The sequence below is a fragment of the Paenibacillus tengchongensis genome, assembly GCF_008973665.1.
Lineage (GTDB): Bacteria > Bacillota > Bacilli > Paenibacillales > Paenibacillaceae > Paenibacillus_AQ > Paenibacillus_AQ tengchongensis.
Genome location: NZ_WACP01000024.1, coordinates 1 through 49,841 on the forward strand (window position 1 = coordinate 1; position 49,841 = coordinate 49,841).

The following is a 49,841-nucleotide window of genomic DNA, read 5'->3' on the forward strand; positions in this document are numbered from 1 at the left end:
AGGCACGCCGCCAGCGTTCGTCCTGAGCCAGGATCAAACTCTCCAATAAGGTTTTTTCGAGCGGCTACTTCACCCGAATCGCTTCGAGAAAATAACCATTCGAAAATTTATCGAATAAGCTGATAGCTCATTTTGAAACTGACGAGAATAAATTCTCATTTGTGGAATCACTTTTATTGAAACCAATAAGGTGAATTCCGATACTCACTCGTTGTTCAGTTTTCAAAGATCAACATCGTTGCGTTCGATCAATTTCTCATCAGCAGCAACTCTTATAATATATCACACTGCTGAGCTCGATGCAAGCTTTTTTTGAAATGTTTTATTCAAGCATTTCGTATTCAAACTTTCAAGCGCTCCAACAACGCTTACTTATAATACCCCACATCGCACCCAAAAAGCAACCCCCAAATAAAAAAAGAAAACCCGCTTAATATTTAAGCAGGTTATCCTTCAGAAATGATCTTATATTAATAGTACTTGGCAGCTGTATATTTACTGGCCACTTTAGCATAGCTGGCCGTCTTACCGCCCTTACCCAGACCTGCGTCTACTGTAGTATCAATGGTTACCCACTTGCCGTCCAGCAGGACTTCATTCCAGGCATGATACGTATTCACGTAGCTGGTATTCCCCATAACAAGCTTCGTCGGAATTCCTTCGCTGCGCAGCATCGTTGCGAACAAAGAAGCGTAATCGTAGCAGATACCTTTCTTGGTTGCGAGCGTCGTGTTGTTGTTCGGAATATAATCGCTGGCCACATTAGCAGCCAAGGTGTAATCATATTTAATATTGGAAACAATGTAGTTATAGATAGCTTCAACTTTCGCCTTATCTGTAGTCAAGCCTTTGGTCAGCTGATCGGCCTTCGATACAGCCTTATCGGAAGAGCTCCAGCTTACATTCTGTACCGAGCTCAGGTACACGTCATTAGCGTTGTTCATGCTGAGATTTACGGTCTCGGAAGTAACCAATTTGTATTTATTACCGCCAGTGTTCTCCAGCACGGAGACCTTATATGCACCATTGCCTTGCTGCAGCGGGAAGCTTTCTGTCTTCTTGGAGGCAAAGAGGTTGTAAGTGTAGCTGCTATCGCCCTTAGTGATCATTACTTTAATACGCTTGTCCTTCGGAACTTCATAAGAAACCGAAACAATGCCTTGACCTAACTTCGATGTATTGAGCCAATCCGTCGCAGCGTGAGCTGTACCAGCTTGAAGCGACGAAGTAACGACGATAAACAGTGTAGCGAGCATTAAATAAAATTTCTTCATGGATAAAACCCCTTTCGGTAGCTGGCTGCCATCCATGACGGGAAGGCCCTGTAGCTTTGCGTCCCTACCTTTCGGTAGGTTTGCCGTTATCGTGCAAGCTTTATCTATCTTGCTAGTCTGAGAGACGGTCCAACAGTAAAAGAACAAACAAAAAAAGCCTCTTCATTCGGTAGCTGGCTGCCATCCATGACGGGGAAGGCCCTGTAGCTTTGCGTCCCTACCTTTCGATAGGTTTGCCGTTTATCGTGTTTAGCTTTGATAGATATATAGTATCATAGATAGGCATAGTTTCAAGGCCTAAATCGTCGGATTTAGGCCTTTTTTCTTGCATTTTATTAAAAATTTTAAATATGCTCACAGTTATTTGTCGATTATCAACAGTTTAGCGGGTCAGCTTAGCATGAATAATCAGGCGGTGCGTCGGATTGACCAGCGGATCACACGTAATCAGGGTAAGAATCCGGTCCTTATCATTGCCGTTCAGCACGGATACATCCGTCGGTTCCACAATAGAAATATCATATACCTCGTAATCAAACTGGCCTTCCGCAGTCTTCACGCTGACCGTATCTCCCGCCTTAACCTCGTCCAGCCTGTTAAAAAGCCGGCCCGCCGTTCGGGAACGGTGTGCAGCAATGGCTGCATTCCCGATTTCACCGATTGGCGCCGTTTCCTTCATATGGGCTGCCGCATGCTTCATGTTGGCTTTGGTCGCCCCTTCGAGAATCGGCAGCTTCACATCAATCGTCTCTATGGAAATGATACCAATGACACTTCCCCCAAGCTCTACCTCGCGGTTATCCGCGCTTCCGGAAGCCGGCGAGGATTCCTCTGCCGCCGCTTCCTCGGCCAGCAGCTCCGTTACCTCGGCATAGGGCTTGGCCAGTTCAGACTCCGTGTTAGAGCCTGGAGCAACGGCACTGTATGATGCTTCGGCTTCCGCCAGCAGCTTCTCCTGCTGCCGGTCATTATACCACTCGCTTGCTTTGGGATAGAGCATGACAAGCACACCGGCCAATATAATCAAATAAGCGAACTTGCGCATAGCCTCTGCCTCCGTTCAGAACACCCATTTGCGGCTGCCGATGAAATTAATGACAACCGTAATTCCTGTAACCAGTACCTTGGCCACCAGCACCTGCAGGCCAAGCATACCGGTAAACAGATCAATCAAGATCACCGAAATCCCCAATACAGCCAAATTCAAAATAATGAATTTAAGCAGTTGTATCCGGTCAAAGCCATCACGGGCATCCCGGGCAGGGTCTTTAAACGTCACTTTTTTATTCCAGAAAAAGCTATTGGCCGTACCGGCACTGTAGGAAAGAATCTGCGCGGGCGTATTCATCATTCCAAGTGCATGCAGCAGGGTAAACACAGCAAAATCAATCAGCGTATTGAGCAGCCCTACCGCATTGAATTTCAGAAACTGCACAAATCCGGACCGCCGCCCGTTGCCGTTATCCGGCATCATTCCGTACCCCTTGCTTGCTCTTGCCCATCACTATGATCTCCATTCCGGTATCCCTTCACTTCACGTACGATATACAAAGGTCGGTCCTTCGACTCATCATAGATCCGCCCGATATACTCGCCGATGACCCCGAGCAGCATCAGGGTGATGCCGTTAAAGAGAAGATTGATGCCCACAATCGAGGTCCAGCCGGGATAATTCCAGGAAGTGAAGAACTTTTGGAATACAACCAGGAACAGGTACAGAAAGCTGAAGAAGCTCAGAAAGAACCCTACGTAGGTAGCAATCTTCAGCGGCTTATGCGAAAAAGAGGTGATGCCGTCCAGGGCAAACCGGATCATTTTTTTCAAAGGATACTTGGTTTCGCCGGCGAAGCGCTCCTCACGCACATATTCCACGCTTGTCTGGCGGAAGCCGACCCAGCTCACCAGGCCCCGGACATAGCGGTTCTTCTCCTTAAGCCCGCGCAGCACATCGCATACCTTGCGGTCGATCAGCCGGAAATCTCCGGTATCGGTCGGTATATCGACACTGGTCATACTGCGGAGGATGCGGTAAAAGAGCTTGGCGGTCGTTTTCTTGAACAATGTCTCTCCGTGCCGCTTCAGACGTTTGGCATAGACTACTTCATACCCCTGCTTCCATTTGGCGATCATCTGGAGAATCACCTCCGGCGGATCCTGCAGGTCGGCATCGATGACAACCACCGCGTCGCCTTCGGCATAATCCATTCCGGCGCTAATCGCCACCTGATGCCCGAAATTACGGGAGAAATCCACCAGTTTGACATGCGCGTCGGCTTCGCAGATCTCCCGTATAATCTCCGCCGTCCGGTCGCGGCTTCCGTCGTTGACGAACACCAGCTCATACGTGTCGCCACATTCATCCATCACGCTCCGGAGCCGCTGATACGTATGCCGGATGACTTCCTCCTCATTGAACATAGGGACCACTACACTGTATCTGGCTTTCACCCTTGGTTCCTCCTAATTTCAGCAGTTCCCTTAGAATACCCAGGATGGGAACCAGCGTAAGATATCTGTAACATAGCTCCGGTTAACCTCCATGCCCGAGAGCACAGGGTAGAACATAATAAACAGAATGGCAGCCGCAGCCACATAAGCGTAGCGGACATATCGCGCCTCGGCGAATCTGTCCTCCAGCAGCTTCATGATATATACAATAGCAAGAATCATAAACGGCACCATGGCAAAATAATGGTAAAGGAATGTCTCACGCGGCACCAGCATCCATGGCACATACTGCGAGAAGAAGCCGATCCACAGCATGTACAGGCTCTTCTCCTTGCGCTTGACCGTAAACCATACCGCTGCCAGCATCGCAAAGATTCCCGTCCACCAGATCAGCGGATTGCCGATGGTGACAATGCTGCTGACCCGTCCGTCCGGCAGACCTTCGCCACCGCTGTAGAACCAGACCGGGCGTTTCATAAACGGCCACTCCCACCACTGGGAAGAGAACGGATGAGTCGCCACAAGCTGGCTGTGGTAGTTGTACATATTTTTCTGGGCGTCAATCAGTCCCTTAAAGGTATAGCCTTCAGCTGTAACCGACAGTACCGGAATGAAGGACAAGGCATAGATAACCGCCGGGATGATGACAAAAAAACCTACGCAGCTGGCCAAAGTAATGATGGTTTTTCTCCAGAATGTGCGGTCCGTCTTTCGCAGCTGGACTTTGAGCTCGTTGTCCTCCTGCTTGGCTTCAGCCAGCACACGCCCGGCTGCCTTATATTCTCTGTAGCGCTCAAACAATGACAGGAACAGCATAATTGCTAGCCCGGCGCCGCCATACAGCACGATCCACTTGGAGGCAACGCCGATACCGAAGAACAGCCCCGACCAGAAGAGCGGCAGCAGCGTCCGGCGCAGCGGCTCACGGTAGAAATTCATAGTGCAGTAACGCTGCATGAAATAGAACATTAACATAATGAAGAATACGCCGTATACATCAATGGTTGCAATCCGCGTCTGGGTAAAGTGCATGAAATCCAGGGCGAACAGCCCCGCTGCAAGAGCAGCATACAGCGTCTTATGGAACAGCCGCTTGCTCATAAGGTAGATCAGCGGCAGCATGGCAACGCCGAACAGCGTACCGATAATGCGCCAGCCGAACGGATTGACTCCGAACAGCTCCATACCGACCGAGATCAGCAGCTTCCCGAGCGGCGGATGGGTATTCTCATAAGGAACGATGCCATGCGTGTATTCATAAGCGGTCCGGGCATGGTATATCTCATCGAAATAAGTGCTGTTCATGAAGGCGGAATATTCCGGGATGAGCGCCTGCTCGTCGAACAGATGGGCGGGCTCACCTTCTGTAGGCGTTCCGGCTACTGGCGTTACAGCAGCTACAGGAAGCGGCGTCCGTGCTCCGCCCTGCTCATAAAACGCCATCTCGTGCAGAATGAACCCCGGCGATTCCACCGTCACTTTGACGTATCTTGCCGGTACGTTTAGCTGCTGGCTTTTCCAGATAAGAACGTTGCCGACTTCTTCGTTCACATCAAGCGGGCTGTTCCAGGCATCCGGGGTCTGGCCGAATTCCAGCTTGAACTTGCCGGTGCCGACGCCTCCGAATATATTTACCCGCTCCAGCTGTCTGTTCTGCCCCAGATCGACAACAAAGCTGTCGCCGGCTGCGGCAGGACGCCACAGCGTCTCCGGTGATTTCGCCGTCCCGAGATTCGTTAAGGCCAGCGCCGTGTATATGGCGGTAATCGCCAGCATGAGAATCCAGTCCTTACGGGTCAGCAGCCGGCTCTTGGTTGTACCGGCGCCGGCATCCGGCTGGCGCAGCTCTTCGGCCAGCCGCACATCGGCGGCATACCGCTCCTCTGGCGTAAGCGGCTGCGGAAGCTGCTTTACATCGCCGCGGATATATACCGCCAGGCCGATATACAGCATGTAGCCCAGCAGCGCCAGGTTGGCAATGGAAGTGACCAGCACAATGCCGTCGGAAGGCGGATTGCTGCCGGTGTTCAGGAAGGCCAGTGTATAGCCAACATTGATATACTGGGTGATGCTGAAGCCAAGGAACAGGGTCAGGAACCGGCGGTCCTTGCTCTCGATAAAAGCAAACAGCGCCAGAGCCAGTGCCGGGTACATGTAGCGCTCATGCATTTTGGTGCCGAGCACAAACATGATCACAATCAGGATCATTCCGATAAAATAGGATTTGGACAGGTCCTTTCCGTCCTTCTTGAACGAAAAATGCGCGGCTGTCGCAACGGCAAACAGTATTACAATAAATCCCCACGTCCGGTAAGGTATGCCGAGGAACATCATGTCCAGCGAGGACCATAGCGGATCCGTCAGGGCATAGAGATTAAAGGCATTCACTGTAGAATACGGATAGGAAGACAGCGTACTGCGGTAAAGATCGATGAGTCCGCCAAGCCCGCCGTTGTTCCAGAAAAACGGTGTAGCCAGCACAATAAAGATTCCCAGCCCATACAAAGCGCCTACGGCGAGCTGCTTCCAGGCCCGCGCATGGTAAAAGGCAAACAGCAGCACAGGCGTAAAGATAAACGCCTGCGGCTTGATAATGGCCGCCAGGGCAAAGAAGACCGCCGCCCGGACGAAGGCTTTGTCTACGACTCCGGCAATGCTCAGCAGGAGGAACACGACAAAGAACGAATCGGCCTGCCCCCAGGCTGCGGAGTCCATCAGCACAGCGGGGTTAAACAGGAACAGCAGCGAAAGGCCAAGCGCCAGGCCGGAGCCGAGCTTCTTGCGGCCGAGCCGGTAGATAAGGTATCCCAGCACCAGATCGGACACGATGGCCGGCAGCTTGAAGAGCAGCGTCTCTCCGCCGGAACCGTGGGCGAAGCCGAACATATTCTTGATCAGGGTTAGTAAGTACAGTATGTACAAGTACCCCGGCGGGTAATCGGCGAAATACCCCTCCTCGTAAAACTTGCCCGGACCGAGATCCGCCATGCGCTGTCCCCAGGCAATAAAGGTATTCATGTCGTTCTGGAAGCCCTGAGCAGTTAGACCGATCCAGATCCGCAGAATAAAAGCCGCCCCGAAAATAACGTACAGCCAGCGGGTATAAACGGCTTCTTCCTGCTTCAGCAGCCGGTTGCTGCGGAAAGCCTGGTTGTACATCAGCGCAAAGAACGCGCTGAAGAGCGCCGAGAAGGCCAGCAGCTTGGCCGGGGACACTTTATGCGGAGCGGCTGCGGAATCACCGCTGCCGCCGGCGGCTGTTGCTTCCAGGGATATGGCGCTCACGCCTTCAGGGAGCGCATCCGCCCGTTCCACGGACAAGTCGTCGAAATAGGCTTTTCCTTGGATCAGATTGGAATAGCCGCCGAGCGCTGCACCGATGCCGACCTCCTTCTGTTCCTGGCCGGTCTGGCCGTAGAACTCCAGGTACTGCCAGTCTCCGCCCGTGTCAGCCACGGCGGGATAGCCTCCGCCAATGCCTACGGGAAAGATATTTGCGCCAAGCCCGCCGCCGGCGGTGCTGGCGACTTTAATGTAGCCGGAGATTTTGTAGTAACTGCCCGGCTCGACAGCAAGGGTCTGAACCCACTTCAAATGGTTCGGTTCCAGATTCTCAATCACCGCCGCCTTGCTTCCGGAATGAACCTCCTCGGACTGGACGGACAATAGGCCAGAGCCCTCACCGGGAATCCATTCATCCTTCGTCCAGCCCAGCGGCACGCCGCTTTCCCCTTCCTCGAATCCGGGATTCTGCAGCAAATTGCCGTCGGCAAATACGCTTGCCGCAGGAAGTATGAACAATAACAGCATAATGGCGAAGACAGTGAACCTGTGTGTTTTTTTGATCATTGTTCCAACCTCACCTCGTCAATGTTAATCCAGCCGTTGCCGCCGGTTATATAAATCTCCGCCTGCTCACCCTCTTTCAGGGCGACTGCAGGCAGATCATTCGGGTGATATGTCTCCCCCGCAGCAAGTTCCATTTCCGCCAGCGTCACGCCGCCTGCACGAATTCCCAGCTTGCCTCCGGCAGCAGCAGCACTGGCAATAACGCTTATGCGGTACTCTCCTGATGCGGCCGGCGTGAACACCTGCGCAACGCGTTTGTCCCCGCCGGGATCCAGATAAGCCAGCCCCGTGCCGCTATAAGGATTGTTGGCGGCCACTCCCGTACCGGCCGTGAAGCTCCAGCCTGAAGTTCCTTCTTCGAATCCTCCGTTCACAAATCCTCCGGGCTCAGCGGAGACGCTGCCGCCGCTTGCTCCGCTATCCTCTCCGCTCAGCAGGACGCTGTAGCGGGCGAACTGTTTAATCGAATATTCCCCTTGAACGGCAGGAAGCGGATCGTTGTTGCCAAACACATACGCGCTGCCGGAAGGAACCGTCTGCAGACGGCCGAAGCGGTACCGCCCGAAGGAGGATACCTGCTGGAAAGCGCCGCCGGGGTTGGCATAAACCACGGTATCCAGGAAGTCGGCGGGATCTATTCTTTCATAAAAAAGCACGTAGATATAAGGCATGTTGATCTCGTCGGTAACGTAAACCTCTCCGGAGCTATGCCCGGAGGCATAGGAAATGGCTTCTCCGGCAGATTCATAGAAGGCCGGGCCGATCTCCTGCGGAAGCTCGCGGAAATACGCATTCGCGAACATGCCGAACATGACCGCGAAGGCCGATGACGCTAAGATGCCTGCGAACCGGATCCGGCGCCACAGCCACATGCAGCCTGCGGCAATCAGCAGCAGCAGCGGGAAGAAAATAATATTCATGCGGTTAATATTCACATCTGTAATGAAAGCCATCAGTACGGCGGCAAGCAGCCAGAGCAGCACCAGCGCCTGGCCTTCTCCCCCGCTTGCGCGCTTCCGGGAAGCTGCAAGCATGACAAACAATCCGATAGCAGCCACGGGCAATCCAAGCGGATACGCATACCCGTAGTCCGGAAGCGTATTCCACAGCAAACCGTCGCTTCCGGTGTACATCATCTCCGTAAATACGCGGAAATGATTCCAGGCCGTCTTCAGCATGTCCCCGCCAAAGATCGAGGATACCTCTTCCACACGCGGCACCGTCAGCTTGGGAACCGACAGGAACGGAGTATGAATTCCCGCCTGTCCGTAGCGGTTAATTACTATAAATAATAATATGGGCAGAGCCGCGAGCACAAATAGCACACTGTTCCACAGCAGCATCTGCAGCTTCAGCTTCCGGCGGTACAGCAGCAGCACGGCAGCCAGCACAGCAAAGACAGGCACAAAAAAGTAGGCCGTGCCATAAGCATAAAGCGAAAGTGCCAGCAATGCGGTAAAGCCAAATGACCACTTCGGGTCTTCGCAGGAGCGTATGAGAAAATAAAAAGCGATAAGCACCACTGTCGGAAACAAATTGGATTCCAGCGCCCAGCGGGACATCATGATATGCCAAGGATTGATGGCGATGATAAACATGGCGAAGGCACCTGCGGCCTTGGATGGATACAGCCGCCGCATAATCAAATAGAAGAAAAGCATGCCGATAAGCCCCATGAAGACACTGAGCGCCCGCACGGAGAGCGGATTCAATCCGAACAGCAAAAGAAACGGTATAGATAAATAGGCGTAAAGCGCGTTTTGTCCGCTGCCCCAGGCAATCAAATGGACCGGCAGATGAACGCCGTTGCGGTCCATGCCGTAATGAAGAATGGCATAGGCATCATAACCGACCGAAGCCTCGTCCTGGTTGAGTCCCGGGGGAATGGAGCCCATATAAATGAGCCGCACGGTTGCCCCCAGCACAAACAGCAGCAGCGGCCACGGGTTGGACTTGAACGAGCGAAGGAGTCTGTTCGCATATCCAGGCAATATTGATCACCTCTTCAACAATATAATCTAAATATTGGATCAAGGAAAGAAAAAACGGCCCCTTCAATTTCTATTGAAGGAACCGTTTGACATTGCGCTGTATATAGCTGAAAGAGATCCGCTTTAGCCCTGGCTGCCGATCAGCAGATAACGCAGAACGATCAGCACGGCCAGTACCCACATCATCCAGTGGATATCATATTTCTTTTTACCGGCCAGGTTGGCCACACAAGCGAGAATAACATAAGTTACGATACCGAACGAAATACCGTTGGCGATATTATAAGTGAACGCCATAATCGTGAAGGTCAGGAAGGACGGGATGGCAACGACCATATCCTGAAAATCAATGTCGCGGATCGATTGGGCCATCAGCACGCCGACGATAATCAATGCAGCGGCGGTAGCCGAGCCCGGAATCAGGGCGACAACCGGAGCCAGGAACAGTGCAAGCAGGAAGCAGATACCTGTTGTTACGGCAGTCAGGCCTGTACGCCCGCCTTCAGCAACACCGGCTGCACTTTCCACGTATGCCGTGGTAGTGGAAGTACCCATCATTGCACCACCGGCAACCGCAATAGCATCAACGAACATCGCATTGCCGACGCGCTTCTGTCCTTCTTCCTTGTTCTTCATAATTCCTGCGCGTTCTGCGGTACCCACCAGGGTGCCGAAGGTATCAAACAATTCTACGAAAGTAAAGGTGGCAATGGCCGAGACAATACCGGTATGCATGATGCCGTCCCAGTCGAACTGCCAGAAGTTAAGCTGGGTGAAATCCGGAACCCAAGGAGTCGTCGGGTTGTTCAGCGAGCTGAAATCGACAACGCCCATCAGAATGGCTACAAGCGTCGTGCCGAGAATCCCGAACAGGATGGCCCCGCGCACTCTCAGCACCATCAGAATGGCGATCAGCAGAAGGCCGATGATAACAAGCTGCACGTTCGAGTTCTCTAGGCTGCCCATATGGATAACTGTCTCAAATGAAAGCACATCGGTCAGGGTGTTGGCCGGAATATCGCTGCCGGCTTCGACGCCGATGGTCATCAGTCCGCTGTTCTTCAGTCCGACAATGGTGATGAAGAGGCCAATACCTACTGTTATCGCATGCTTCAAGCTGTCGGGAATAGCAATCAGCAGCATTTGCCGTACTTTGGTTACGGTAAGCAGAATAAAAATCAAACCGGAGATAAAGACCGCTGTAAGGCCCATCTGCCAGGTAAACTCATGATCGGTGGAGGCCGAAGCTAAAATTACGGAAGCAAAGTATGCATTAAGCCCCATGCCCGGAGCCAGAGCTACCGGAAAGTTAATGAAGACGCCCATAGCAATTGTAAAAATACCGGCGGCCAGCGCCGTAGCCAGAAATACGGAATACCAGCCCATATCGATCCGGCCGAAGGCTGTCAGTGTGCTTGGATTGACCGACAGAATGTAAGCCATGGCCATAAAAGTCGTGATCCCGGCCATAATTTCCGTGCGGACGGTGGTTCCGTTTTCTTTGAGCTTGAAGAAGCGGTTCAAATTATTCTCCCCCTAAGGTGTGTGGTATCTGTACGCAAGCAAAAGCCGGCATCCACATGGGCACCGGCTGAAAAAAGCGTTGTCTCTTCCCTGCTCTGCAGATATCCGCAGAATCAGTCAGGACGTTGCACTTCTTTATCGTAGCCAGGCCATTACGGTGACCTCGTAGATACTTCCAGGCCAATCCCCGGAATTATACGAATGTATATGCTGCTTTGAACGCTTTTTCATTTTAGGTGTAGTTGACATGACTTGTCAATGGTAAATACGAACATTATCCGTTAGGTTTGTGATAATGTTCGTAAATCGTACAATTTTAATATATATTCTGGAATGACGGCGGGCAGAAGCCGAAACTTGGAATTATAGGATTCTCTGCATGTACATGCTCTAGAAATGCCCTGTTTGAGGAAAGTTATGCGCCGTAGGGAGGCTTTGATCATGGACGGCCGTTAAGGTGTATATCCGCAACGATTCTCTTAGGATACAGCAATACAGATCGAAATTCCCCTGCCGGGCTTGGCCGGCTCCCATGTTCCTCCCGGTCCGGTATCAAAAAAGAGCCCTCCCGGCCGCAACTTTTGCGGTCCGGGAAGACTCTCGGGTTATACAGATCGGATTTGCCGATACTCGCTGTTCAGGCAAGGCAGCAATCAAACAGGTGCAGAATAAATTACAGTACTACTCCCACTCGATGGTTGCCGGCGGCTTGGAAGTGATGTCGTACACGATGCGGTTGACATTCTCCACCTCATTGACGATGCGCACCGAGATCTTCTCCAGCACATCCCACGGGATGCGCGCCCAATCGGCGGTCATGCCGTCGATGGAGGTAACGGCGCGGATACCGACGGTGTAGGAATACGTACGTTCGTCACCCATCACGCCAACGCTCTTCATATTCGGCAGCGCGGTGAAATACTGCCAGATCTCCTGGTCGAGACCGGCCTTGGCGATCTCCTCACGCAGGATATAGTCGGAATCGCGGACGATCTGCAGCTTGTCCTCGGTCACTTCGCCCAGCACACGGATCGCGAGACCCGGACCCGGGAACGGCTGGCGCATGACGATTTCCTTCGGCAGTCCCAGTTCCTCGCCTACCTTGCGGACTTCATCCTTAAACAGGGTATTCAGCGGTTCGATCAGGCTGAACTTCATGTCTTCCGGCAGACCGCCTACATTGTGATGCGACTTGATCGTCTGGGCTGTCGCCGTACCGCTCTCCACGATATCCGTGTACAGCGTGCCCTGGGCCAGGAACGCAAAGTCACCCAGCTTGGCGGATTCTTCGTCGAAGCAGTAAATAAACTCGTTGCCGATCAGCTTGCGCTTCTGTTCCGGATCGGAGACACCGGCCAGCTTGCCCAAGAAACGGTCGCGCGCGTCGATCTTCACGACATGGATGTCGAATTTGCCGACAAAAGTCTCCATGACGCTCTCGGCCTCGCCCTTGCGCAGCAGGCCGTGGTCGATGAACATACAGGTCAGCTGGTCGCCGATCGCCTTGTGAATCAGCATGGCCACGACAGAAGAATCGACACCGCCGCTCAGTGCGCACAGCACGCTCTTGTCCCCGACCTTGCTGCGGATATCCTGCACCGCATCCTCAATGAACGATTCCATCGTCCAGTTGCCTTCACAGCCGCAAACCTCGTACAAGAAATTAGAAATCATGTCGTTCCCGTTCACCGAGTGGCGCACTTCCGGATGGAACTGCACGGCATAGAACTTCCGCTCCGCATGGCTCATCGCGGCAATCGGCGCACTCTCTGTACCCGCATCCAGCACAAAGCCGGCCGGAAGCTCCACCACGTGGTCGCCGTGGCTCATCCAGACCGTCTGTCCGCTCTCCAGGCCCTTCGCCAGAGCCGCATGCTCCAGAAAATCGACGTTGGCCTTGCCGTATTCACGCTTGTCCGCACGCTCCACCTTACCGCCCTGCTGATGGGCCATCAGCTGCATGCCGTAGCAAATGCCGAAAATAGGCAGTCCCAGATCATAAACGGCCGGGTCTACATGCGGTGCATTCTCGGCATATACGCTGCTCGGTCCGCCCGAGAATACAATTCCCTTCGGCTGCAAAGCTTTGATCTTCTCCACCGGCGTGTTGTACGGCAGCAGCTCGCTGTAGACTCCGAGATCGCGGATTCTGCGGGCGATCAGCTGGTTATATTGTCCCCCGAAATCGAGAACGACGACAATTTCATTTGGCTTGTTCATTACGTGCCTCCCTTAATTATTGGATTCATTATACTCATGGATAAATCGCAGCGTCAAGGGAGGCGGAGCGTCCGGCTGGGATGGTCAACCCAGCCGGAACGTAAGCGCCAGGCAGCGGGCGACAAAGGCGGCGCCGTCTGCCCCGGCGGGCGGGCCGCACCCGCAGGGCGGCCCGGCTGCACCGTACGCCAGTGTCTCCCACTGGCGTACAAACTCCTGGACCGCGCGCCGCAGCCGCGGGTCCTCCGCAGCCAGCGCGGCGGCGTATTCGCGCGCCGTCGCCCCGGGCGGCGGCGGCCCGTAGCGCGCCGCCAGCCCGCGCCAGGCCAGCGCGGCGGCGCGCAGCTGCCGCTCGCGGCTGACGCTGCCGGGGCGCAGCGCCGCCGGCAGCAGGGCCAGGCTGCGCCGCCAGCGCCAGAGGGCGGCCGCCAGGGCCAGCGCCGCCGCCGGCAGCGGCGCAGCCGGCCCGCCCGCCGGGGGCAGGGCGGGCAGGGCAACGTCCGCGCGGGACCCCGCGGACGGTTCCGGCGCGGCGGCGGGCTCCGCCGCGGGACCGGCCGCCGCTGTGCCGGCGGCGGCGGTGAAGCCCGGCGTCGGGTCGAAGGGGACCCAGCCCGCGCCGGGGAAATAGACCTCCACCCAGGCGTGGGCATCGGCCGCGGTGACGGCGTAGCTGCCGGCTTCCGCGCCTGCGAGCGGCGTGCCCGGGCCGTAGCCCTGCACATAGCGGGCGGGAATGCCGCTGCTGCGCAGCAGGACGGTCATCGCCGTGGCGAAATGCACGCAGTAGCCCTCCCGCGTTCCGAACAGGAAATCGTCGGCGAAGTCGCTCCCGGCAGGCGGAATACGCGTGTCCAGCGTATACGTATAGCCCTGCTGCAAATAGTCGCGGACGGCGGCGGCGGCATCATACCGGCTGGCTGCTCCGCCCGTCAGCTGTCCGGCCAGCCGGGACACCCGAGCGGGCAGCGTCTCCGGAAGCTGCAGGTAAGCGGAGGTCACCGCAGCAGGATCTCCGCCTCCGGCCGCACGCAGTACCGCAGGGTTATCCACCGGCAGCCGGGAGATCACGGTGTAGCCCTCAATGCCGGCGGAAGCACCGGTCAGCGGAAGCCAGTACCCGCCATGTTCGCGGCCGGCCAGCACAAAGCCGAGCACGGAGCCGTCCGTAAGCCCGACCTGCTCCACATCCAGCACAGTTCCGGCCTGAAACAGCGGCACTCCCCCGGCCGAAGGCGAGGCGAACTCGATTCTCTGCTTGAGCATAGCGCCCGCTTTCGGCAGGCCCTCCGCGGGCAAGGCGGTCAGGCTGCGGCGGGCAAGCGGTTCGCCGTCCTTGAGCCAGCGGCGTCCGTCGTATTCGGCGAGGCTCTCCCCTTTCAGGTATACCGGCCGGCCCGCAGTTACCGTAAGTACCGGCTCGGATGAAGGCGTCAGCGGAGCGCCCAGCTCCTGCCCGGAGGAGCCGTATCCGGTGGTGCCGGCCTGGAACGGGCCGCGGTTCTGCTGGCGGAGCTGTCCGTCCGCCAACTCCTGCAGCTTCGCATACACCTGCTGCAGCGTCAGCGGAGCCGCCGGCCGGGGGCCGTAGAACAGGCCGCCGGCCCAGGCCGCAAGCGCGAGCAGCACAGCGGCGGCGAGCGCACCCCCGCCCCAGCGGGCATAAGGGAGCCTGCGTTCCCCCGACGTCTCCGCAAGACGCAGCAGGGTGCCCATCATGTGCATCCAGAGGATCAGGCAGGCCGCAACCGGCACATCGCGGTCCGTGTCCAGACCAAACACGAGATGAAGGGCCAGCAGATAGAGGAGCGTCACGGCATAAAAAAGCATCGCGCTGCCTTTGTGCAGGGCCAGCTGCTGCACGGAGGAGACCAGCAGCCCCCAGCCGGCAGTGAGGATCAGCAGCCGCGAGGCTTCGCCGAGCTCCGCGATCCGCCCGGTAAACAGCAGCGCCGCCTCCTCTTTGAGCCCGGCGGCATACAGCTCCAGCCAGGCCGGTCCGCCGCCCGCCGAGGCGGCCCAATACCAGGTCAGGGCAATGATGGCAAACTGGCCTCCCGCCTGCAGCGCCACAGGGATACGGAAGCTGCCCCAGAACAGCAGCAGCGCCGCAGACAGCATCAGGACCTCCAGCAGCGCAGCCGTGGCGCCGCCGGGCGACGAGCGGTGCAGCGGCAGCAGCCACTCCGCAAAAATGCCCGCAATGGCCAAAGAGAACAGCAGCCGGTAATAGAGGGGAATGTCTCCCCTGTATCCAGGCCTGCTGCTCCCTCTCCCATCCGGGCTCTGCATACTGCTGTCGTCCGCCCCGCCAGCGGGGTCCGCAGAAAGCCGGCCCGGGGTAACCGGAGCTCCCGCCGGGGCGCTTCCGCCCGGCGGCGTCATTTTACCGCTGTCATGAATGTCCCGGATGCCCATGGATGGCCGCCTCCCCGTGTCCGGACCGGAATGCCGGCTCATCCAGACAATAGAGCCGCGCTCCCAGCCGCAACAGACTTGCAGCTATCGTCCCCCCCGTGCGGCCCTTGCCGGGTGCTGCCTCCTTCGGCAGAGACTCGGCCAGCCGGTCCCACATGTAATACAGCTCCACCTGGATTCCCTGCATCAGGCAGCCCGCCAGCACGCGTGCCGATTCCGGTTCAAGCAATCCCGTAACCACCGTCACCGTCATTCCGGGAATCCAGTTCCGCGAGGCATCCTCCAGCAGCCGGGCCAGGCTGCGGCTGCCGTCCGGCTGGATCTCTGTCAGGAGCTCCCGCACCCGGACGGGAATGCGGCCCATTCCCTCATAGCGCGCCATTCCTTCCGGCCAGCCCCCGCTGAACAGCTGTACATAGGCCCCGGAGCGCTCGGCCGCCAGCAGCAGCCCCATCGTCGCCGAAACCCCCAGTTCAAAAGCCGGCGGTGAAGCATTCCTGCGGATGCGCGGCGGAAGCAGCGCGTGGGGCATGGCATAGCTTACCGGGTCGCTGGCCAGCACAATGCAGGTCATGCGTCCCTGCTCCCGTTCGGGCACCCGGCTCTGCAGCGTCCCCTTGCGGGCGCTGTTCTTCCAGTGAATCCGGTTCAACGGATCGCCGGGTGCGTAATCACGGACCTCTGCCGTTTCGCTCCCCTGGGCTTTGCCCTGGTGAAGCACAGCCATATGGCCAGCCGCCGTGCCATACTGCGGTAGCGCACCCGTAAGCGGCAAGGCCCGGGGCAGCACCTTAAAGCCGTCTGCGCCTTCCGGACACAGTACGCCGGTGAACATCCCCGGGAGATCGCCCCAGGTTACTGTACAGCCCTGCAGCCGGTGAACGCCGCGCGGAACCTCTTCCAGCGTATACGAACAGGCCAGGCAGCGGCGGAAGCCCGGAAAGAGCAGCTCCCGGTGGCAGCCCCCTTCCCAGTGATCGGCAATCAGCATCCAGGGCAGCGGCATGCGCGAAGAGAAGGACACCTGCAACTCCACGGTCAATGTATCCCCGGCGACCGGATTTACCGGAGAAATCCGGCGGACGATCTGGACCCGGCGCGGTCCGAAGAGCTGCAGAAGCGCACCGCCGAGCATGATCAGCAGGCTTGCGGCCAGCAGAAACAGCAGCGCCATGCCGCCGCGCCAGATATATAAAGCAGCGAATACGGTACTTACGCCGCCCATCCGCAGCCACTGGACAGCTTTGCCGTGCTTGAATTCGGGATATGGCTGAAATGATGAGGACAACGGGCATCCTTCCTTTGGTCATAGACTAGCTCCGCAGCATTCTTTGCAGCATAATGCCCGGAGCCCTGATACTGTCTATTCTTCCCACCAAAAAGGGTGCCCAAACCCGCCGCAATCTTTATCTGACAAGGGTTTTTCCGGCCTACAGCGTCCGGACGCGCCGTTCTTCCGCCGTAACCCCGGCCTGCCGGAGCGGATGCCCGCCCATCTCCAGCAGCTCCCGCAGCGGAACCCACAGAGAGGAGCCGATCAGCCGGATGTCCGCTTGGTGAATCTCCTCTGTACCTTGCGGCAGAGCCGCCGCGAATCGCTGCTTCTGCGCATCGGCCGTAAACGAACGGCTGTTCCAGACCACCCGTCCGCGGCGCGCGGCGGCATCCCAGCCCACTTCCCCGCTGAGCCGTTCGATAACCGCGCGCAACGGGACCAGGTAGCGGCCTTGCTCAATCCGATATTCCCCCGGCTCCAGCCGGGCTTCCTGCAGGCCGACCTCTAGAACCAGCGGCTGGCCGGAGGCGAACAGCCGGGCGTTCGGGACAATGTTGGCCGCAACCCAGGCTGCGGAAGGCGGTACCCGCTGCAATTTCTCCGCTGCGGACGACACGCGGAACGCCACTTGCTGCACACGGTTATCCAGAACGCCGAAGGCATATCCCGCCGCCTTGTAGCGTTTGATAATCTCCGGAAGCGCCTTGGCGCTCTCCTCATGGCCTCCTCCGTCATGCAGCAGCAGAATCACCTCGGACCCGCCGATCCCCTCCACGGAATCGCGCACAATCTCGGCGGCCGGAACGCCCCGGCGCCGGGAGTCGCCGCTGTCCACCGTCCAGTCCATCACCGTATATCCCGCTTGCTCCAGCAGGCCGAAATAGGTAGCGTCAAAATGGCCGTAGGTGCCGCCCGGAGCCCGCAGCAGCTGCGGGCGGATGCCTGTAATCTCCCGCAGCACTTCCTCCGTCCGCTTGATCTGGGTCCAGAAGCTTGTAAAACCGCTGTATAAATCGCTGTAATCATGATTGTATGTATGATTGCCGATGGCATGCCCCTGCTCCCAGATGGCATTGATCAGCTCCGGCCGGGTCTTTGCCTGCTCGCCCAGCACAAAAAAGGTGCCCTTAACCTCCTGCTCACGCAGAATATCCAGTACCTTGGGCGTAACTGCGCTCGGTCCGTCGTCAAAGGTGAGGTAGACCGTTCGGTGCGCTTTATTTCCTTTCAATGCCACCGTGCCGTCAGAAGCAGGCCGGGTACTCTTAACGGTCATTGACGCTGCGGCGGCAGCCGGCGGCGGTCCGCCGGTTTCCTGCGCCGGGAGCGTGACCCTGGCCGGCAGAGCCCGCTCAGCAGCCGGATCTGCTTGCTTCAAGGCAGCCGGAGCATTATTCTTAGAGAATACGGCGGCTGCGCTGTCCGCAACCGGAAGAGGCCGGCTGGACCCGCCTGGAAGCGGGCCCGTCGCCCACCCGGGCAATGCGGCCGCCCATAGAACGGCCATAATCGGCAATGCGCGGAGCAGTATCCGGCGAATCATTTGTTTACCGCGAAACTTCATCTTTTCTACCTCCAGGCTTTTGCGAGCTTTTGGTAAATTGTATGAAGACAAGCCCGATAATAGAATGGAGCCCGTGGCCCTGGAGGATGAACTTTACCGATGGAAATGCTGAAGTGGATTGAGGAGCTGTTTGCCGCCTACGGATACAGCGTGCTGTTCGTTGGCCTGCTGCTGGAGTTCATAGCGCTGCCTTTTCCGGGAGAAACGACCATGGCCTTCGCCGGGTTTCTCTCCTACACCGGCAGGCTGGATTTTGCCGCACTGGTCGCTGTTGCCTTTGCAGGCACAACTATAGGGATGACACTTACCTATCTGATCGGGCTCAAAGCGGGACTGCCCTTCATCCAGCGCTACGGCAGATGGTTTCTATTCTCGCCAGCCAAGCTGGAGAAGACGCAGCGCTGGTTCGAGCGTTACGGCAGCATCCTGGTCTCCATCGGTTATTTCATTCCCGGCGTCCGGCACTTCACCGGGTATTTCTCCGGCATCATTGCCCTTCCCTTCCGCAAATTCGCAGCCTACGCCTATGGCGGAGCCCTGCTGTGGGTGCTGCTGTTTCTGGGAATTGGTAAAATATTCGGGCCGCAATGGCTTGGCATCTTTCATTTATTCGAGCTGTACGCCCTCTGGATCATTTCCGCCGTTGCCGCCGCTGCGGCCCTGATTCTGTTGTACCGTTACCGGCAGCAGCTCGGCATCCTGCTCTTACGCCGTAAACCGCGTGCCAAAACGACCTCCAAGGAACGGTGAGCAGCTTCTCCTGTGAATCAGTCTTGCGCGATAACGCCCTCCCCGGATTTCAGCCCTCTGCCGCGTATATAGGCGTAGCTGCCCAGCAGCACCGCGATGGCGGCGAAGCAGGCGCCGCCGGTAAGGCCCAGCTCCCGCGGCTCAAGGACATCCAGCAGCCAGCCTGCGGCCAGCATGGACAGGCCCATCAGCGAGTTCCCCGCTGCCGACAGCATTCCGAACAGCACCGGCTGCAGCGAAGCCGGCGTCTCCCGCATCACCAGCGTATCGAGACAGGCTGCTCCGATCCCTCCGCACAGCGCCAGCAGAATATACAATATAAACGCTGAGACAATGCCGCCGCTGAAGCTGATTCCCATCAGCAGGATCCCTTCCATCAGCAATCCGGCCAGCGCTACCGCCAGTAGCCTGCGCCGCAGCAGCCGCTCGGCCAAAGCGCTGAGGCTGAGGCCGATCCCCAGTGCCGCATATAAAGCGCCGACTCCTACATCTCCCGCATGAAACACTTCCACCGCGTACACACTGATCAGCACATTGTCCCAGCCGTTGAAGAGCGGAACCAGCAGCTCATACCCGATAACAACCTGCAGCACCAGGCTGCTGCCCGCCAGCCATTTCAGGCTTTGCCGTCTTCCCGGCCGCGCATGCTCCTGCCCCTCTCCCCCGCTGACAGCTGCAGAAGCCGCCAGACTGCCAGACGGCTCCGCACCGTCCGGAAAGCGGATTCCGGCAAGGAGCAGCGCCGCAACGAGAAAAGAAGCGGCATTCAGCACAAAGCCCGTCTCCGGACCGAACCAATAGGATACCACCCCGCCGGCAAAGGCCCCGACGATCAGCACGCAGCCGTTCATCAGCTGTTCCAGACTGTTGATCCTTAGCAGCTTATCCGGCCCTGCCAGCAGCGGGATGGCTGACTTCCGCACCGGGCTGTACACCGCTTCGCCGGCCGCCAGCAGAAAGCTGACGAGATAGGCCAGCCATAACCGCCCCGCGCCGTCCACCAGAATGAGGGATAATGCCGCCGGCGCCCGCAGCACATCCAGCGCGATCATAATCCGTTTGCGCGGCAGCTTCCCGGCCAAGAATCCGCCCAGAGGCGCCATGAACAAATAGGGCAGCACCCGCAGGCCCAGCGATATTCCTACGGCCATCCCCGAGCCGGTCAGCTCTAGAATCATCGCCAGCAGCGCCACGCTGCTGAAGCGGTCACCGATGCCGTTAATTAACCCGGTCACGAAGAGACGGGAATACCCCCGGGCATGTTTTGTACCCGTTAGCATTGCACTCATAACAATCACTCCATTTTTATGATTATCTAATTAGATATTAATCGAATATATGCGATTGAGCAATGCTTTGTTTTCTTCCGTTTGCTAAGATGGAGACAACCGACTACTCATTAATCCGGAAAGAAGGAGCTTGATCTATGAAAATCGACCGACTGCTCTCCATTGTCATTCTGCTGATTAACCGTCCCCTGATTCAGGCCAAAGAGCTGGCCGACATGTTCGAGGTCTCCGTAAGAACCATATACCGCGATATCGAGAGCATCAACGAGGCCGGTATTCCCGTCGTTACCTACCAGGGTGCGGGCGGAGGGATCGGCCTGATGGAGGGCTACCGCCTGGACCGGAACCTGTTGACCCAGCGGGAGCTGGCCGATATTTTCACCGCCCTGCAAAGCATTTCTTCCTATGCCGGAGGTGAGCATGCACTCCTGATGGAGAAGATCAGCAGCGTCATTCCGCCGTCGCAGACCGCCGCTTTCCGCCGCAAAACCAATCAGCTCATGGTCGATTTCTCGCCTTGGGGTCTGCATGGGGCTGCCGAAGAACGGCTCGGCCTGCTGAAAAAAGCGCTGGAAGACAATGTTCTCGTAACCTTTAGCTATGTAAATGCCGACGGCGAAAGCAGTCTGCGGACTGTTGAACCCCATACTTTGGTGCATAAGGGACAGGCTTGGTACTTGTACGGCTTCTGCCGGGAGCGCCAGGATTTCCGCCTGTTCAAGCTGCACCGCATGAAATCGCTTGTCCCCGGTCCGGAAGTCTTCGTCCGCCGGGAGGTTCCGCTGCAGGAGCTGCCCTGGAGCGACGGCTGGAAGGATAGCCGCAACATGACTCGCGTTGTCATGAGGTTCAGTGAAGAAGGCAGACACCTAGCTGAGGACTACTTCGATGCCGAGGAACTGCAGGCCGACGGCAGCGGCGGCTATACGGTAGGCGTCCATTACCCCGAGGACAACTGGTTGTACGGCTTCCTGCTGGGATTCGGCACCATGATGGAGGTGCTGGAGCCGGAACATGTCCGGCGCAGGTTAGGCAGGCTGGCAGCCGGAATTGCTGCACAGTACCTTTAGCGCGGCAGAATATGCCGGCTTAAACTTTACTCCGCTTCCACCGGTGAACCTGACTGAAGGCTGTCAAGTTTGCCGGGTTATACTGGGTCTTGAAGACAGGGCCAGGCGCCCTGTACATGAAGCCAAGGAGCGTGTTTAGGATGGAAACAGCGGGTATGCATACGGGGAAGGCTGTATTTTGCCAGAGCTGCGGGATGCCGATGTCCGGCGAAGAGCTGCTGGGGAGTGAACGGGACGGCGGGAAAAGCGGGGATTACTGTCTGTACTGCTACGAGAACGGGGAATTCAAACAGCCGGATATAACTTTGGAGGCCATGACGGATGACTGCACCCGTTATATGGTCAAGGACGGTATGGAAGAAGCGGCCGCCCGCCGTATTCTTGAAGCCAGCCTGCCTCACTTAAAGCGCTGGAGCAGCCTAAAGCACGCTGAATAAGCCGTGTAACCCGGTAACGCCAAAAAAGGGACTATACGCTCCCCGGAACGGGTGTGCGGATAGTCCCTTTGTCTTCAGGTTAAGCCTGCGGCGACTTGGCGAGCTGCGGTGCAGCCGCGTTCTCTTCCGTCTGTTCAATGAAATCGGCCTGCGGCGACGTCTTCTTGATGAAGAAGGCCAGCACCAGGGCAACTACGGTTACCCATGTAGCCACATTAAAAGCATGCGTGATGCCGGTAATTGTCGCTTCCTGCGTCAGCTTGCCCATTGCGGCTTGGTCGGTCTGCGCAACCGCACCGCTCATTACGGCATCCTTGACGATGCTGGAGGTCTTGTTGGTCATGAGGCTGACGAACAGCGCCATACCGAGTGCACCGCCCACGGTGCGCAGCGTGTTGGACATCGCTGTGCCGTGCGAGCTGAGGCGCTGCGGCAGCTGGTTCAGGCCGGCAGTCACAATCGGCATCATCAGCATGGACATCCCGAACATGCGGGCCGTGTAGGTCAGGATCAGATGAGTGTAAGTCGTCGAATCGGTAATCCGGCTGAATTCCCAGGTTGTAACGGTCGTGATGGCAAGACCGATAACTGCCAGCCAGCGGGCCCCGATCTTATCGAAGATCATGCCGGTAATCGGCGACATAATCCCCATCAGGATAGCACCCGGAAGGAGCATCAGACCCGATTCCATCGGTGTGAAGCCGCGGATCGTCTGCAGATAGATCGGCAGCAGGATCATGCCTGCATACATCGCCATCGTTACGACAATGTTAATGACCGTCGTAAGAGTAAACATATTGTAACGGAAAATCCGGAATTCAAGCAACGGGTTCTTCGCCTTAAGCTCACGCCAGACGAACAGAATCAGCGCCAGCGCCCCCAGGACGAGACAGGAAATGACTGTCGTACTGCCCCAGCCGTCCGTTCCGGCATCGCTGAAGCCGTACAGCAGACCGCCAAAGCCCAGTGTCGAGAAAACAAGTCCGGTCTTATCCAGCTTCGGCGAAGTCAGTGTACCGACGTTCTGCATCGACTTCATTCCCAGCAGTGTGGCGAATATGGCCAGCGGCAGCACGATGTAGAACAGCACGCGCCACGAATAATTCTGCACGACCCAGCCGGACAGCGTTGGCCCGACGGCGGGAGCGAAAACCATGGCCACAGCCATCAGCCCCATCGCCTTACCGCGCTCTTCAATCGGGAAGATGCGCAGGAATACGATGTTCATCAGCGGCATCAGGATGCCGGCCCCGACGGCCTGCACCACCCGGCCGACCATAATCATTTCAAACCCTGTACCCACGGCACACACAAGTGTACCGATGGAGAACAGCACCATAGCCGTTGTAAACAATTGACGTGTCGTAAATTTCTCGACCAGGTAGGCGCTGACCGGGATCAGAACACCGTTCACCAGCATAAATCCGGTAGTCAGCCATTGCGCCGTATTGGCGAGAATGCCCAGGTCCTCCATCATCTTCGGAAGCGCCACGTTCATCAGCGTCTGATTCAGCAGCGCAACGAACGCGCCGATCAAGAGTGCGGCAATAATCGGCCCCTTGCGGATGGTCCGGTTATCCGCAGCGGAATTAGCAGATATTGTACTCATAGCTTTCTTTGTTCTCTCCCTTGTTCCATAATTTGTATCACGGCTTCATGCAGCCGTAAAAGCTCGGCGACGTCGTGCTCCGGCATCAGCTGCAGCGGCTGCAGACGCTCCCTGAGCGATTCCAGGCTGCGGTCTCTGATCTCCCGTCCCGTCTCGGTCAGCGCCAGCTTGCAGCTCCGTTTGTCGCTCTCCGAGCGCTGTCTTGTAATGAGGCCGGACTTCACCATCCGGTCGACGATGCCGCTGGCGGCACTGTTGCCCAGATGCAGCAGCTCGGCCAGCTCCGATACGCCGATATCGGGACAATGCGTCAGCTTACGCAGAACCATCAGCTGTGTGGAGCTTATGCTCAGATGCTCGGCGTCCTGCCGTACGAGTTGTTGAAAGGCATGGTTGACACGGCGGAAAGAAGACATCACATTATCGATCTGCTGCTCTCTCTCATTCATTCCTTAACCTCGCCCACTATTTAAAATATTATTATTTCGCGTACGAATTATTTTACTATTTAATTAATTTACGGTCAATTGATTTCTGAAAATTCCTGAAATTATATGAAAGTGGTGTTGTGAATTGCAGCCTGACCATAAAAAGGCTTGGAACGATCACCATAAAATGCTGGCAGACACGCTGAATAAGCCTGCGGCGGCGGCCGAGGCTGCGGAACTGTTCCTTAAGCTGCATGGCACACTGTACGCCTCAGGCGAAGCCCATGCGGAGCATTGGAATTTCGAGGATGAACTGCTCAAGGATCTCCGGGAGCAGACGATGCGCCTTTATCCCGTAAGCACACCCGGAAGCAGCAATTCCATCGTCTGGCATCTGTGGCACAGTGCCCGGGTTGAGGACATCACGGTGAACATGCTCATCGCTGGAGGAGAGCAGGTGCTGCATAAGCAGCATTTTGCCGGAAGGTTAGGTACGGATGTTCACCATTCCGGGAACGGAATGGCTGCGCAGGAGATGGAGCGCTTCAGCATAAAGGTAGATATCCCCGCCCTCCGGGCATACCGCAGTGCAGTCGCATTCAGGACCCGGGAGATTATCGGCAGCCTCCAGCCGGAGCAATTCAAAGAGAAGGTACGCCCGGAGCGGATTGCCCACCTGGCCAAGGAGGGGGCTGTCATGGCCTCAGAGCAATGGCTGATCGACTACTGGGCAGGCAAGACCATCGCCGGACTGATTCTGATGCCCGCTACCCGGCATAACCTGGTGCATCTGAATAAAGCAGGGCGCATTAAGCACAAGTATCAGAAGTAAACGCGTTAAAAAAAGAGCGGGCCGGAGCAACCCACCTCCAAAACCCGCTCTTTCATTTTGTCTTACATACCGCTGCCGAGTATACCGGCCACCGCCGGCTTGATCGCCATCCCCTGTCTGACGGATGGTTCGATACCGCCGCCGCCAACGGCACCGCTCGCAATCGACATCATCAGCTTGATCCGGTTCGCCTGGTTGACTACGCTGACACCGGCATCGTAGTCGATGGCCGCAATATTCGCGCCGGGATAGAGCTCCTTCAGCCCCTTGATCATGCCCCGGCCAGTAATATGGTTCGGCAGGCAGGCGAACGGCTGGATGCAGACGATATTGTTCACCTCGTTATCGAGCAGATCCATCATTTCCGCCGTCAGGAACCAGCCTTCTCCCATCTGGTTGCCTACGGATACGAGCCGGCTGGCCTTCTCGGCCAGGCCGTAAATCGTTTCGCGCCCCTTGGCAAGGCCGGCTTTCTCCAGCGCCACTTTGACCGGCTTGCGGTAGATTTCCAGATAGGAAATGAGCATCGGATTAATGTAGCCGAGCGTCTTGCTCTTGCCGAATTGCTCCGCCTTGTAGATCGGGTTATAGACGCAGTAAAAGATAAAGTCCAGGAAGTCCGGCATCACCGCTTCTCCGCCCTCCGCCTCGATCATCTCGATGATCCGGTTGTTGGCGTCCGGATGGAACTTGATCAGAATCTCGCCGACGATGCCGACGCGCGGCTTCTCTTCAGTCGTCACCGGCAGGCGGCAGAAATCAGCGACGATCTCGCGGATCAGGCGCTTATATTCCCGGAACGAGAAGGTTGACAGGCTCGCTTTGCAGCGCTCCATCCCCCGGCGGTAAACCGCCTCTGCGCTGCCCGGAATGATCTCGTACGGCCGGAAATGGTTAACGAGCCGCATCATCAGATCGCCGTAGCAGGCGGCGGCGATGAGCCGGTTGGCGAGCTTCAGATTGATCTTGAAGCCCGGCTGGGATTCGAGTCCTGACACATTCAGCGAGATGACCGGGATCTGCCCGAGACCGCAGTCCTTCAGCGCCTTGCGCAGCAGCGAGATATAGTTGGTCGCCCGGCAGCCGCCGCCTGTCTGCGACATGATGACCGCCGTGCGGTCCGGGTCGTAGCCGCCGCTCTTCAGCGCGGACAGAATCTGGCCGATGGTGACAATAGCCGGATAACAGGCGTCATTATTGACATAACGCAGTCCCTCCTCGGTCTCCTGCGGCCCGGTCGTCTCCAGCACCTTCAGCCGGTATCCGGCATCGCGGAAGACGCGCTCGAACAGCTCGAAATGCACCGGCGACATCTGCGGCGCCAGAATGGTATACGTCTCCTTCATTTCTTTCGTAAATGGAACGATCGGCTGGTTCTTATACAGCAGCTGCGGCTGCACATCGCTCTTCTCGCGCTCGCGCATGGCCGCCTGCAGGGAACGCAGGCGGATGCGCGCCGCGCCCAGGTTGCTGATCTCGTCGATCTTGATCAGCGTGTACACCTTATTGTGGCTCTCCATAATCTCCTGCACCGCATCGCAGGTAATGGCGTCGATGCCGCAGCCGAACGAGGTAAGCTGGACCAGCTCCAGATCATTCCGCCCTGCGGCGAAACGGGCCGCCCGGTACATCCGCGCATGGTAGGTCCACTGGTTCACAACCTTCATATCGCCTTCGCTGCGGTCCAGATGGCAGACCGCATCCTCGGTCAGCACCGCCAGACCCATGCCGGTAATCATATCGGCGATGCCATGGTTGATCTCGGGATCGGCATGGTATGGATGCCCGCAGAGCAGAATACCCTTGGTTCCCGTTGCACTTAGGAAGTCCAGCGTCTCCTCGCCCTTGGTGCGGACATCCTTCTTCGCCTGCTCCGCTTCAGCCAGGCCGGCCTGTACCGCCGCCGCAATCTCCTCGCGCGGGATACCCGGGAAGGTCTTGGCGAGACCCTTAACCAGCGCCCCGATATCGTCAAAGGTCAGGAACGGGCTGACCAGCGGCACGCCGTTCTCCTTCAGGCCGTCCATATTGTTGCGGATGACCTCGGGGTAAGACGCGACCACCGGACAGTTGAAGTGGTTCGTCGCCGCCGTGTCTTCCTTCTTCTCGTAGACTACCGCCGGGTAGAAGATGAAGTCCACACCCTTGGCGATCAGACTCTGCACATGTCCATGCGCCATCTTCGCCGGATAACAGATCGATTCGGAAGGGATAGTGTCCATGCCGCTCTCGTACAGCTTCTTGCTGGATTTCGGCGACAGCACGGTCCGGTAGCCCAGCGCCGTGAAGAAGGTGTGCCAGAACGGGTAGTTCTCGAACATGTTCATCGTACGCGGAATGCCGACCGTGCCCCGCACAGCCTGCTCTTCCGCCAGCCCTTCATAATCGAAGAAGCGTTCATATTTATACTGCATCAGGTTCGGCAGATTGTTCTTTTGCTTCTTGCTGCCAGCGCCGCGCTCGCACCGGTTGCCGGTGACGTAGAAGCTCTTGTCGGGGAAGCGGCTGATCGTCAGCGCACAATTGTTGGCGCACAGGCTGCAGCGTCCCGGGGACACCGAATACTGGAAGGTCTCCAGCTCATCCGGACCGAGAATCGTGCTGAAGCCGTGCTCTCCTGCGTTCTCCCGGGCAATCAGTGCACAGCCGTAAGCGCCCATTACACCGGCGATATCGGGCCGCACGACCGTTCTGCCGGTCAACTGCTCGAAGGCGCGCAGTACAGCCTCATTATAGAAGGTACCGCCCTGTACAATGATATTGCGCCCCAAATCCTCGGGGTTGCGGATCTTGATGACCTTTTGCAGCGCGTTCTTAATGACCGAGTAGGCCAGCCCCGCCGAAAGGTCGGCCAGGGACGCGCCTTCCTTCTGCACCTGCTTCACCTTGGAGTTCATAAATACGGTGCAGCGCGAGCCGAGGTTGACCGGCTTCTCTGACGCCAGCGCCGCCTGCGCGAAGTCGGTAATGGAGAGCTCCAGCGCCGACGCGAAGCTCTCCAGAAATGAGCCGCAGCCCGCCGAGCAGGCTTCGTTCAGCATCAGGCTGTCGATCGCCCCGCCGCGGATCTTGATGCATTTCATATCCTGCCCGCCGATATCGAGAATGAAATCGACTTCCGGCATGAATTTGGCGGCCGCCTTATAATGGGCCACCGTTTCGACTTCGCCGCCGTCGGTCTTCAGCCCCGCCTTGATCAGGCCTTCGCCGTAACCGGTCGCGTAAGCTCCCGCTATGTAACAGCCTTCCGGCAGAATGCGGTAAATCTCTTTCATGGCATCCGTCACCGACTGCAGCGGATTGCCTTTGTTGCTGCCGTAGAAGGTGTAGAGAATCTGGTCTTCCTTGCCGGTAACGACCAGCTTTGTCGTCGTCGAGCCGGCATCAATGCCGAGATACACCGGCCCTTTATAATCCGCCAGCTCCGCGCGCGCAGCGGCCGCCCGGCCATGCCGTTCGCGGAATGCCGCGAGGTCCGCCTGCGTCGCGAAGAGCGGCGCCAACTCGGCGTCCTCCGCCCGGTCGGCGCTGAAGTCGATGGCTGCGAGCCGGCTGATCCATCCGGAGAGCGGCAGCACCTGCGGGTCCTTCTGCGACAGCGCCGAGCCGATGGCGACGAAATATTGCGAGTGGTCCGGGAACAGGACCTCCTCCTTCTTCAGCCCCAGCGTCTCTGCGAAGCGCCGCCGGAGCTGCGGCAGGTACGTCAGCGGGCCGCCGAGAAAAGCCACCCGGCCGCGGATCGGCCGCCCGCAGGCCAGACCGCTGATCGTCTGGTTGACGATGCTCTGAAAGATGGACGCAGCGACATCCTCTCGGCGCGCACCTTCATTCAGGAGCGGCTGCACATCGCTCTTGGCGAATACGCCGCAGCGCGAGGCGATGGGATAAATGCGCTCATGCTTCTCGGCCAGTGTATCCAGCCCGCCCGGATCCGTCTGGAGCAGTGCCGCCATCTGGTCGATGAACGCTCCCGTCCCTCCCGCGCAGGCGGTATTCATCCGCTGCTCGATGCCGCCGCTGAGGTAGATGATCTTGGCATCCTCCCCGCCGAGCTCAATCGCTGTATCACAGCCGGGAATGAGTTCGCTGATCGCTTTTGTACAGGCGATAACCTCCTGAACAAAAGGAACTCCTCCAAGCTTGGACAGGGACAAGCCGGAGGAACCGCTTACAGTAAGTGCTGCCTCCCGATCCGGGAACCTGTCCTGTACATCCGACAAGAGGGAAAGGGCGGCTTTTTTTATATCGCTATAATGTCTGACATAATCCTGATGGAGTATTGCATCCTGTTCCATAACCACTAACTTGGCTGTAGTTGATCCGACGTCGAGTCCAATGCGCAGCATCATCATGCCATCACCGTGCCTTGCTCAAAATTTAAAGTAATATGAGGCAACTATATCATGACGACGCCGCATAGAGGCTGTTAAAAATGTAACAGACAGATCGTTTTGCTCCGCAGCATACTGTCTATTTCACGATTTCTCCCAGGACGGCGTCCACATGGCCTTTGACGCGGACTTTGCGCCATTCTGCAGCCAGCCTGCCCTCTTCATCGATCAGGAAAGTGGAGCGGACGACGCCCATAAACTCGCGGCCGTACAATTTCTTCAGCTGCCATACGCCGAACAGCTCGCTCACCTGGTGCTCCTCATCGGACAGCAGGGGGAACGGCAGACTGTGCTTCGCGGCAAACCTGGCCTGCAGCGCAGGGCTGTCGGGGCTGATGCCGAGAATGACCGCATCTTTGGCGGCTATGGTGTCATGGGCGTCGCGGAATTCGCAGGCTTCCTGGGTGCAGGCGGGAGTCATGCTTTTCGGATAAAAATAAAGCAGCACCTTGCGGCCGCGGTATTGGCTTAGACTGATTTGTTCTCCGCCTGCGGCGGGCAGCGTAAAATCGGGGACGGGTTGTCCGATCTGGACTTGGCTCATGTGTGGTTCGCTCCTATGGGTATGCAGATTTTTTAAGACCAGACTAAATTTTTTGGCGAAATATTCCGAAATTGCTTGTATTCCTAAAAGAAATTATAATGAAGAGAATGTGAAAGCGAAAGGAAGAACGAAATGCCACCAAGAAAGAAACGACATGCGAAAGCCGGCAAATCGAAGAAGAAGCCGCTGCTCTGGACTCTGGCCATCATCCTCCTCCTGATTATCGGCGGGGTGGCATACTACTTTGCCGAAGTTTACAATCAGCTTGACGACTTGCAGAAGAGCGGCGAGGATTCCCCTTTTGCCAATATTCCAAGTGCCGCAGTACCCGCCTCCGAACCCCCGAAATGGGAAGGCACCGAACCGGTCAATATCCTGCTGATGGGCGTCGACGCCCGCGGCGTGAAGAAAGGCGAAGTACCGCGTTCCGATACGATGCTCGTTGCCTCGCTTGACCCCGTGAAGAAGAAGTTTTATGTATTCTCCATTCTCCGCGACACTTATGTGGATATCCCGGAGTACGGCAAGGAACGGATTAACACGGCGATTACACACGGTCCCAATACGGCGATGCAGACGGTCAGCGATCTGCTGGGCATCCCGATTCAATATTATGTCTACACGGATTTCCAGGGATTCATCAAGCTTGTGGACGCTGTAGGCGGTGTCGATTATGAAGTCGAAAAGGATATGGTCTATAAGACCAAGGCCGACGGCCCCGAATATGACATCGATCTAAAACAAGGCTTCCAGCACCTCGACGGCAGCCAGGCGCTGCAATACGTGCGGTTCCGTCATGATGCGACTTCGGACTTCACCCGTACCGAACGCCAGCGCGGCTTCCTGAAGGCCGTTGCCGACAAGGTCATCAGCACAACCTCGCTGCTTAAGCTGCCGGATATTCTGGCCCAGGTGGTGCCGTATGTCGACACCAATCTGTCGGTGAATGATATGGTCAAGCTTGCTTCTGTCGGGTATGACAGCTCAATGGGCGGCAGCGAGCAGATCCCGCCGATGAGCCTGCTGACCGAAGATACCACCCCTGGCGGTTCCGCCGTAATCGGCTTTAAGAGCGAAGAGGCGCTGCAGGAATTCGTCCAAGAAACAATGACTGAGCCTGAGCCGACACCTTCTCCGGAAGCTTCGCCGGGCAGCAGTCCGTCCGCTTCGGCGGCAACCGAGTAAATAGATTCAGCCAGGCATGATGGACGGGCGAACAGCGGATGAACCGCGGTTCGCCCGTTCCCTTGCACTGCGCTACCCTAGAGAGGATGGTACCTAATGAACCGCAGCACATCAGAGCAATTATACCAGGAGGCCCTTCAGCATATCGTCGGCGGGGTGAACAGCCCTTCCCGCTCCTTCAAGGCCGTCGGCGGCGGAGCGCCAGTCTTCATGAAACGCGCTGCCGGCTCCAAGTTCTGGGACGAGGACGGCAATGAGTATATCGACTATCTCGCCGCCTACGGGCCGATTATCACCGGCCATGCCCATCCGCATATTACAGCGGCGATTACCGAAGCCGCCGGAAACGGCGTCCTCTACGGCACACCGACCCAGCTTGAGATCAGGCTGGCCAAGCTGCTGAAGGAAGCCATTCCGTCCATGGACAAGGTGCGCTTCGTCAACTCCGGCACGGAGGCCGTCATGACCACGATCCGCGTCGCCCGCGCCTACACCGGACGCAGCAAGATCATCAAGTTCGCCGGCTGCTACCACGGCCACTCCGATCTGGTGCTCGTGGCCGCAGGCTCCGGTCCGTCCACGCTGGGCATTCCGGACAGCGCCGGCGTTCCCGGCAGCATCGCCCAGGAAGTGATCACGGTGCCGTATAATGACCTGGACGGACTGCGCGAGGCGCTGGCGACCTGGGGCGCGGACGTCGCTGCCGTCATGGTCGAGCCGATCGTCGGCAACTTCGGCATGGTGATGCCGCAGGAAGGCTTCCTGGAGGGTCTGTGCCAGCTCGCGCACGACAACGGGTCCCTCGTCATTTACGACGAGGTGATTACCGCCTTCCGCTTCCACTTCGGCTCCACGCAGACCTATGCCGGCCTCGCCAATCACGAGGCCATTGTGCCCGACCTGACCGCCCTCGGCAAGATCATCGGCGGCGGCCTGCCGATCGGCGCCTACGGCGGCCGCAAGGAGATCATGGAGAAGGTGGCGCCGCTCGGCCCGGCTTATCAGGCCGGCACGATGGCCGGTAACCCGGCCTCCATCTCAGCCGGCATTGCCTGCCTCGAAGTGCTGCGCGGAGAAGGTGTATACGAGGAGATGGAGCGGCTGGCCATCCGGCTGACAGAAGGGCTGCAGGCCTCAGCCGACGCCCACGGCATCCCGCTGACGATCAACCGCATCCGTGGCTCGTTCTCGACCCACTTCTGCCAGCATCCGGTGACCAATTACGATGAAGCGCAGGATACGGACGGCGAGCTGTTCGCCAGCTTCTTCCGCCATATGCTGAACCGCGGTATCAACCTGGCCCCGTCCAAGTATGAGGCATGGTTCCTGACCACGGCGCATACCGATGCCGATATCGACGCCACGCTGGAAGCGGCGGAGGACTCCTTCCGCGCGATGGCTGCGGAGAGATAATAGTATTGAATAGCCCGGCCCGCCGCAATGATCGCGGCGGGCCGTTTTATTGACGCCGCCTGGATTACGCACTTTTGAACTCTAGTCTGCCGATCACCATTTTTTGAGATGATATTCCAAATCAGTTATGCTGGGGAGAGAGGGTACAGGTTATTGCTAAGGAGGATGTTCACATGTGGACCACAGTCCGGGGAGAAGCAGGCGGCTACAATGATGAGGTCAAAGCGGTGGATGAGCAAATCCTGCAGCTGGTTCTGCAGCGCAGGCAGCTCACGGCGGGCCGGCACTTGTTCCCGAAGCCGGAGATTATCGAGGAATGGGCCGGGCATTACGGAATAGAGGCGGAGCAAATTACACATACCTTCGGGGGAATTGTCGCTGCTTTACCGAGGCGCCGGATCCGAGAGGATAATGGTCCGCTGCAGGGCGTACTGCCCATCATGAAGATTTCGGTACAGTCCGACGTGGAGTACGCCATTACCCATGCGATGCAGTACAGTGAATTCAGTATAGTGTCCGTGCAGATCACTTACCTGAAGGCAAGCGAGAAAGAGGTGAATCTGAGTCCTGCTTTGACTCTGGCCGTGGAGGGCAGCAGTGAGTATGAGGTCCAGCATTATGGCGGTCACGGCGGCGGACCCAAGACACAGATCCAGTTTGCCGTCTCTCCTCCGCTTCCACCCGATCTTGAGGATGTCCGCCTCCGGCTTGTTCCCGGCGGCCTGACGTTCATGATGCCGAGATATACGGAGATTCAATTGAATGAGCAGGTAGACTTCGATTAGAACAAGCCGCTTGGTCGCCGAATTCGTTAGTTGGCTAGTCCGGTCAATCGGTTGTTCGTCAGGCCGGCCAGTTCTACCCGTTCGCTAGTTCGTCAGCTCGGTCAGTCGCCCCGTCGGTCAATCGGCTGTTCGTTAGGCCGGTCAGCTTGACCAGTGAGCTAGTTCGTCAGCTCGGCCAGTCGCCCAGTTCGCTGGTACTTCAGCTCGGCACGTCGCTCAGTCGCCCAGTATGCTAGTTCAGCAACCTAAGTGGATTTCCGACAACTAATTTCCGCATTTCCAGCCTTTTGCTGTCATTAATTCGATTTTCGCCATCTAATTTGGGAAGAAGGTGCTTCATCCTTTATTTTCGGCGGTATTAGGTGGCGATTATCCAACTATACGTGAATATCCGGCTCCCGCCGCTAATTTAAGTGGCGGAAATCGAATTAATCGATGTAGCGCGCTTCCCGGAGTATCGCATACGCGGCCTCTGAACGGGCCTTCACTTCAAGCTCTCGGCTCCCGCTGGCCGGGCGCACCACCCCAAAAACCGCCCCGGGCAACTCATTGACCCGGGGCGGTTTCTGTTCACACTTATTCGTACACAGCGCGGGAGCAAAATGAACCGTAACCGGGTCACTTCAATCGCCGCGCCTCTTATTTCTTCTGGTCGTACAGGCTGCGGATTTCCACACCCTGCGGCAGCTTGAACGGATTCTCCTGATTGATGCGGTCATAGAACATCACGCCGTCCAGATGATCCATCTCATGCTGGATAATGATGGCCTGGTAGCCCTTGAACTTCATCGTGACTTCCTTACCGTCCAGATTGTACCCCTTGACCTTCACCGACTCGTATCTCGGCACAAACCCCTGCACCGGACGGTCCACAGACAGGCAGCCTTCGCTCTCCGGCAAGTAGACCATCGCCAGTGAATGGCTGACAATCTTCGGATTGACCCAGGCATGCTCGACAATCCGGCCCTTCTCATCCGTGGAGAACATGACAAACATCCGTTTGGCGACCCCGATCTGGTTAGCCGACAGTCCGACGCCGGAGCGCAGCTTGTATTTAGCCGATATCTCAGGGTCCTGGCTGTTCTTCAGGAACTGCATCATGCACTCCAGCGTCTCGCGGTCTTCCTGCGAAAGTGGGAGCTTTACGGGCTCCGCCACGCTGCGGAGCACAGGATGGCCCTCGCGCAGGATGTCGTCCATGGTGATAATATAGCCTGCTTTATACTTTGCTTCTGACAACTGCTTTCCTCCACCTTCGCCTTATAGACGCTAGCCATTCGGGCTTTCATGCAAGCCCTGCAGACGCCTGGCGAAATAATTTACTGTTATTCTATGCGATTCTACGGATTGATGAACGCCGTTCGCAGCTTGCTGCTGTAGTTCACATCAAAACCGAGTCCGGTGGCCAGAGCCGCCAGCGGCAGGTAGGTCTTGTCTTCTTTGCCCACCTTCTGCAGGAAGGCCGGTGTATCCAGTGCGACATCGGCGCCGTTCACCTTCATCGTCTTGGCGCCGATGGTAATGACAACCGTGCGGTCTCCGAGGACGACAGTGGCGCTGGCCGTCTTGTTGTCCCATTTGCCGGTGGCTCCCATGGCGTTCAGGATATCTCTAAGCGCCAGGAAATTCTGGCCGTTCTTCAGGATCGGCTTGTTCGGCGTATTCAGCTCCGTGCCCTTGACTACAATTGACATCGGCGTGGAAGCAGCAGCAAAGGCCGCTGCGGAAGGCGTACGGTATTCGCCCCACAGCATCTCGGAGAATACCCGGGCAATCGTCTCATACCCCTGCTGAGTCGGATGGAAATCCGGGGTTCCCGCCGTGAAGATATAAGTAAGCGAAATCTCCCTGCCGGCAAAAGCCGCCGCTACAGGAGCCAGCATCACCGGCGCGTCCGTCCGGTTGGCCTCCGCGACGACATCCTTGGCGGTGGCTGTAAAGTCTGCCGCCGCGTCCATCAGCTTCGTGTACACGTCTTTAACCGCAATCTGCGGGGCCGGCTGGTACTGGTCCGCCAGCAGAATCGTGGCCTGCGGATTGACGGCGCGGATATTGTCCAGCGCTGCCTTCATATTAGCGCTGTAGTCCGCCAGCCGCTGCGTCAGCTGCGTCTGGAAATCGGCTTCCGCCAATTCCCTGGCATGCAGGAACAGGCTGCTGACATCATTGCCGCCGATGGTAATCGTGATCAGATCGGCTTCCGCCAGCTCCGCCTTGACCTGCGGCACCGCGGCGGCGAACGAACCGATCCGCGGATCGGGCAAGCCCGCCTGGATGGCCTCGGCCGTGGTTGCCGTACCATCCTTAATCGCCCAGGTATAATGAAGCAGGCCCGCCGAGGTTAATCCGAGTATGCCATAATTGCTGACTGCGCTTCGCCCATGATACCAGCCCTGCTCCAGCAGCCGCTCCGCATAGCCGTACGGCTTCACATTTACATCTGTCATTCCCGGCTCATAGCCTGCCGTAATGGAATCCCCCAGCGCTACGATGCGAAAGACATCCTGTCCGGCTGCCCCGGCTGTCCCGGCGGCTCCGGCAGTGCCGCCTCCCGTTCCGGTCCATAAGCCAATCAGCAGCATACCGCTGATGCCGGCTTTCATTGCTTTGCTCCAACCTCTCTGCATCGTACCCCTCCCAATTTGGTGATATCTTCATTCTATCATCCGCCCGGTCCGCGCAAAAGAGCGGCTTCCCTGCTTCAGGGAAACCGCCCTTGTCTGTCGGCGCTTATTGCGCTTCGTTCTGTACGCTGCAACCAGGCGCCGGCCGGCTACTGCTTGTCTTCGGGTTCCGGCTTTATGCCCTTGCCCAGCGCCCGTTCCAGGTATTTATCATACCGGTCATCCAGTTCCGAAGCAATTCTGCGGTAGCGCAGCGTCTCCTCCACAATCGGGTCAAGTATGGTCTGGATCCGGATTTCGTAAGGTGCCGACATTTGGCGGAGCTCCTTCGCCTTGCGGTCTTCCTGCTCCATCTCTCCGTCTTCAAGCAGCTCGCTCAGCTTGCGCTCAAGATCCTCCCGTTCACTCATCGGTTCATGTCCTCCTTACGCTTCGAATCCCGTACCCTTCGCTTCGCTCAGCGCAGTCACCAGAAAATCATGAATCCCGCCGTTGCTCGCTACTACATGCCGCGTCCCGATATCGTAAGCCTTGCCAAGCGTATCGGTTACCCGGCCGCCGGATTCCAGCACCAGCAGCACGCCTGCCGCGCAGTCCCAGGGACTGAGGCCGACTTCCCAATAACCGTCCACGCGGCCGATGGCCACGTAGGCCAAATGCAGCGCCGCCGAGCCGCCGGCACGGATGCCGCGGACCTGCGGCAGAATGTGCTGCAGCCCCGCCATATTGGCCGGCTGGGCAAATACGCGGTCCGGCGGAAAGCCCATGGCAATCAGACTGCTGCCCGGCTCACGCTCAGCCGATACGGCTGCAGGAATACCGTGCATGTAAGCCCCCTTGCCCTTCTCGGCAACGAACATCTCGTCACGGATCGGATCATAGATCACGCCGACGGTCAGCTCGCCGTTCACGACCAGCGCTATGGATACGCAATAAAAAGGGAATCCGTGCACGAAATTGGTCGTGCCGTCAATCGGATCGACAATCCACAGGTATTCATGCTTCCGCGCTTCCTCCAGAGCAAAGGCGACATTATCCGCTCCGGGCTCGACACCCTCTTCTCCCAGTATGGCGTGGTCGGGATAATGGGTCAGGATCAGCCGGCGGATCATCTGCTCGACGCCTTTATCCACCTCTGTAACAAGATCCTGGGCCGAAGTCTTGCTGCCCAGTTCCTTCACCTGGCCTTGTCTGCTCTTGATCCATTCCCCCGCCTTGGCCGCCGCATTGATTGCCACAGCCGTATAGCCCTTGCTTGTTACCACATAGGGCTCCCGTTCCTTCCGGTTCTCAGGATTTAACGAATTCATCTCTTCACTCCGCTTTCCTCAAGCATCTATGCGATTCTGATCTGGCGTTGCCGTAAGTTTCATTCAACGTACCTTATTTTGCAGCGCTTATCAAGTCGGAACTTGGCACGTATTTTGCAATTAGCTCCGGGTTTGGCGCGGTTTACGGTTCAATATTGATGCTGGCCCCGTCTAATACCGTTATTCCGCTGCCGCTCCGCGCGGTTTCCTTCAGCGTCTCCATCAGTTCAAACAGCGCCCCGTCCTTGGCCTTGGCCTCGATCATCACATCCACCGCCGGCGTATCAGCCGCGATGCGTCTCAGGAAGGCCAGCAGCGGCGCCGGCTCGACACCATCGGCATGGCTGCGCGGATCAGAGGGGCTGCGCGGGCTGGAGACGTGAATCTTCGGCGGCAGCGCCTCGGCGGGTGCAAGATCGGCCCGGGCCAGGCTGCTCTCCCATGTGCGGAAAATGTCCGGCCACAGCTCCCAGGGAAGCTCGCCCTCATTGTTGACCCACTGGTGATGGATATCCAGCACCATCGGCAGGCCCAGCTCACGGCATACAGCCAGCGTCTCGACCGCATTGAACGTCTTATCGTCGTTCTCCAGCGTCATGCGCTCCTGAAGCACGGCAGGCAGCTCCGCAAAATGCTCCCGGAACCTGGCCGCCGCCGAGGGCTTGTCCCCGTAAGCTCCGCCAATATGAATATTGTTCTTGGCGGTTGCGGGCAGCCCCATGGCCGACAGCATATCTGTATGATGCTTCAGGTCCCGCACGGAGCTTATCAGCACCTCCGGCCGGGGGGTGCTGAGCACCGTGAAATGATCGGGGTGAAAAGAAGTCCGCATCCCGTGCTTAGTGATAAATGCGCCGACTTCCGCGAAATCCTCCGCAAGTGCGGCGAACGGGTCCCAGTCCGACAGCTCCGGATGGGTCGCCAGCGGAATCAGCTTGGACGTCAGGCGGTACACCTTAATATCGGAAGCGGCATTATGCCGCAGCAGGCGGAGCGTATTGTGCAGATTCTGCTTCGCAATGCTCTCCAGCCGCCGTATTCCGGCTTCGCGGTCGCCCAGCTTGCTGAAGCTCGCCATCGTCATGGTCTTGGACGGCGAGCAGTCTTTGATGACGGTCGACATCGCCACATAGCCGAACCGGACGATCATCGCTGCTCTCCGAAGAACATTTCCTCGGCCAGCGCCGTCTGCACCCGGGATTCCTCCTCGGTGAGCTTGCGCACCAGCTCCATTTCGACCGCCGTGACCTCATTGCCCTGGAAGTTGATCTCCGCAATGGAAGCAGAAATTTTGACAATCGCCACAGCGATATTCCCAGGGGTATAAGCGATGACCTTCTGGCCGGTAGGATATACACGGAAGCCCTGTTTAACCATCTTGGTGCGTCCGTATTCCAGCAGTTCGTACAGTTCCTGTTCATTCTTGAATTTGCAGACTGAGTTGAATTCCGTTTGAAATCCCATGTTTCCCTGCCCCTTTCCGGCCCGAAAGCCCGCCGCGCTAATGATAGAGTTTATTCTTTGTCAAAAGTAAGGCTCTGTCTGAACCGGTAGCGCTCCAGCGCCAGCTCGACCATCCGGTCCAGCAGCACTTGATACGTTACGCCGGTCTCCCGCCACAGCAACGGATACATGCTGAACGGCGTGAAGCCGGGCATCGTGTTTACTTCGTTGATCAGAATCCGGCCGTCGGAACGGCGCACGAAGAAGTCTGCACGGGTAATGCCGCTGCCCTCGATCGCCCGGAAGGCCGAAATCGCCAGCTCGCGCAGGCGGTCCGCCACTTCGGCATCGACCGGTGCCGGAATCAGCATCTGTGATTTGCCGTCGATATATTTTGCCGCATAATCATAATATTCACCAGAGGAGACGATTTCACCCGGAACGGAAGCCTCCGGTTCTTCATTCCCCAGAACGGCTACCTCCACCTCGCGCGCATCGACGAATTCCTCAACGATCACCTTGGTATCATAACGGAAGGCATTCTCTACAGCCTTAATGAGGCTTTCTTTATCGGATGCTTTCGAAATCCCGACGCTGGAGCCCAGATTGGCCGGCTTGACAAAAACAGGGTAACCAAGCCTATCCTCCACGCCGAAAATCAGCTCATGGCTCTTACGCTTCCACGCGGAGGCGCTGAAATAGCAATATTTGCACTGCTCCAGCCCGGCTTCGGCAAACAGCTTCTTCATGACTACCTTATCCATCCCGGCGGCTGAAGCCAGCACTCCGGCACCGATGTAAGGAATATTGGCCATCTCGAACAATCCCTGAATCGTTCCGTCTTCGCCGTTGGTGCCGTGGAGCAGTGGGAACATCACATCAATCTGCTGTCCGCCCCCGCTGATTCCGGCGAATACCGCATTCAGCGCTGCCCCCGTATCGCCGGAGGCTTCTGTTAGCTTAAGCAGTTCGATGTTACCGTAAGGCGCCTGAAGGACTGCCCCCATTCTCCACAGACCTTCATTGGTAATATAAAAAGGAATAATCTCGTATTTACTGTAGTCAAAAGCGTTCATTACCGCAAAGGCAGTCTGCAGCGAAATCTCATGCTCTCCCGATTTGCCGCCGTATACCAAGCCCACGGTACATTTTGCGTTACCCATGCCTTAACCTCTTTCCGGATTATAAGTAGTCATTGATATGAAAAAAACGATAGGCCGTCTTGTCGGTCCAGGCATAGGAATCCCGGTAATCCCAAAAGCGGTGCCGGCTGCTGACCGTCCGGGCGTTCACCAGCGGCAGCCCTTCAGCATCGAAGGCCGTGACAATCGTGCTGTGCTGATAATGGCCGTTGCCGTCCCAGTCATACTGGATGACATCGCCCAGCATTAATTGCTCCGCCCGCTCCACCGCCTCGGCGCGCAGCCCGCTTGGGCGGTCCGCGCTCAAATAGTGCTGCAGGCTGTCCGATACAGCCCAGCTGTAGCTCCACCACTCCTGGGCTCCGTTGTAGCCTTTGTACCACCAGCCCGTTTCTCTTTTACCAGTATAGTGGATCGGCGCCCCCCCTGCAAAGAGACATTGGGAGACATAATTGGTGCAGTCCACTTCAAAAATCTCAAACTCCGGATTGCCGTCCTTCCACCAGCGGTCGGCATAGGCTACGGCCTCCTCGCGGCGGTAGCGGACCTCTCTGGTGCCGCCGGCGCCGCCGCGCAGAACCTTGCGGTTCAGCAGCGGCTGGGACGGCTGCGGTTCGGCCAGCGGCTCCCCCCACTTGGAGAACCGCAGCGCAGGCTCCGTTGGCACCGGACGGCGCAGTGAATTGCGCTCGGGCACGCTGCGCTCAACGGTGGCGATCTCCCAGCCCTCCTTCCCGCGTACAAAGGTCAGGCGCTCCGCTTCAATGACATCCTCCCGCTGGGTGATCCCGCCTTTCTCGTAATACAAAGCGCTGTGCAGCGCCACATCCGCCACAACCTCATGCGGATTCTGCCGCACCGTCCGCACGGTCCGCACCCCGGTCTCCCCGCGCAGGGGAGTAATTCCCCTGTAGCTGTACCACTGCGCCAGACGACGGGATCGCTCGCCCTGCGCCACGAGGAATCGTGGGTCCTTGACAGCGGAATGGCGCGGCTCCGAGCCCGGGGCGACCCGTCCTTTGTTCACCTGATCCACGTACACATACAGACTTTGTTTCCAATCCTGCTCCACTTCATTCCCGCCCTTCTTCCCTGATTGGCTGCTGTCCTATATATATGAGGAAGATTCCGCGGCTATACGGCATCCGACCGATTCCCGCTGCAGGCAGTAAGGAGCGGAGCAGGGCCGGTAAATATGGGTACATTGGCAGCAAAAAAAACTTTACTCCCCTTCTTGTAACCGTTATACTTGAGTTAATTGATAATATTGAAATATGGTTTCACTAGATGAAACAAGGAGGCGCATTTATGCCAAGCAAGGATCTGTATTCGCTGACCCGGAGTCTGGAGTCCGGCGGCAAGACCTACCGCTATTATCACCTTGATGCTTTGGAAGAGCAGGGAGTGGGAACGATCTCGACTCTGCCGTTCTCGATCAAAGTTTTGCTTGAAGCCGCTGTCCGCCAATACGACGGACGGGCGATTACCGATGAGCATGTGAAGCAGCTTGCCGGCTGGTCCGGCGACATTGACCGCAATAAGGAAATCCCCTTTATTCCCGCCCGCATTGTGCTGCAGGATTTCACCGGCGTTCCCGTCGTCGTCGACCTGGCAGCCATGCGTGATACCGTTAAGAAAGCCGGCGGCGATCCCAAGAAGATTAACCCGCTGGTCCCTGTAGACCTGGTCATCGACCACTCTGTCATGGTTGACGCCTTCGGCACCGCCGATGCGCTTGAATACAATATGAACGTGGAATTTGAACGCAACGAGGAACGCTACCGTTTCCTCCGCTGGGCGCAGACCGCCTTCAACAATTTCCGCGCCGTTCCTCCGGCGACCGGGATCGTGCATCAGGTTAATCTGGAGTATCTCGCTTCGGTAGCAGCCACCAAGACGGTCGACGGCGAAACCTACGTCTATCCGGATTCCCTCGTCGGCACTGACTCCCACACCACGATGATCAACGGCCTCGGCGTTGTAGGCTGGGGTGTAGGCGGCATTGAAGCGGAAGCGGGGATGCTCGGCCAGCCGCTGTATTTTGTCACTCCGGACGTCGTCGGCTTCAAGCTGACCGGCAGCCTGATCGAAGGTGCTACGGCGACCGACCTGGCCCTGACCGTTACCCAGATGCTCCGCAAGAAGGGTGTCGTCGGCAAATTCGTCGAATTCTTCGGTCCGGGTCTGGCCAACATCAGTCTGGCGGACCGTGCTACGGTCGCCAACATGGCCCCGGAATACGGGGCGACCATCGGCTTCTTCCCTGTGGATGAAGAGACTCTGGCTTACCTGCGCAGCACCGGCCGGCCGGATGAGCTGGTTCAGCTGGTAGGCGACTACTATAAGGCGCAAGGCATGTTCCGTACCGCGGATACGCCGGACCCGGTTTTCAGCGATATTATTGAGCTGGATCTGGCATCGGTCGTACCGAGCCTTGCCGGACCAAAGCGTCCGCAGGACCGTGTGGAGCTGACTCATATGAAAGAGAACTTCACGGGCATCATCCGCACGCCTGTCGCCCAAGGCGGTTATGGCCTCAGCGACGAGAAGATTGCCGAGACGGTGGAAATCAGCCACAAAGACGGCACCACCAGCACACTGAGCACTGGCGCGGTTGTTATCGCAGCCATTACAAGCTGTACCAATACTTCTAACCCGAGCGTCATGCTGGGAGCGGGCCTTCTGGCCAAGAAAGCTGTCGAGCGCGGGCTGACTAAGCCGGGCTATGTCAAGAGCAGTCTTACCCCGGGCTCCCTTGTGGTTACGGAGTACCTGGAGAAGGCTAATCTGCTGAAGCCTCTGGAACAGCTGGGCTTCTATCTTGCAGGCTACGGCTGCGCCACCTGCATCGGCAACTCCGGCCCGCTGCCGGATGAAGTCAGTCAGGCGATTGCCGACAACGATATGACGGTTGCCGCCGTGATCTCCGGTAACCGGAACTTTGAGGGCCGCGTCCATGCCCAGGTCAAAGCCAACTACTTGGCTTCACCGCCGCTGGTCGTCGCTTATGCACTGGCGGGCACAGTGAACATTGACCTCCAGACCGAGCCGCTCGGATACGATCCGCAAGGCCAGCCGGTCTTCCTGAAGGATATCTGGCCAACATCCGCGGAAATCCGTGAAGCGATCGGCCTTTCGCTGAGCCCGGATATGTTCCGCCGCAAATACGAGAATGTCTTCACGGCGAACGAACGCTGGAACTCGATTCCGGTGCCGGAAGGCGAGCTGTATGAATGGGATGAGAATTCCACCTATATCCAGAATCCGCCGTTCTTCGAGAACCTGGCAGATGGCGTAGGCGATATCCGGAACATCACCAATGCCCGGGTGCTGGCCCTGCTTGGTGATTCAGTCACGACTGATCATATCTCTCCGGCCGGCAACATTGCTACCTCCGGACCGGCAGGCGAATATCTGCGCAGCCACGGTGTGGAACGCGCCGACTTTAATTCCTACGGCTCGCGCCGCGGCAACCACGAAGTAATGATGCGCGGCACCTTCGCCAACATCCGCATCCGCAACGCGGTGGCTCCGGGCACCGAAGGCGGGGTTACCACCTTCCTGCCGAGCGATGAGGTCATGTCGATCTACGACGCCTCCATGCTGTATCAGCAGGCCGGCCAGAATCTGGTCGTCATCGCCGGCAAGGAATACGGGACCGGCAGCTCGCGTGACTGGGCAGCCAAGGGAACGCTGTTGCTGGGCGTCAAAGCAGTCATCGCCGAGAGCTTCGAGCGGATTCACCGCAGCAATCTGGTCGGCATGGGTGTACTGCCGCTGCAGTTCCAGGAAGGCTACGGCTGGAGCAGTCTGGGTCTTACCGGACGCGAGACCTTCAATATCACCGGACTGGACAATGAAGTACAGCCCGGACAGGAATTGACGGTTACCGCGACCCGCGAGGACGGCACGCAATTCGATTTCCCTGTAACAGCCCGTCTGGACAGCACCGTCGATATCGACTACTACCGTAACGGCGGCATTCTGCAGACCGTACTGCGTCAAATGCTGGCGGATGCGGCTTCAGCGGAGTCGGCGCTTTCGCTCGAATAACATTTCTGCCTGCAACTACTTTATGACAACAACAGCCCCGGTTACTCCTCTTTTGAGGAGTGACCGGGGCTGCTTTACTTTAGGCCGGATGCACCGGTTATACCTTGGCGCGCTCCGAGTTCAATATGCGTTTATAGACGAGGGCGATAATCTGGGAACGGTCAGTGACATTCATTTTGTGGAAGATCCGGCTTAAATGATTCTTGACCGTATGCTCACTTATAAACAAAGCTGCGGCAATTTCTTTATTCGTCTTGCCCTGGACGATCAGCTCCAGCACCTCTTCTTCGCGGGGAGAGATTCCCCACTCCTCTTTCGGCGATTTCATTGCAGCGCTGCCGATCAGGCCTGCCGCAGGATTCGGCCTGCGTTCCGGCAGGCCCGCTGTTCTCTGCTGCAAGAAAGCACGGAAAGCTGTGCGGGGCTCGGATCCGATTTCGGATACGGCCTCCACATTCAGGCTGAACCGGGATACATCAACCGAATGTCCCCATAACCCCTGGACCAGCAATTCCCGGTCGGTATAAGTTCCACTATGCGCCAGCACGAGCGCCAGTACCTGGGCCTGAAGCGGCAGCGCCGGCTCGAAATCATTTCGTTCCCCGGGCGATAGCCGGTCAATCTGTTTAAGCAATTCACTTTCGTCCTTATAAAATCCGAGGGTATCCAGGTAACTGGTCCGGTACGGGGCCAGCAAGGCGGCTCGCCTGAGCAGTACAGCCTGCTCTTTGGGATAACCCAGATAGCGGGCAAAATCAAAGGCCAGCTCGGAAGCAGCCAGCGAGAGCTGCTGCAGATCGGCATTCATATTACGCAAACACTCATGCAGTATCGTCAGAATCGCCGCCGATTGCCGGGTCTTCTCTTGCTTCTGCTCCAGCAGCAGCAGTGCCGATCCCGCCGTAGCGGCGACGGCCTCCAGACAAGTCCGCCATTCCTCCGCTTCATCCGGCTGCCTGAAGCCTACGGCCAGCACACCCTTGAACAGCCCCTCGGCAACCAGCGGACATTCCAGCACCAGACCACCGGACGACCTGTTGAGAATCGCCGTGGAAAGAAAAGACTGCGGGGAATAGCGAGCTTCCAAATCGCTGATGTACATCTGCTGCGGGCCAGTCTCCCATCCCCGGGAGTAACACCGGTCTTGCGGCAATTGCCCGGCCATATATACCAGCGCTGAGGTCTCCCGGCACGGCAGGCCTGCCACAAGCTCCAGCAGCTGTCCGCCCAGACGCTGTGCTGTAGCTGCCTGCGGCAGCTGTCTCGCGGCCTCCCACAGCACCAGCAGGCCGTGCCTGCGCTGTTCCTCCCGGCGCATCCGCCCTTCGCGCGTTGCCGGATTGACCGGCAGCAGCTTTCCGATAATTCCTGCCAGCACTGCTGTTTTATCGCGCATTTCAGCCATGCTTCTGTGGCCGAGCTCCGGCATACCGGCCAGCTCAGCGCTCATCTGCGTATAATCGGGATGGTCCCGGAACCGTTCCGCAAAGGCCTTAAGCGCCTCATGTCTGGCACCTTCCTCTATATACAAGCCGGACCAAAGGTGATACCTTCGTCCATCGTCTGCCGTCAGCGACGTTACCATATACTTCAGACCGGGAATCCATTCTTTAGAAACCGTTTGCAACGCTAAGGAGCCCATCCCGAGTAAAGACGATTCGAATGGGCGGTTGAAAATTCCGTGGATTTCGTAAATCTTCTTACACAGGTTTGATGGCAGCGCCGGCCGGGTAAGCCGGTTTCCGTCCTGGTCCATAAGCATGATCGCCTGGCTCAGACCCACGCTGAATGCGTCCTGAAGCTGCTCAATCTCTCTCTTTAATGCATCTGGCAGTATAGCTTTCATAGAATCACCTCTGCCTGGAATAACCGCTATCCATCTCTATCAGCAGTTGAAAATCATACCAAGGTATAGAATGTATAATAGTGTATTTCCCTAAGAGATTCAAATCGGCTATCTGGTATCCGTTATGAATAAATGCCACGTTTATCCATAATTACCCGATAAATTCGACAAAATAACACCTTTACCCCGTCTATCTCAGCATTAATCCCATTTCAGTTGCGTATTCCCGCAATACACCGGCATACTCCTCCAGCGTCTCGCGCGACAATCGGCTGACAGGTCCCGAAAGCGAGAGCGCGGCTGCCACATTGCCGCTGCGGCCGACAATCGGCACCGCCACTGCCGCCGCCCCGGGCTCCCGCTCTTCAAAGCTCGTAGCATAGCCCCGGCGGGTAATTTCCTTAAGCTGTTCCATGTAGGAGCTGCGGTCCACAGACTCGGGCCACTCCGGGTCGGCGAGCAGCCGGAGCTGCACCTCCTGGGGGGCGTAAGCGGCCAGCACCTTGCTTGAAGCGCCTACAGAGAGCGGCAGCCGGGCGCCAATCTGCGCTACCCGGCGGATGGCCTGATGACTCTGCACTGCCTGGATGCGGACCCTCTCCAGATCATCCCGCAGATACAGGCTGACCGTTTCACCCAGCCGGTCACGCAGCCGCTCCATCGCCGGCAGCAGCAGGGCGGCAGGTTCATCCAGCGTCGGAAGATGGGTCGTCAGCTCCCAGATGCGGATGCCCAGCCGGTATTTATCGGTGGCTTCATTCCGCTGCAGGAAGCCCTTCTCCTCCAGTGTCGTCAGCAGCCGGTGCACGGTGCTTTTATGTAAATTGATTTTGGCGGCAATCTCGGTCAGGCTTAAATCGCTGGTCTGCGTAAAACAAAGCAGTATATCAAGCGCACGCTCCACGGCACGTACAGTCAGCTTGCGGTCCTCCACGGCAATCTCCCCTTACCTGTTTCATCATATGAAACCCGGTTACATTATTTACAACTCTATCTTAGAGCAAAACTCCCGGGAAAGTCCAGTCTGTTTACGGAACGGTAAAGGCTGGAGCACATTTTACAGTTCGATTACAAAAGCGGCAATCGCGTTGACTTTGCCCTGTCCTGACCCTACGATTAAATATATAAACTATTTACTTGATTAAATTAGGTTGCTTACAAAACTAAGCGTATACCTCCGACGCAAGTGTTGCAAAAAGATTTCCAAGTCGCCGATGCTCACCAAACTTTGAGGAGTGGACCCTATGGATGTAGCTACAACCCGAAGCAGCGCGCCGGTCTCACCAAACTCTGAGGAACAAAGCCCCGGCTCACCGATGCTTTCCTTGCGGATGATCCGCTTCAAACATATCGTTCTTTCATTATTGCTGTCTGTATTTTTCTTTTTTGCCTTCTGTTTTCTTGCGCTGCATGCCTATATCGCCTGGGTGCTGTCCAATCCGACGGTGGCCCCCCTGTACTCCAACCCTTACTTGGCTAAGGGCCTCGAATACGAGGATGTCAACTTTCCGGCACAGGACGGCAGCCGGATGATGCAGGGCTGGTACATTCCGGCCGCCGGCTCCACCAAAACCATTGTCTTCAGCCACGGCTACGGCGCCAACCGCGAAGAGACGTGGGTGCCGATGTATGATCTGGCGCACTATGCCCACACCCTCAATTATAATGTGGTGATGTTCGACTACAGCTTCGCAGCCCAGATCAACAAAGACGTCGCTACCGGCGGCAAAAAAGAATCCCAGCAATTGCTCGGCGCCATCAATCTCGCCAAGGAACGGGGAGCCGAGGAAATTGTCGTCTGGGGCTTCTCCATGGGCGCCGGCACTGCGCTCCAGGCCGGTCTTGTAACCAAGGATGTGGACGCCATGATTCTCGACAGCTCCTTCCTGCTGGAGCCTGACACGCTGTATCATAACATCCGGCAAAATATTAATCTGCCCCGCCATCCCTCGCTGGAGATTATGGAGCTGCTGTTCCCTGTGCTGAACGGCACAGGGCTGGACCAAATTCCTTATGCCAAAGTGAAGGCGATGGATTACCCGTTTCCGACATTGTTCCTGCACGGTACGCAGGATGACAAAGCCCCTTATCCGATTGCCGAGGAGCTGGCAGCGAATCAAAGCAATCCGTACTCCGATTCCTGGATCGTCGAGGACAGCCACCATGAACTGATCTTCCGCGAGCATCCGCGCGAGTATTTGCGGCGTGTGTCCGCTTTTCTCGGCAATGTACATTTAGCCGCGGAGCATACGTCCGAACAGTCCGATAAGTGAACCGCAGAGGTGCAGCAAGTGCGCCTGCAAAAGAGCCCGCTTACCGCCATGGCAGCCGGGCTTTTTGGCTTGTCCGCCGGTTTTGCGGCATGCCCCCCAGCTTTCTTGCATATCCTCCAGCACGGTTATTCTGCGCCTGCTTCCCGTCTCATAACCCGCCTTCTCCGCTCATATAATCAACCATTGATGAGAGTATGAGGGGAGGTAACGCTGTAATGGCATATGCTAACGGTTCTGCACTGCCGGTGCGGGCACTGGAGGAGACAGCATTCTGGAAGCAGCAGGAGAAAGAACACACTGAGATCATCAAAGCGGTTGTCCCGCAGCTTGAGGCACCTTATGTCAAACTGCTGGATGAATGGGCCGCCGTGCTGGGCGCCACGGAACAGGCGGTACGGCTGCTGCTCGGAGCGGCGCAGGCCCAGCAGAACGCCGGACATTCCGGCCTGCAGGCGGGAGCGGAGCAGCTGCTCCGTACGGCAAGGGCCCAGTCGCGCGAATTTATCCGGCAGCTGATGGCCCTGAAGGAAGCAAGCGCCGCCGTAAGCGCGAGTCCGCTGGCGGGAATTGTAATCCTGCATATTATCCGTGAGTCCCAGCATTTTACGGAGCATCTGGAAATTCTGGCTCCAGAGGTACAGGATGCTGTACGCTCTACTGAGACGACACAAAATCAGGGCTATCAGGCAGTTGGGCATGCTGATCATGCTGGTCATGCTGGTCATATCGGTCATGCCGGTGACGCTGCAGCGCCGTCTCTGCCGTTCACCGATGTCCGCGATCAAGGGACTGTTCCAGTCGGCGGACACACACTGCCCCCGCTTCCGTATCCCTATAATGCGCTTGAGCCGTACATCGACGAGACCACAATGCGCATCCACCACGACAAGCATCACCAGAGCTATGTCGACGGCCTGAACAAAGCCGAGCTTAAGCTGGCCGAAGCGCGCAAGAGCGGCGACTTCGACCTGGTGAAGCATTGGGAGCGCGAGCTCGCTTTTAACGGGGCGGGACATTACCTGCACAGCATCTTCTGGAATGTAATGTCGCCGCAGGGCGGGGGCAGACCTACCGGAGCTCTGCTGGACGCGATTGAACGCAGCTTCGGCAGCTATGATGCCTTCAAGGCCCAGTTCAGCGAAGCGGCGAACAAGGTGGAAGGCGGCGGCTGGGCCATCCTGGTCTGGAGCCCGCGCAGCCGCAGGCTGGAGGTTCTGACGGCCGAGAAACATCAGAACCTGTCGCAATGGGATGTCGTGCCGCTGCTCGCGCTCGATGTCTGGGAGCATGCCTATTATCTGAAGCACCAGAACAACCGGGCCGACTACATCAAGGATTGGTGGAAGGTGGTTAACTGGCCTTTTGTCGCCGAACGGTACAACGCCGCCCGCAAGCTGGTCTGGCCGCCATACTGAAACAGCTCCACAGAGCAGTATGTTGCTGTGTGATGCGGATTCAGGTACATTGCGGGGCCGGTACTAGTTATGATAAACGAAAGGCAGCCCCTGTTCGCACACCGTAAGTTGAAATGGAAGTGGGAACCACCATTTCAGAGCTACATGCGAAAGGAGCTGTTACTACAAAATACGTTGTTTGGATGTATCTAGAGAAAAAACTGAGACGGCGGTAACAGACGAAGGCCGGGAACCCGCACGTTAATTGGATTTTTGCCACCTATTTATGCTGAAACTACATCATTAAAGAAACTAAGTGGATTTTGGCCACTAGCGTTGCATAAAAGCTGACATTATCAAATGGTATAAATTAACTGTCCATAAATAGAAAAAACTCTATTGTAAGAAGGTAGGCACGTTGTCCATACCCCCTTACAAAGGAGCCTCTAATGGATA

At 57.2% G+C, this 49,841-nt stretch carries 36 protein-coding genes and 3 riboswitches; of the genes, 10 read left to right on the forward strand and 26 right to left on the reverse strand.

The genetic code is table 11. The features are described from left to right. Positions 1 to 470: 470 nt before the first annotated feature. The 11 genes from F1381_RS27135 to F1381_RS27185 form a co-directional block, all read right to left on the reverse strand. A complete protein-coding gene (locus F1381_RS27135) occupies positions 471 to 1,274 on the reverse strand; it encodes a transglutaminase-like domain-containing protein (protein WP_151737937.1) in 804 nt (267 codons plus the stop codon). Positions 1,275 to 1,287: 13 nt separating this feature from the next. Next, a riboswitch (cyclic di-GMP riboswitch) is annotated at positions 1,288 to 1,369 on the reverse strand. 70 nt (positions 1,370 to 1,439) lie between these two features. After that, a riboswitch (cyclic di-GMP riboswitch) is annotated at positions 1,440 to 1,522 on the reverse strand. Between the two features lie 134 nt (positions 1,523 to 1,656). Beyond that, a complete protein-coding gene (locus F1381_RS27140; protein ID WP_151737938.1) occupies positions 1,657 to 2,319 on the reverse strand; it encodes a class D sortase in 663 nt (220 codons plus the stop codon). Between the two features lie 15 nt (positions 2,320 to 2,334). Then, a complete protein-coding gene (locus F1381_RS27145) occupies positions 2,335 to 2,748 on the reverse strand; it encodes a GtrA family protein (RefSeq protein WP_246188209.1) in 414 nt (137 codons plus the stop codon). Next, positions 2,745 to 3,722: a glycosyltransferase family 2 protein gene (locus tag F1381_RS27150; protein WP_151737939.1), complete on the reverse strand. Its 978-nt coding sequence runs from the start codon at positions 3,720 to 3,722 to the stop codon at positions 2,745 to 2,747. The genes F1381_RS27145 and F1381_RS27150 overlap by 4 nt, the downstream gene beginning before the upstream one ends. 30 nt (positions 3,723 to 3,752) lie before the next feature. Then, on the reverse strand, positions 3,753 to 7,571 hold the full coding sequence (locus F1381_RS27155; RefSeq protein WP_151737940.1) for a phospholipid carrier-dependent glycosyltransferase: 3,819 nt from the start codon (positions 7,569 to 7,571) through the stop codon (positions 3,753 to 3,755). Then, entirely contained in the window at positions 7,568 to 9,562 is a 1,995-nt protein-coding gene (locus F1381_RS27160) for a glycosyltransferase family 39 protein (RefSeq protein WP_151737941.1), read from the reverse strand. The genes F1381_RS27155 and F1381_RS27160 overlap by 4 nt, the downstream gene beginning before the upstream one ends. A 123-nt stretch (positions 9,563 to 9,685) precedes the next feature. Then, positions 9,686 to 11,086, reverse strand: a complete 1,401-nt coding sequence (locus tag F1381_RS27165; RefSeq protein ID WP_151737942.1) for an NCS2 family permease — start codon at positions 11,084 to 11,086, stop codon at positions 9,686 to 9,688. A 121-nt stretch (positions 11,087 to 11,207) separates the two neighbouring features. Further along, positions 11,208 to 11,307: riboswitch (purine riboswitch) on the reverse strand. Between the two features lie 460 nt (positions 11,308 to 11,767). Further along, entirely contained in the window at positions 11,768 to 13,306 is a 1,539-nt protein-coding gene (guaA, locus tag F1381_RS27170) for a glutamine-hydrolyzing GMP synthase (RefSeq protein ID WP_151737943.1), read from the reverse strand. Positions 13,307 to 13,390: 84 nt separating this feature from the next. After that, positions 13,391 to 15,724: a DUF4129 domain-containing transglutaminase family protein gene (locus F1381_RS27175; protein ID WP_187355591.1), complete on the reverse strand. Its 2,334-nt coding sequence runs from the start codon at positions 15,722 to 15,724 to the stop codon at positions 13,391 to 13,393. Then, positions 15,702 to 17,012, reverse strand: a complete 1,311-nt coding sequence (locus F1381_RS27180) for a DUF58 domain-containing protein (RefSeq protein WP_151737945.1) — start codon at positions 17,010 to 17,012, stop codon at positions 15,702 to 15,704. Before F1381_RS27180 ends, F1381_RS27175 begins: the two co-directional genes overlap by 23 nt. A 142-nt stretch (positions 17,013 to 17,154) precedes the next feature. Then, positions 17,155 to 18,564 (reverse strand): polysaccharide deacetylase family protein, encoded by a 1,410-nt coding sequence (locus F1381_RS27185; protein ID WP_246188210.1) that lies wholly within the window; start codon positions 18,562 to 18,564, stop codon positions 17,155 to 17,157. 99 nt (positions 18,565 to 18,663) lie between these two features. On the opposite strand from F1381_RS27185, the gene F1381_RS27190 reads away from it, so the two are divergent. Then, positions 18,664 to 19,314 carry a DedA family protein gene (locus tag F1381_RS27190; protein WP_151737946.1) on the forward strand — a complete coding sequence of 217 codons (651 nt, stop codon included), beginning with the start codon at positions 18,664 to 18,666 and terminating at the stop codon, positions 19,312 to 19,314. Positions 19,315 to 19,331: 17 nt separating this feature from the next. On the opposite strand, the gene F1381_RS27195 is transcribed toward F1381_RS27190, so the two are convergent. Next, entirely contained in the window at positions 19,332 to 20,603 is a 1,272-nt protein-coding gene (locus tag F1381_RS27195; protein WP_151737947.1) for an MFS transporter, read from the reverse strand. Between the two features lie 137 nt (positions 20,604 to 20,740). Here F1381_RS27195 and F1381_RS27200 point away from each other — a divergent pair, with 137 nt between their 5' ends. Beyond that, positions 20,741 to 21,673, forward strand: a complete 933-nt coding sequence (locus F1381_RS27200) for a helix-turn-helix transcriptional regulator (protein WP_151737948.1) — start codon at positions 20,741 to 20,743, stop codon at positions 21,671 to 21,673. A gap of 140 nt (positions 21,674 to 21,813) precedes the next feature. Beyond that, the gene (locus F1381_RS27205) at positions 21,814 to 22,110 is read left to right on the forward strand and encodes a zinc ribbon domain-containing protein (RefSeq protein WP_246188211.1); all 297 of its coding nucleotides are present in this window, start codon (positions 21,814 to 21,816) and stop codon (positions 22,108 to 22,110) included. Between the two features lie 79 nt (positions 22,111 to 22,189). On the opposite strand, the gene F1381_RS27210 is transcribed toward F1381_RS27205, so the two are convergent. Together F1381_RS27210 and F1381_RS27215 are read right to left on the reverse strand one after the other, a co-directional pair. Then, entirely contained in the window at positions 22,190 to 23,719 is a 1,530-nt protein-coding gene (locus F1381_RS27210; RefSeq protein WP_151737949.1) for a DHA2 family efflux MFS transporter permease subunit, read from the reverse strand. After that, entirely contained in the window at positions 23,716 to 24,168 is a 453-nt protein-coding gene (locus F1381_RS27215; protein ID WP_151737950.1) for a MarR family winged helix-turn-helix transcriptional regulator, read from the reverse strand. The genes F1381_RS27210 and F1381_RS27215 overlap by 4 nt, the downstream gene beginning before the upstream one ends. Positions 24,169 to 24,292: 124 nt before the next feature. Between F1381_RS27215 and F1381_RS27220 the strand changes: the two genes are divergently transcribed. Beyond that, positions 24,293 to 24,979, forward strand: a complete 687-nt coding sequence (locus tag F1381_RS27220) for a DinB family protein (RefSeq protein WP_222850493.1) — start codon at positions 24,293 to 24,295, stop codon at positions 24,977 to 24,979. 62 nt (positions 24,980 to 25,041) lie between these two features. Here the strand turns inward: F1381_RS27220 and F1381_RS27225 are convergent, their stop codons facing one another. Continuing rightward, positions 25,042 to 29,328: a 2-hydroxyacyl-CoA dehydratase gene (locus tag F1381_RS27225; RefSeq protein ID WP_246188212.1), complete on the reverse strand. Its 4,287-nt coding sequence runs from the start codon at positions 29,326 to 29,328 to the stop codon at positions 25,042 to 25,044. Between the two features lie 124 nt (positions 29,329 to 29,452). Further along, the gene (gene bcp / locus F1381_RS27230) at positions 29,453 to 29,917 is read right to left on the reverse strand and encodes a thioredoxin-dependent thiol peroxidase (protein ID WP_151737952.1); all 465 of its coding nucleotides are present in this window, start codon (positions 29,915 to 29,917) and stop codon (positions 29,453 to 29,455) included. Between the two features lie 132 nt (positions 29,918 to 30,049). Here bcp and F1381_RS27235 point away from each other — a divergent pair, with 132 nt between their 5' ends. The 3 genes from F1381_RS27235 (at position 30,050) to F1381_RS27245 (ending at position 33,300) form a co-directional block, all read left to right on the forward strand. After that, the gene (locus F1381_RS27235; protein WP_151737953.1) at positions 30,050 to 31,102 is read left to right on the forward strand and encodes an LCP family protein; all 1,053 of its coding nucleotides are present in this window, start codon (positions 30,050 to 30,052) and stop codon (positions 31,100 to 31,102) included. A 96-nt stretch (positions 31,103 to 31,198) separates the two neighbouring features. After that, complete coding sequence (locus tag F1381_RS27240) at positions 31,199 to 32,515, forward strand: glutamate-1-semialdehyde 2,1-aminomutase (RefSeq protein ID WP_151737954.1); 1,317 nt, start codon at positions 31,199 to 31,201, stop codon at positions 32,513 to 32,515. 173 nt (positions 32,516 to 32,688) lie between these two features. Then, on the forward strand, positions 32,689 to 33,300 hold the full coding sequence (locus F1381_RS27245; protein ID WP_151737955.1) for a hypothetical protein: 612 nt from the start codon (positions 32,689 to 32,691) through the stop codon (positions 33,298 to 33,300). Positions 33,301 to 33,939: 639 nt separating this feature from the next. Here the strand turns inward: F1381_RS27245 and def are convergent. The 8 genes from def to F1381_RS27285 all read right to left on the reverse strand — a co-directional run bounded on the left by def (position 33,940) and on the right by F1381_RS27285 (position 40,891). Continuing rightward, entirely contained in the window at positions 33,940 to 34,500 is a 561-nt protein-coding gene (def, locus tag F1381_RS27250) for a peptide deformylase (RefSeq protein WP_151737971.1), read from the reverse strand. A 140-nt stretch (positions 34,501 to 34,640) separates the two neighbouring features. Continuing rightward, complete coding sequence (locus F1381_RS27255; RefSeq protein ID WP_151737956.1) at positions 34,641 to 35,927, reverse strand: stalk domain-containing protein; 1,287 nt, start codon at positions 35,925 to 35,927, stop codon at positions 34,641 to 34,643. A 146-nt stretch (positions 35,928 to 36,073) separates the two neighbouring features. Continuing rightward, positions 36,074 to 36,334: a hypothetical protein gene (locus F1381_RS27260; protein ID WP_151737957.1), complete on the reverse strand. Its 261-nt coding sequence runs from the start codon at positions 36,332 to 36,334 to the stop codon at positions 36,074 to 36,076. Between the two features lie 15 nt (positions 36,335 to 36,349). Further along, positions 36,350 to 37,234: an inositol monophosphatase family protein gene (locus F1381_RS27265; protein WP_151737958.1), complete on the reverse strand. Its 885-nt coding sequence runs from the start codon at positions 37,232 to 37,234 to the stop codon at positions 36,350 to 36,352. 142 nt (positions 37,235 to 37,376) lie between these two features. Next, positions 37,377 to 38,384, reverse strand: a complete 1,008-nt coding sequence (gene uvsE, locus F1381_RS27270) for a UV DNA damage repair endonuclease UvsE (RefSeq protein WP_151737959.1) — start codon at positions 38,382 to 38,384, stop codon at positions 37,377 to 37,379. Next, positions 38,381 to 38,698 carry a hypothetical protein gene (locus F1381_RS27275; protein WP_151737960.1) on the reverse strand — a complete coding sequence of 106 codons (318 nt, stop codon included), beginning with the start codon at positions 38,696 to 38,698 and terminating at the stop codon, positions 38,381 to 38,383. The genes uvsE and F1381_RS27275 overlap by 4 nt, the downstream gene beginning before the upstream one ends. Before the next feature lie 50 nt (positions 38,699 to 38,748). Beyond that, the gene (locus F1381_RS27280; protein WP_151737961.1) at positions 38,749 to 39,840 is read right to left on the reverse strand and encodes a D-alanine--D-alanine ligase; all 1,092 of its coding nucleotides are present in this window, start codon (positions 39,838 to 39,840) and stop codon (positions 38,749 to 38,751) included. Between the two features lie 19 nt (positions 39,841 to 39,859). Continuing rightward, a complete protein-coding gene (locus F1381_RS27285) occupies positions 39,860 to 40,891 on the reverse strand; it encodes an amidase domain-containing protein (RefSeq protein WP_151737962.1) in 1,032 nt (343 codons plus the stop codon). Between the two features lie 236 nt (positions 40,892 to 41,127). Between F1381_RS27285 and acnA the strand changes: the two genes are divergently transcribed. Beyond that, complete coding sequence (gene acnA / locus F1381_RS27290) at positions 41,128 to 43,872, forward strand: aconitate hydratase AcnA (RefSeq protein WP_151737963.1); 2,745 nt, start codon at positions 41,128 to 41,130, stop codon at positions 43,870 to 43,872. 97 nt (positions 43,873 to 43,969) lie between these two features. Here the strand turns inward: acnA and F1381_RS29320 are convergent, their stop codons facing one another. Beyond that, positions 43,970 to 45,718: a helix-turn-helix transcriptional regulator gene (locus tag F1381_RS29320; protein ID WP_425495301.1), complete on the reverse strand. Its 1,749-nt coding sequence runs from the start codon at positions 45,716 to 45,718 to the stop codon at positions 43,970 to 43,972. Positions 45,719 to 45,908: 190 nt separating this feature from the next. Further along, positions 45,909 to 46,652, reverse strand: a complete 744-nt coding sequence (locus F1381_RS27300) for an IclR family transcriptional regulator (protein ID WP_151737964.1) — start codon at positions 46,650 to 46,652, stop codon at positions 45,909 to 45,911. 382 nt (positions 46,653 to 47,034) lie between these two features. Here F1381_RS27300 and F1381_RS27305 point away from each other — a divergent pair, with 382 nt between their 5' ends. Together F1381_RS27305 and F1381_RS27310 are read left to right on the forward strand one after the other, a co-directional pair. Beyond that, complete coding sequence (locus F1381_RS27305) at positions 47,035 to 47,991, forward strand: alpha/beta hydrolase (protein ID WP_425495302.1); 957 nt, start codon at positions 47,035 to 47,037, stop codon at positions 47,989 to 47,991. Between the two features lie 215 nt (positions 47,992 to 48,206). Continuing rightward, positions 48,207 to 49,406: a Fe-Mn family superoxide dismutase gene (locus tag F1381_RS27310; RefSeq protein WP_151737966.1), complete on the forward strand. Its 1,200-nt coding sequence runs from the start codon at positions 48,207 to 48,209 to the stop codon at positions 49,404 to 49,406. The last annotated feature ends 435 nt before the right edge of the window (positions 49,407 to 49,841 follow it).

Coding starts and splice junctions, on each gene's coding strand:
- F1381_RS27135 (WP_151737937.1), bottom strand. CDS start 1,274: ATGAAGAAATTTTATTTAATGCTCGCTACACTGTTTATCGTCGTTACT.
- F1381_RS27140 (WP_151737938.1), bottom strand. CDS start 2,319: ATGCGCAAGTTCGCTTATTTGATTATATTGGCCGGTGTGCTTGTCATG.
- F1381_RS27145 (WP_246188209.1), bottom strand. CDS start 2,748: ATGATGCCGGATAACGGCAACGGGCGGCGGTCCGGATTTGTGCAGTTT.
- F1381_RS27155 (WP_151737940.1), bottom strand. CDS start 7,571: ATGATCAAAAAAACACACAGGTTCACTGTCTTCGCCATTATGCTGTTA.
- guaA (WP_151737943.1), bottom strand. CDS start 13,306: ATGAACAAGCCAAATGAAATTGTCGTCGTTCTCGATTTCGGGGGACAA.
- F1381_RS27175 (WP_187355591.1), bottom strand. CDS start 15,724: ATGGGCATCCGGGACATTCATGACAGCGGTAAAATGACGCCGCCGGGC.
- F1381_RS27185 (WP_246188210.1), bottom strand. CDS start 18,564: ATGAAGTTTCGCGGTAAACAAATGATTCGCCGGATACTGCTCCGCGCA.
- F1381_RS27190 (WP_151737946.1), top strand. CDS start 18,664: ATGGAAATGCTGAAGTGGATTGAGGAGCTGTTTGCCGCCTACGGATAC.
- F1381_RS27195 (WP_151737947.1), bottom strand. CDS start 20,603: ATGAGTGCAATGCTAACGGGTACAAAACATGCCCGGGGGTATTCCCGT.
- F1381_RS27200 (WP_151737948.1), top strand. CDS start 20,741: ATGAAAATCGACCGACTGCTCTCCATTGTCATTCTGCTGATTAACCGT.
- F1381_RS27205 (WP_246188211.1), top strand. CDS start 21,814: ATGGAAACAGCGGGTATGCATACGGGGAAGGCTGTATTTTGCCAGAGC.
- F1381_RS27210 (WP_151737949.1), bottom strand. CDS start 23,719: ATGAGTACAATATCTGCTAATTCCGCTGCGGATAACCGGACCATCCGC.
- F1381_RS27215 (WP_151737950.1), bottom strand. CDS start 24,168: ATGAATGAGAGAGAGCAGCAGATCGATAATGTGATGTCTTCTTTCCGC.
- F1381_RS27225 (WP_246188212.1), bottom strand. CDS start 29,328: ATGCTGCGCATTGGACTCGACGTCGGATCAACTACAGCCAAGTTAGTG.
- bcp (WP_151737952.1), bottom strand. CDS start 29,917: ATGAGCCAAGTCCAGATCGGACAACCCGTCCCCGATTTTACGCTGCCC.
- F1381_RS27235 (WP_151737953.1), top strand. CDS start 30,050: ATGCCACCAAGAAAGAAACGACATGCGAAAGCCGGCAAATCGAAGAAG.
- F1381_RS27240 (WP_151737954.1), top strand. CDS start 31,199: ATGAACCGCAGCACATCAGAGCAATTATACCAGGAGGCCCTTCAGCAT.
- F1381_RS27245 (WP_151737955.1), top strand. CDS start 32,689: ATGTGGACCACAGTCCGGGGAGAAGCAGGCGGCTACAATGATGAGGTC.
- def (WP_151737971.1), bottom strand. CDS start 34,500: ATGGACGACATCCTGCGCGAGGGCCATCCTGTGCTCCGCAGCGTGGCG.
- F1381_RS27255 (WP_151737956.1), bottom strand. CDS start 35,927: ATGCAGAGAGGTTGGAGCAAAGCAATGAAAGCCGGCATCAGCGGTATG.
- F1381_RS27260 (WP_151737957.1), bottom strand. CDS start 36,334: ATGAGTGAACGGGAGGATCTTGAGCGCAAGCTGAGCGAGCTGCTTGAA.
- F1381_RS27265 (WP_151737958.1), bottom strand. CDS start 37,234: ATGAATTCGTTAAATCCTGAGAACCGGAAGGAACGGGAGCCCTATGTG.
- uvsE (WP_151737959.1), bottom strand. CDS start 38,384: ATGATCGTCCGGTTCGGCTATGTGGCGATGTCGACCGTCATCAAAGAC.
- F1381_RS27275 (WP_151737960.1), bottom strand. CDS start 38,698: ATGGGATTTCAAACGGAATTCAACTCAGTCTGCAAATTCAAGAATGAA.
- F1381_RS27280 (WP_151737961.1), bottom strand. CDS start 39,840: ATGGGTAACGCAAAATGTACCGTGGGCTTGGTATACGGCGGCAAATCG.
- acnA (WP_151737963.1), top strand. CDS start 41,128: ATGCCAAGCAAGGATCTGTATTCGCTGACCCGGAGTCTGGAGTCCGGC.
- F1381_RS29320 (WP_425495301.1), bottom strand. CDS start 45,718: ATGAAAGCTATACTGCCAGATGCATTAAAGAGAGAGATTGAGCAGCTT.
- F1381_RS27305 (WP_425495302.1), top strand. CDS start 47,035: ATGCTTTCCTTGCGGATGATCCGCTTCAAACATATCGTTCTTTCATTA.
- F1381_RS27310 (WP_151737966.1), top strand. CDS start 48,207: ATGGCATATGCTAACGGTTCTGCACTGCCGGTGCGGGCACTGGAGGAG.